Origin of the sequence: Natronomonas salsuginis, from assembly GCF_005239135.1 — an archaeon.
Lineage (GTDB): Archaea > Halobacteriota > Halobacteria > Halobacteriales > Haloarculaceae > Natronomonas > Natronomonas salsuginis.
In genome coordinates, this window is the sequence record NZ_QKNX01000006.1 from 111,025 (window position 1) to 166,468 (window position 55,444).

Here is a 55,444-nt window from a genome sequence, read left to right on the forward strand (position 1 = left end):
GCCCGGCGAACAGAAGATGGGGCAAATCTTGCTGGCTAATGTACTGCTGCAACCGTTCCGTGATCGCCTCGTGGCCGACGACGTCGTCGAGCGTCTGGGGGCGGTACTTCTCGATCCAGATCTCCCGCCCACGGTCCTCGGCAGCGGCCTCGCTCATATCCGGACGTGGCTCCCGTCGGGCATAAAGCCCCCGAGATGGCCGCCGTTGCGGTGGACAAACGGCACGCTGAAACCGCTCGCCGTTGTAGCGAGCGCATGGACGTGACGTGTGAAGTCCTCGGCGAGGGGACTCACGAACTCGACCTCGCCGCGGATGCGACCTACGGCGACGTGCTCGCCGCCGTCGGCCTCTCGACGCACGAGGCGTCGGTCCTCGTCGACGACCGCCCGGTCCCGGAGGATCGTCCCGTCGACGCGGACTCGGTTCGGGTGATCCGGCTTATAAAGGGTGGATGACCGACGCCGAGTCTTCCGTGACGGTCCGAGCCGCGACCCCCGACGAGTACGTCCCCGTCCGGTCGATCCTCGAGGCCGCGCTGCTGGAGGTCGATCGCGGCCTCGTGAGACGGTCCGCCGTCCTCGTCGCCGTCGCGGATGATCGGATCCTCGGTGCGCTCGCCCTCCGCGGTCCGGAGATCGAGGCCGTCGCCGTTCGCCCCGGCCGCCGCGGACAGGGGATCGGCAGGCGACTCATCGAAGCGGCGGCACGGCGGCGGCCTCACTTGATCGCTGGCTTCGATCCGGCGGTTCGGCCCTTTTATACGGCGCTCGGGTTCGAGGTTCGGTGTTCGGCCGGCCGATGCCGGGGGTGGCTATAAATCGTGATGAGCCTCGCCCCCGCGTCTGTGGCGGGGATCACCCAACGACGAACCCAGAACGTTGACATTCGACCCCCCGCTACGACACGGTAATGACCGATAGAGCGGACGAGCGTTCAGCGGACGACTCGTCCGACGCCGATCCGTTCGAATACCCTGCCGACGCCGAGCCACGAGGTGAGTCCGAACCATCCCCAGTGCGCTCTCGTCGACGGCCCAACGACGACGCCGATACGGCTGACTCGCCGACGGGCGTTATCGGCTGGATCCGGTGGTTCTGGCGGGGCGATACGGGCTCGCTGGTGTACGTGCGCGACGCCCTGACGAGCCTCGTTATCGTCGTCGCAATCGGCCTTCTCCTGTTCGCCGCCAGCGGCGTTTGGCCGCCGATGGTCGCCATCGAATCTGGGAGCATGGAACCGAACATGGAGCGCGGAGATCTCGTCTTCCTCGTCGACACCGATCGGTTCGTCCCGGACGGGGCCATCGTCGCCGACGGCGTCTCGACGGGCGTTGTCCCCGCCGACGTGGCCGAGCGAAACGGTCGGACAGAGTTCAATCGCCCCGGCGACGTGATGGTCTTTCGGCCCAACGGCAACACCGCGGACACTCCGATCATCCACCGCGCGATGTTCTGGGTCTCGGCCGACGAGAACTGGTACGATCGTGCCGACCCCGCCCGGATCGGTGACGCCGAGAACTGCGAGGAATTAAACCACTGTCCCGCCCCCCACGCCGGGTTCATCACGAAGGGCGACAACGAACTCACGAACAGACACTACGATCAGGCGTCCCGGCTGTCGGCGCCGGTTCGTCCCGACTGGATCATCGGAACGGCTGAGCTGCGGGTTCCGTACCTCGGCTACGTTAGACTGCTGCTCTCCGGCGTCATGGTGACGCCGGTCGAACCGGCGGTCGCCGATCCACTCGAGCCGTCCGCGACGCGGGACACCTCTCCCGCAAGCGCGAACGTTACTGCCGCGCCTGTTCGAGCCACCCCTCGGCCCGCTTGACGCCGACCCCGGCAGCCTCAGCGACCGCCGCGGCGTCAGCGTCACGTAACGCCTCGACCGTGCCGAGCCCCGCGTCTCTGAGCCGCTCGGCGTAGGTCGGCCCGATCCCGTCGATCGCCTCGACGTCGGTGCCCTTCGCGTCCGACTCGGCGACGCGCTCGTCGTCGCCGGGGGATTCGATCTCGATCTCGACCGCTTGGTCGCGCTCGTCGCCCGCCCCTTCCGCGCCGTCCGTTGCGGCCGGTTCGTCGGGCGAGTGCTCGACGTACCACTCGGCGACCTTCGGCCAGAGCGCCTGGTGGCTCGATCCCGAGACGGACAGCCCGATGTGCCCCGTCGGATGCTCGAAGATATCCGTCTCCTCGGAGGCGACCACGTCGTTGAACGGCTTGCTCGTCTCCGGCGGGATCAGGTGATCGTACTCGCCGACGATCTGCAACACAGGGATGTCGATCGACCCGACGTTGACGTGCTCGTCGCCGAGGTACATCTCGTTGTCGTGGAGCTTGTTCGACTGGTAGATCTCCTCGAGGAACTGGACGTACGTCTCGCCGGCGAGGTCGATCCCTTCGGAGAGCCACCGCTCCATGCGGGCGAAGTTCTCGACGAAGTCGTCGTTCTCGAGGTTGTCGTAGAGGCGGACGTACTTCGAGACGAAGTTCGCGACTGGATCCATGAGCGCGAACCCGATATCGAGCATCTCGGCGGGGACGTTTCCGTAGGCGTCGACGACGTCGCGGGGGTCGTAGAACTCGTCGTCACCCCACAGCTCGAGGACGCCGCCCTCGCCGTCGAAACAGAGCCCAGCAGCCATGAGCCCCAGCGCCCGAACCTTCTCCTGGTGGAGGGCGGTGTAGATCGCCGACATCGTCCCGCCCATGCAGTAGCCGAGGACGTTGATGCGGTCGACTCCCGAGCGTTCGCGGACGACGTCGACGCAGTTGTCGATGTAGCGGTTGACGTAGTCGTCGAGCGTGAGGTGGCGATCGAGCCGCGAGGGCTCGTTCCAGTCGATGAGGTAGACGTCGTGGCCGGCGTCGAGCAGCCGCCTGACGACGCTTCGGTCGGGCTGGAGGTCGAGGATGAACGGCTTGTTGATCAGCGCGTACACCGCGAGGATCGGCGTCCCGTGCTGTTCGTCGGTTCGCGCCTCGTAGTGCAGCAGTTCGAGTTTGTTCTCCTCGTAGACGACCTCGCTTGGGGTCTGTCCCACCTCGACGTCCTGTATCCGTTCGACCTGTTCGCCGGCGACCGCGCCGCGTTGGACCGATCCGACCGCCGTTTCGAGCAGTTCGCGCTGGACGTTCAACGCGAACGAAAACGGGTTGTTGGCGCTCATTCGAGACTCTCTATGATGCGATCGAGTTTCTCCTCGACGCGGTGCTGTCTGCGCTCCAGTTCGACGAGCCGCTCGCCGACCTCATCGATGTCCGAGCGGGTCGGCATGCCGAGCTGGACGAGGGTCTCCTCGCCGATCTCGTCTGCCTGCTCGCGCATCTCCATCATCGCGTTGACCAGCCGGCCGTTCGCCGCGGCGAACGCCGACGTCCCCATCACTTGTTTGAACGCCTCGTTGGCGCTCTGGAGCCAGATGTCGCGGAACTCCGTCACCGAGACCTCCTCGCCCTCGGCGGCGTCGGCCGTCCGATCGAACATCTCCTCGGTGGCGTCCATCCACACCTCGTAGGCCTCGTTGTACCCCTCGACGCTGCTCGCCCACTCCGTTTCGGTCGGCATCGAGTCCTCGACAGCGTCTGCCCACGACTCCATGAACGCCGCGCTCGCCTCCATGTTCTGCTCCATCGACGCCGCGACCGCCTGGTTCATGTTCTCGACCAGTTCGTTCCACTCCACCTGTACGTCCTTGGTATATTCACTCATTATTGGTGTATCCTCGGCTGGGCCACAAAAATCCGGGCATTACTCACGACGCGTTGACACGTCCCGCCTCACTCGTCGTCTCTGTTCCGCTTGACCGGGACGATGACCGTCTGGACGATGTCCCCCTCGCCGATGTCGAGCGCCTCGCGCTCGGCGTCGGGAATCGAGATCCGGCCACCGCTTTGGATCCGCGTCTTGAACGTCGCCATCTGCGTCATCGTCCCAAGCTGTTCGGAGATGGTCCCGAGATCAGGCGTCCCCGACGCTCCACCACCCATGAACAGGTTTCGTAGCGCCTCTTGCTGTTGTCGCGTCGCCTTCTCGGACGTCTCCTGCATCGCTTTCAGCATGTTCGGCGGCCACAGTATCCCGTCTTGCGTTTCGTTTTCGTCGGCCATTGGCTGTACGTGAGCGGACGAACGAGAATAAAACTTCTGATGAATGGTGTCAAATGGTTATAAAAACCATACGAGACCTATCAGAACCTACTCGGTCACCACCTTTTAGTATCAGAAGCCCGTACAGTGTCCAGAGATGACTAACGATTCGTATTCGATGCCGTTCGAAACGTGGGCGGCGGCATCCTCTCGCGTCTTCAACACCTTCCTCGAGGCCAACCGAGCGGCCAATCAGGCCGCGATCTCCATGCTCGGCTCCCGGCAGGCGACGAACGGCAAGCGAACGACGAACGGCACCCGAAACGATGTCGCACTCGGCGCGGCCGAGGAGCGCCGTATCGAAGCTGGCGAGGACCTTGACGAGTGGGCGGCCCATCGAGAGATCGACGGCGAACTCTCGGTGGGCGATTTGGTCCGGTTCACGAAGACCATCTCCCAGCGGGACATCGAGCGATTCGCCGCGGCCTCCGGCGACACGAACCCGATCCACCTCGACGACGAGTGGGCCGAGGAAACACGGTTCAACGGCCGCATCGCGCATGGCATCCTCGTCTCCGGGCTGATAAGTGCTGCCCTCGCCCGCTTCCCCGGTAGCGTCGTGTACCTCTCACAGGATCTGGAGTTCCGCGCCCCCGTCCGGATCGGTGATCGCGTCACGGCCACCGTCGAGATCGTCGAGGATCTCGGCGGCGATCAGTTCCGCATCCGGACGAGCGTCGCGAAGGACGACGATCCCGTCATCGACGGCGAAGCCGTCGTGCTCATCGACGACGCGCCGATCGACGACGCCTGAGGTCTCAACTTTTCTCCGAGCGACGACGTCTCAGTTCAGTATCGATCCGACATCCGCGTCGCTTTCTAACGCTTTACGAAGCTCCGCAGCGTTCGCATCGAGCGCGTACTGCGGTCGTCCCTTACCGACCGGCGATCGGTCCTCGGGGCGCTGCTCGTCGAGCATTCCCGCTTCGGCCAATCCGCCGAGCGCGCGCACCGTATCCGCTTCCGAGAGCCCGCCGATCGGCTGGCCGTCCGCCCGTTCGAGCAGATCTCGCGCTGCCGATCGGATCGCGGCGGCGTCGACCGGCGTCCGACCTCGCTCGGCGAGATCCACCATGCAACAGAGGATGATCCGCTGTGCGAACGTCGTCGAGTCGGGATCGTACATATATAAGCAGATACCCGCGGGCGGGATAAATCCTCTCCACGCTCCGGGCGACACCGTATTTTATATTCTCTCCCGAAGACATGCTATATGTTATCGCATGACTCTTGCAGAACGGACGTGTCTGGTCACGGGCGCATCGCGGGGAATCGGGCGGGCGATCGCTGAGGAGTTGGGCGCACACGGTGCGGACGTGGCGGTCAACTACCGATCGTCGTCAGACGAGGCGCGGGCGGTCAAGGAGCGAATCGACGACGGCGACGGGCGGGCAATGCTCGCGCAGGCTGACGTCTCGAACCGCGCGGCGGTCGGGTCGATGTGCGAAGCGATAACGGATGAGTTCGGGCCGATTGAGGTGTTGGTGAACAACGCGGGGATCACGGTCGACAAGAAGTTCGAGAACATGACTCGCGAGGACTGGGAGCGCGTCATCGACGTCAACCTCGGCGGTGTGTTCAACTGCACGAAGACGTGTTTCGACGACATACGATCGGCGGAGGAGGGGCGGCTGATCAACATCTCGAGCGTGGTGGGCCAGCAGGGCAACTACGGGCAGGCGAACTACGCGACCACCAAATCCGGGCTGTTCGGCTTCACCCGCACCCTCGCGCTCGAACTCGCCTCCGAAGGCTCCACCGCCAACTGCGTCGCCCCCGGCTTCGTCGAGACGGACATGCTCTCCGACGTTCCCGACCGGGTCAAAGAGCACATCCTCAAGCGGATTCCGCTGGATCGGTTCGCGACGGTCGACGATATCTCCGGTATCGTTCGCTTCCTCGCCAGCCACGATTCGAGCTACATGACCGGCCAGGTGCTCGGCGTCAACGGCGGTATGGAGTGGTAGATGTCGGGACGCGCCGGCTCGAACCGTCCGGAGTGCGACGGCCAACTGGCGTCGGAGGACGGCGGGATGACCTATCGGTGTCGCGATTGCTCGCAGTCGTTTGATCCCGCCGATGTCTTCTTGCTGTGACTTTCTCGCCTCGCTCCTCGCGGTTCGTCACCGATCGATGACGAGCAGCGCCACCCGTTCGAGGACGAGCGATTCGAGATCCGCGTCGGTCGCGTTCAGTTCGACATCCTCGATATCGTAGAACGCACGCACCAGACGTTCGTCGTAGTCACCGAGCGTCTCCGCCGGCGCGAGCAGTTCGCGAACCGCTTCGCCGGCGTTCGCTTCGTCCCCAGAGCCGTCGACGAGGACGACGGCCGGCGTCTCGCCGGTCGAGATACCCATCTCCAGAGCCCGATCGATCTGTCGCCGCCCCGCCGCGTACAGCGTGATCTCGACGGCGCGGTCGCGCGCGACCGCCTCGCCGCGGTCGCGCGCCCTGTCGGCGAGCTCGACGGCGCGTTCGAGATGCCGTTCCGAGACGACGTATCGGGCGTCGAACGCCTGCACCGTCACGCCGTGCTCGTCGCCGATTCGACCGAGCGCCGCGACGAGTTCGCCGACGTCCTCGAACCGGTCGCCATCCACGTTCGCGATCCCCTCGATCAGGCGCATGCCATCACCATCAGAAATCACCGAGATTCGATTGGTCCGGCCCCGCCGGTCCGGCGGTCGCTCCCTCGCGGTCGTCGTCTCGGTCCGGAACCGCCGTCGCATCCGGTTCGATCCCGTCCATATCCGGGTCGCGGTGGCCGGCGGCTTCGAGCACGTTTTCGGCCGTCTTCTCGCGGCCGCGGAGGGCGGCCAGAACGACCGCCTTCTCGGCCTCCCGGAGTTCGGCGCGCGTCTCGATACCCGCGTCGTGGAGCCGACGGGCCCGCTTTCGTCCGACGCCACGGACCCCCGCGAGATCGATCAGCTCCTCTCGGACGCCGTGTTTGACGCGCGTTCTGGCCTCCGCGATCGCCCGCACGCTGTCGAGGCCGAGCTCGCTCGCCAGCGACTCCGCAGCGCCGAGCAGCCACTCGGCGGTGTCGACCTTCCCGCGGATGTCACCCGGCCCGACCCCGTAGCGCTCCGCGATCTCGCTCTCGTCGATCTCGCTCGCCCAGTCTTCGAGCATCCGCGCTGTCTTCAGCGCCGACAGCCAGTCATCGAAGCGTCCCTCCTCGAACTCGCTGGGCATCTCGCCGAGGAACGTCGATTCGCGCTCGTAGGCCAACATCGTGTACTCCTCGCGGTCGCCCGACCGGAGGTACAGCTCGTACATGTCTGGGGTCCGCGAGACGAGGTGGTACAGCCCCATCGCGGTCGGCGTTCCCCCCGCTTCGAGGCCGTCGATGATCTCGGCGGCGCTCATGGGATCGAGATACAGCCGCGAGACGGTGTGGCCGAGGTTCGTCGCTTCGATCGTCTCCCCGCGGTCGACGAACCCGTTTCGCTCCAGATACTCGAGGGTCGTCTCGACGATCCGCTCGAGGTTGTCGCCCCCGTCGGAGCCGTGGCGGTACTGCGTCGCGTAGAGCGTCTGATCCAGAAACTCCAACAGCGCCTCGCGCGAATCGGCGAAGCCGGAGGCGACCGTCGCGAGCAGGTGCGTCCGCATCGAGGGCTCGCGGGCCAGTTTCGACTCGACCGGCTCGGGGTCGGCCCAGACGTAGCGATCGAGCAGTTCGTCCAGTTCGTCGTGGCTGTTCGCGAGCAGCAGCGCCTCGCCGTAGGGATCGCGCCCCGGTCTGCCCGCCCGACCCATCATCTGGTGGACTTCGAGGACCGAGAGTGGCTGCATCCCGCCCGCCTCCCCCGAGTACCGCCGCCAGTCGCGGACGACGACGCGTCGGGAAGGAGTGTTGACGCCCGCCGCGAGCGTCGGCGTCGCGCAGACGACCTTGATGAGCCGGTCGCGAAAGGCGTCCTCGACGATCGACCGGTGTTGGCTCGAACAGCCGGCGTGGTGGAACGCCGCGCCCTCCTCGACGCAGTTCGCGAGGTCCTCGCTCGTCTCGGTGTCGGAGACGCCTCGGATCTCCTCGGCGAGTTCGGCGAGCCGCTCGCGCTCCTCGTCGTCGAGCCCGTCGCGGCTCGTGTTCGCCAGCCGCTTTGCGGCCCCCTCGGCGTTCCGCCGCGAGTTGACGAACACGAGCGTCGAACCGCCCTCCGCGAGCGTGTCTCGGACGATCGCCTCGGTGGGTTTCTCGTTCGACCCGACGCGCAACTCGCGTTGGGATCCGTCGCCGAAGTGCAGCGCCTGTCCGTACTGAACGCCCGTCTTGAGCTCGATCGGCCGCCACGCCGAGTCGACCAATGCGGCGTCGAGCCACTCGGCCATCACCTCGGCGTTGCCGACGGTCGCCGAGAGCGCGACGACCTGTAGGCTCGGGTTGATCCGGCGGAGCTTCGCGAGCGTCACCTCCAGCGTCGGCCCCCGGTTCGGGTCGTTCACGAGGTGGACCTCGTCGCTTACGACGCAGTCGAGTTCGTTGACCCACGGCGCGCCGTTTCGCACGAGCGAGTCGACTTTCTCGCTCGTCGCGACGATGATATCCTTCCCGGAGAGCCACTCCCCGCTCTCGTCGTAGTTCCCGGTCGAGACGCCGATCGAGACGCCGTGGGCCTCGAAGGCGGAGAACTCCTCGCGCTTCTCGCTCGCCAGCGCCCGCAACGGGACGATGTACAGCGCCTTCCCGCCCCGCTCGACCGCCGACAGCATCGCAAGCTGTGCGATAAGCGTCTTGCCGCTGGCGGTCGGGATCGACGCCACCAGACTGTCGCCGTCGGCGACGCCCGCCTCGACGGCCTCCGCTTGCGGCGGATACAGCGACTCGATACCCTCCTCCTGGAGGTGATCCGCGACCCACGGCGGTACCCCGGAGACCTCGGCAACGTCCATTGGTCCCCGCTTGTGCGTCACCGAATGTAAATGATCGTATCGGCGACCGAACCCTGGATCCGTTTTAACGACTAATGGTGATAACACGCCTTCGTGCTCGACGCGCGCGCGATACGTGCCGATCGACGGACGGTGCGTGTCCTCCACGTTGACGACAATCGATCGATTCTTGATCTCACTGCGGCGTTTCCCGACCGGGAGTTGGCCGACGTCTCCGTCACGTCCGAAACCACCCCCGACGACGCCCTGTCGCGACTCGAGACGGAGTCGTTCGACTGCGTCGTGAGCGAATACGAAATGTCGGGACGAAGCGGACTGGAACTGTTCGAGGCGATCCGCGAGGATCACCCGCTGCTCCCGTTCGTCCTCTACACGGGCAAGGGGTCCGAGGAGATCGCGAGCCAGGCCGTCAACGCCGGCGTCACGGGCTACTTCCAGAAGGGCGGTCCGGACCAACAGCGCCGGCTCGCCAATCGGGTCAGACAGGCGGCCGAGAAGTATCACACGCGGATCGAGGCCGATCGCTACTCGACCGTCCTGCGCGCGCTCGACTACCCGATATACGTCGTCGACGAGACCGGCGTGTTCTCCTACGTCAACGACGCGATGGTCGAGCTGACCGGCTACGAGCGCGAGGAGATAATCGGCGCTTCGACGGACATCATCAAAGACGACGAGGCCGTGGCGGCGGCCGAGCGCGAACTTGGCGACATTCTCTCACACGAGGGCCCCGACACCACTCAGTTCTACGTCGATGTCGTCCCGAAAGACGGCGACCCGATCCCGTGTCGCGATCACATGGCCGTGTTGCCGTACGAGGGCGAGGAGTTCCGCGGGAGCGTCGGCATCCTGCGCAACGTCTGCGAGGAAGTCAGCCGCGAGGAGACGCTCGAACGCCGCGAGCGAGAACTCGAGCGGAAGACGCGGGCGATGGACGAGGCCCCGGTCGGGATCACGATCACCGATCCGAGCCGCGAGGACAACCCGATGATCTACGTCAACGGCCGGTTCGTCGAGATGACCGGCTACCCGCGATCGGACTCGATCGACGAGAACTGTCGTTTCCTCCAGGGCCCTGAGACAGACGAGCAGTCAGTGAACGAACTCCGCCAAGCGATCGATACCGGCGAGGCGACGACGGTAGAAATCAAGAACTACCGCAGGGACGGCGAACCGTTCTGGAACCGGGTCAGCATCAGTCCGCTGTTGTCCGAGGACGGCGAGGCAGAGTCTTGGGTCGGCTTCCAGCGCGACATCACGGCGTACAAGAATCGCGAGCGGGAGCTCGAGCGACAGAACGACCGGCTCGAACGGTTCGCTGGCATCGTCAGTCACGACCTCAGATCGCCAATGAGCGTCGCAGCGGGGCGGATCGAACTGGCGAAGGCCGAGGGCGAAGCCGACAGGGCGGCGAACCTCGACGCCGCCCTCGACGCGCTCGATCGGATGGATACGATCGTCGACGACACGCTCACGCTGGCCCGGCAGGGCGACACCGTCGGCGAGCCGGAGACGGTGTCGCTGTCGTCGGTCGCCGAGGAGTGTTGGCGGACGACTGAGACGGACGACGGTTCGATCGAAGTCGCCGGCGACTTGCGGTTCCGAGCGGACCCCGATCGGCTCCGGAACCTCGTCGAGAACCTCCTCGGAAACGCGATCGAACACGGCGGCGAACGCGTCACCGTTCGGATCGGTGCGCTGGACGACGGCTTCTACATCGCCGACGACGGCCCGGGGATCGACGAGGCCGAACGCGAGTCGGTGTTCGATCCCGGCCACACGAGCGCTGAGGACGGGACCGGATTCGGCCTCGCGATCGTCAACGAGATCGCCGAGGCCCACGGCTGGACCGTCTCGATCGGCGACGCCGAGGTCGGCGGCGCGCGGTTCGAGATCCGCGACGTTACGACCGTCTGAGCCGACCGTTTGACCGTCGGAGTCGATCAGTTTCCGCACCGCTCGCACTTGTCGTCACCTCTTTGATCCCCTCGCCCGAATCGGGGGGTATGCACGTGCGATTCGACCGCGACACCTGTATCGGGATGTTCCAGTGCGTTGCCGAGTGGGACGCCTTCGAGGAGAACAAAGACGAGGGAAAGGCCGATTTGGCCGACGCTGAGGAGGTCGAACCGAGCGTTTTCGAACGCGAGATCCCGGAGGACGCCGAATTCGACGCGAAGTTCGCGGCGAGGGTCTGCCCGGTCGACGCGATCGAGATCTACGACGACGGCGACCGGATCGTGTGACCGTCGGATTGAAGACATTAGACGAAACGATTATATGGGTCGATACTGTCGTCTCTACGCGACGGTGTACCACGATGTCTGATAACGACAGTCTCGACGCCCGCCGACTCCGCGAGTGGGCATCGCTGACGGGCGATCGACTGCCGGAAAAATATGGCGTCGCCGGCCCCGAACTCGACGGCGAGTAGTCCTCGCGCTCGGTTAGCTGATCTTTCGGTACTGCTCCGTGAGCTTCTCGGCCGCCTCGTCCATCAGTTCGGTCTCGTACGCGTCGAGATCCCACTCGACGACCTCCTCGACGCCCCCGGAACCGAGCTTGACCGGCACGCCGAAGGCGGTGTCCTCGTAGCCGAACTCGCCGTCGAGGACGATCGATCCTGGAAGCACCTCGCCGGTGTCGCGCAGCACCGCCTCGACCATGTGGGCGACGCCGGTCGCTGGGCCCCACTGGGTCGCGCCCTTCCGCTCGATGACGTCCATCGCTGACTCTTGGAGGTCACCGAGGATCTCCGCTTTCCCGTCGTCGGTGAACTCGGGATCGGTTCCGTCGACGCGGACCTTCGAGAAGACGGGCACCTGCGCGTCGCCGTGCTCGCCGAGGATGGTCGCCTCGACGTTTCTGACGGGGACGTCGAAGCGTTCCGAGAGGACGTATCGGAACCGAGCCGAATCGAGTCGGCCGCCGAAACCGATGACCGAGTGGCGGTCGCGGTCGCTCGATTCGTAGAGATGTCGGTTCAACAGGTCGACTGGGTTCGAGGTCGTGATCGAGACGTAGTCGTCGTTGTACTCGTCGATCGACGAGCCGATGTCCTCCATGATCGGCGCGTTGTCACCCGCGAGATCGATCCGGGTCTGTCCCGGCTGGCGTGGGATCCCGGCGGTGATGACGACGACGTCAGAGCCGGCGGTGTCCTCGTACTCTCCCTGTCGAATCTTCGTGTTGGCGTCGTAGGCGACCCCGTGGTTCGTGTCGGCGGCTTGCCCGATGGTCGTCTCCCGCTGGTCCGGAATGTCGACGAACACCAACTCGTCGGCGATGTCGCGCAATGCGATATTGTAGCCGGCAGCGGCGCCGACGGTCCCCGCGGCTCCGATAATGCTAACCTTCGTCATAACCGTTCGAAAGGGGGTGTGGAAGCCGATTAACTCTTGTCCTTCTTCGTTGGGTGCCTGTTCGTTCTAACCCCGCGGCAGCGGCCCAAAACGAGCCATTTTCGCCTTCCGTCGAACTGCCTCACGTCAACCGGCGTACGTGGGAACGGCTTCGCCACTGCGACCTCACTCAACCACGAACCGTTCAGACGAGCGCCGCAACCGACAGCATTTCACGCTCGCGCCCCCTTCGGCCGACAATGACCGACGACATCGTCGTCCGAGGTGCCTCCGAGCACAACCTGAAGGACATCGACGTGTCCATCCCGCGCGAGGAGTTCACCGTCGTCACCGGCCTCTCCGGATCGGGCAAATCATCGCTCGCGTTCGAGACCGTCTACGCCGAGGGCCAGCGGCGCTACATCGAGTCGCTCAGCGCCTACGCCCGGAACTTCCTCGGGCAGATGGACAAACCGCAGGTCGAGACGGTCGAGGGCCTCTCGCCCGCGATTTCGATCGACCAGAAGAACGCCGCCAACAATCCCCGATCGACGGTCGGGACCGTCACCGAACTCCACGATTACCTCCGCTTGCTGTACGCTCGCGTCGGCACGCCACACTGTCCCGAGTGCGGGCGAGAGGTCGGCGAACAGAGCGCCCAGCAGATGGTCCGTCGTCTGCTCGAACTTCCCGAAGGGACCCGCGCGAAGCTCTGTGCGCCCGTCATCCGCGACCAGAAGGGTGCCTTCGAGGACCGCTTCGACGAGTTCGTCGGTGAGGGGTACACCCGCGTCGAGGTCGACGGCGAGGAGTTCGACCTCTCGATCGACCGCCCGGATCTCGACGAGAACTACGACCACACCGTCGACATCGTCGTCGACCGCGTGAAACTGACCGACGACGCCCGCTCGCGGATCACCGACTCGGTCGAGACCGCCCTCGACGAGGCCGACGGCGTCCTGAAGATCATCTTTCCGGATCCGCCCGAAGACGCCGACATCGGTTCGGAGACGCGAAGCACCGGCGATCTCGCGGGGGACGGTGACGACCGACTCGTCGTCGAGTTCTCCGAGGAACTCGCGTGTACGCACTGTGGGATCGATCTCCCCGAGATCGAGACCCGGTCGTTCTCGTTCAACTCCCCGCACGGAGCCTGTCCCGACTGCGAGGGGATCGGCGAGACGAAGGAGGTCGACGAGGACCTCGTCGTTCGCGACCCCGACAAGCCGATCAAGGACGTCTTCGAGCCGTGGAGCTACAACCGCTCGTACTATCGGACCCGCCTCGACAGCGTGGCCGCACACTTCGACGTGAGCGTCGAGACGCCCTTCTCGGAACTCGATTCGGACGTCCAGCGGCAGTTCCTCTACGGCACTGAGCGGGAGGTCGTCTTCGAGCGGCGGACGAAAAACGGCACCCGGCGGAAGCAAAAGCGCTTCGAGGGCGTCGTCCCGAACCTCGACCGCCGGTACCTCGAGACCGACTCCGAGAGCACGCGCGAGCACATCGAGGACTACATGGCGACGACGACGTGCCCGTCCTGCGAGGGGACACGGCTGAAGCCCGAATCGCGGGCCGTCCTCGTCGCCGGCACGTCGATCACCGAGGCCAACCGATTGTCGATCGGCGACGCCCTCGACCACTTCGAGGATCTGAACGCCGATCTCGACGAGCGCGAACGGACGATCGCCGAGGAGATCATCAAGGAGATCCGCGCCCGACTCGGCTTCATGGACGAGGTTGGCCTCGAGTACCTGACGCTGGACCGCGAGGCGTCGACGTTGTCAGGCGGCGAGAGCCAACGGATCCGGCTCGCGACGCAGGTCGGCTCCGGTCTCGTCGGCGTGCTCTACGTGCTCGACGAACCGTCGATCGGGCTCCACCAGCGCGACAACGACAAACTGCTCGACACCCTCGAAGGGCTCCGGGATCTCGGCAACACGCTCGTGGTCGTCGAGCACGACGAGGAGACGATGTGGCGCGCCGACACCGTCATCGACATGGGCCCCGGTCCCGGCAAGCGCGGTGGCGAGGTCGTCGCCAACGGGAGCGTCGAGGATGTCATCGACGCCGACGGGTCGATCACCGGCGCGTATCTCTCGGGCGAGCGCACAATCTCGGTTCCCGAGACGCGCCGCGACCCCGATGGCTATCTCACCGTCCGCGGGGCGCGCCAGCACAACCTCGCCGATGTCGACGTCTCCTTCCCGCTCGGGTGTTTCACCGCAATCACCGGCGTCTCCGGCTCCGGCAAGTCGACGCTGTTGCACGAGATCCTCTACAAGGGGCTGGTCCGCCGGATGAACGACACGGACGTGTTCCCCGGCGAGCACGACACCATCGAGGGGATCGACGAGATTGAGACCGTCCGCCTCATCGATCAGTCACCGATCGGCCGGACGCCCCGCTCGAACCCCGCGACGTACACGAACGTCTTCGATCACGTCCGCGAGCTGTTCGCCGAGACGAAGCTCTCGAAACAGCGCGGCTACGAGAGGGGCCGATTCTCGTTCAACGTCAAGGGCGGGCGGTGTGAGTCCTGCGGCGGGCAGGGGACCGTCAAGATCGACATGAACTTCCTCTCGGACGTGTACGTCCCTTGCGAGGAGTGCGACGGGGCGCGCTACAACGACGAAACGCTCGAAGTCACCTACAAGGGCGCGACGATCTCGGACGTGCTCGACATGGAGGTCGACGAGGCTCACGAGTTCTTCGAGGGACACAGCGGCATCCGTCGCCGGCTCGAACTCCTCCGGGACGTCGGCTTGGGGTACATGCGGCTCGGCCAGCCGTCGACGACGCTCTCGGGCGGAGAGGCCCAGCGGATCAAACTCGCCGAGGAGCTCGGCAAGCGTGACACCGGAGAGACGCTGTACCTGCTGGACGAGCCGACGACCGGCCTCCACAGCGAGGACGAGCGCAAACTCATCGACGTGTTGCACCGACTCACCGACGACGGCAACACGGTCATCGTCGTCGAACACGAACTCGACCTCGTGAAGAACGCCGACCACATCGTCGACCTCGGCCCCGAGGGCGGCGAGGGCGGCGGCGAGATCGTCGCCGAGGGGACGCCCGAGGCGATCGCGGAGGTCGACGCCTCACACACCGGGCGGTATCTCCGTGATCACCTGCCGGCAGTCGAGATCGAGGGACCACGCGCCGGCGGTCGCCGAGCCGCGGGCGACGACTGATACTCGATCACGTATCGTCGCCGTCGCTTTTCGATCAGATCCAGTGACCGAGGACGTGTACCGCGCCGACGACCGCCGCACCGCCGATGGCGCTTCTCGCACCGATCGGCGGGGCCGGGAACAACCCGAGTGGGCCGGAGCGCTCCTCGGGCTCGTCGGACGGCGTTTTCGTCGTGTCGTCCACGGGCGTGGCGGTCGTCCTGTTCATCCCTGACGACGACTCGTCTTCGCCCCCGTCGGTGTCGGTTCCGCCGGCATCGACCGATCGGTCGCCCTCGACGAGGAGCCGCCCGGACGCCTCGTCGTCGTTCGTCGAAACCGTGTACGTGTACTCGCCGGGATCGAGCGACGCCGTCTCGTCGTCGAAATCGATCGTCGCGCTCTCGTTCCCGTCGAGCTCGACCGACCGGTTGCCGACCCGGTCGCCGTCGATCGCGAGTTCGACAGTCCCTTCCTCGGTCATGTATCCGCGATTTTCGACGGTCGCGGTGATGGCTTCGAGGGATCCGCCCGACTCGACGCTGACGTTGTCGGGGACCTCCGCGATCTCATAGTTCACCAGCGGTTCGCGTTCGCCGATGACGATCGCGTCGCGCTTGTCGACGAGCCGTTGGTCCGCGTAGAACTCCGCTTTGACGGTCTCGCCGGGGTCGAGCGCCGACAGGTCGTGCGTCACGTTGAACGTCCCGTCGGCTCCGATCTCGACGTCCTTGATCGCGCTTCGCGCGCGCGCCCCCGAAAGGAGCTGGACCGTCACGTCGGTCCCGGGCGCGAGATTCGTCCGTCCGGTCAGCGTTCCGTTCTCCGAGTGTCGAAGGATCGGTCGTCGTTGGCCGTCGACGCGATCGTACTCCACGGACGGTGTCTCGATCGTGACCACTCTCGTTTCGGTGTCGTTGCCCGCGTCCGCGTCGGCGTACGGGAAGTGCGGTGGCGCGCCGTTCGGATCGACCGCGTCGTGGTCGACCGTCCCGAACCAGTTCACCTTCCCGGTCGAGTCGTAGCCGAACTCGAAGCGGAGTTCGTCGCCGGGCATCGGCTCGCGGTCGAACGCCGCCATTCCCCGCGTGTCCACGACGAGGTAGTAGCGATCGTACGACGGGCTCCCGTCGTTCCCGTTCGCTGGCGTGGGTACGAGATACAGCTCACCGTCGGTCGCGCCGTCGATATCCAGCACGGCGGCGGGTTCGTTTTGTCCCGGATTGGTCTGCTCGCCATCGATACGGAGGCCGTCCGGGAACTCCAAAAGCGTCGTGAGCGTTTGCGGATCGAGACCGGGGCCGTTCGACCCCAGTCGTTCGTCCAGCCACGAGACGAGGCCGGTCAGTCCGCGCGCCTCGATCTCGAAGACGAGCCGATCGCCCTTGGCGACCGTCTTGCGCTCGGTCAACTGGCTCGTCAACTCCTCGTCGATCGCGTCCGAGTCGTCGATGTCGTTCGCGCTCCCCTCCGGGGCGACGTACGTCGTGACGTTTTCGAACCCATCGGTGTCCGTAATGTGCAGGTTCGATCGGGCCACCGGGCGTTCGAAGTCCGGCACGCCGTCGTCGCGGACGACGACCGAGCCGCCGACGCCGGCGACGAGCCGGTATCGTCCCGGCTGTAACGGTCGGGGGAGCGCCCCAACGCCAATCGCCGATCTGAACGCGTCGAGGTCGTCGGCGTCGCCCTCGAACGTCACGTCGTCGAAGGCCTCGTCCTCGGGCGCGTGCAGGTAGCTCGTCACCGATCCCCCTTCGGCGAGGTAAACCTCCTCGCTCGGCACGTTCGTCCCGAGCAGTCGGGTGTTAACGCGAATCGTCGTATCGCCCTCGACGTGGAGGACGTCGAAGTAGTTCTCCAGAACGCTCCCCCCGCGTTCCTCGTCACCGCCGACGATGACGTACGCCTCCCCGGTGTCTTCGAGGCTGACGTCGATTTCGACGATGCCGCCCGCCCCCGTCTCGAACACGTCGCTGCCGAACTCGACGCTCACGTCGCGCTCCTCGACGGCGACCGATGCGCCGTCACGCGCGTTCGTGTCGGTCGCCGCGAACTCGAAGCCGTAGGTGGCGGCCGGAACCGGCTCGAAGGTCACCGGGATCGAATCGCCCGACTCGACGCCCTCGACTCGGATCGTCGTCTCCGAGCCCTCGATCCGCTCGACGTTCGGATTCGCCTCGCCGTCGAAGACGTCGAACAGCTCGGCCGCGTCCAGTTCCGCCGACGTGACGTTCACGTCGAAGGCCGTCGTCCGAAGTGGGGACTCGATCGTCACGTCCGTGTCGGCCCCGTCGCCGACCGCGTCGACCGCGTCGTCGGCCGGCGTCGCCGCCAACCGGTGCGATTGGACGCGGAACGCGTTCGCCTCGACAGTGGCGATCTCGTCTCCGTGGACGACGTACCAGCCGTCGTCGAGCGGTTCGGCTCCGGTGTCGATCGTTCCGGAGCCGCCGGTCGAATCGACCGATTCGATCGGCTCCCCGAGCGCGCCGTCGTCGGGATCGAACCCGTACAGCGTGTACGCCGTGTCGGGGTCGAGGTTCCTCACCGTCACGGTTTGATTTTGGAAGACGAACTCTGTCGACGGCGGGAATCGCTCCTCGCCGTCCACCTCGTAGGCGAGTCGCGCGAGAGTGAGCGTCGCGTTCGCCTCGGCGGTTCCGTTCGAGTCGGTCACTTCGACGCCGGCCTCGTAGATCGCCCCGTCGACCGACGACTCGATGGGGTGTTCGAGCCTGAACTCGATCGTCGCGTCGAGGTCGATCTCCGTCTTCGAGTCGTCGTCGATCTCGAACGTCGTCTCCGTTCCGTCGGTCTCGACCGACCCGACTACCTCCACGCCGTCGGTTCGGATCTCCACGTTCGGATCGTCACCGATCGCTTCGGCGCTCCATCCGGATAGCTCGACGGTCACCGTCGCGGGACCGTCGGTCGTGTTGATGCCGGTCGCCTCGACCGCGACCGTGTGGTCGTCCTCGATACCGACCCGGGACTCGTCGTCCGCGATGGTCACGTTATCGACCGTCGGTCCGTCCGCGGCGACCGGCGTCCCGACGAGCGCGATGCCCAGTAGGACGAACGCGGCCACCGCGACGAGGTGGACGCTCCGCCGGCATGGAGGGCTGACGCGGATCCCGAATGCTCGGGCGGGCGAATCGTTCGACATACGACCGTCTACGGCGACGTTCTTCGCGATCCCTTATCAACCGTTGGCGGGAATCAGTTTCCGATGCTGAGTCAGACCGGAGCTTGATATATACTCCCCGGGTACGTCCCGGCGATTACCGATGCCGTCGTGCCGGAACTGCGGAACCGAGCTTACGGAGTCTGCCCGCTTCTGTCCGAGCTGTGCCACCCCACAGACCGAGGAAGCGAGCCGGCGGCTCTCTCAGTTCATCGACGAGCGAGCGCAGCAGTTGGTCGATAGCGGCGGATCGGCAACCGGCGGATCGGCCGACGACCTCCGCCACCGGGTCCAGTACGCCCTCGGCTATCTCGGCGTGGTCGTCGGGTTATCGACGCTGTTGGCGGGCGCGGGGGTGTTCTTCGTGCTCGCGGGGCTATTCGTCCTCCCGCCGGTCCAGACGCTCATCGAATCGCGTTTGGGTCGACCGATTGGTCCTCGACCGACCGCCGCAGCGACGGCCGCGCTCTGTGTCGTCGGCGCGGTGGCGTTCGTCGCGGTCTGACCCAATGCGAATCACCACTCTTGACGTGCTGGCGATGGTGCTCGGTGTCGTTGCTGTCGTCTTCTCCGGGTTCGTCCTCGCGCACTCGGCGTGGGGCGGCGTGGCGCTGTTGGTCGGGGGTGCGCTCGCGCTCTCGATTGCACCGCTTCGAGCGCGGATTCCAGCTGTCGCGCCCGTGGTTTGGCTCTGCTTTTTGGTGCTCCTCTCGACCGGCGTCGCGGGATTTCTGGTCGGATTCGGCGTCTTCGATTCGCCGAGCGTCGAACACGAGTGGGACGCAACGCTGCACGACGCCGACACCGCGGACGCGACCGTCGTCGTCACGGGGACCGCTGCGAACGTCGGCGACGGCCCGGCGGAGCGCGTTACGATCGACGTAACGCTGTACGACGGGGGCGGTCAGTCGCTGGACTCGGCGGACGTTCGACTGACGAGACTTCGTGCCGGCGCGAGCCAGCAGTTCTTCGTCCGGTTCGGGCCGGATCGGGAGCTGTCGGCGTTCGAGGAGGCCGGCGTGAAACTGACTGTCGGGCCGTGAGCTGCGCGCCTCGGTACGGTAACTCCATCCCCGATACGGCCTCCAAACTTATTCCACTGGCCCATGAGTGGGCGGTATGGAACTCGTCGATATCGGATTGGTGCTTGCGGGACTGGTGTTGGTGTTCTTCGGCGCGGCGCTGTCGGTGTACGCGACCGCCCTACTCGGCTTTCTCATCGGTGTCGGCGGCGGGTACGTCATGGCCCCGCAACTGGTGGGCGCGTTCGGTACCGGCGGCGTGGTCGCGTTCGCGGCCGCGATCGTCGTCGGCGGGGCGTTGGGGGCCGCGCTCGCGTACGTCGCGCTCTCGTTTGCGACGGCGATCCCGGCGTTCGTCGTCGGCGCGTACATCGGGTTGTACGTCATCACGCCGATCTTCACCGACGGTGGCCTCGTTCGGTACCTCGTGATGATCGCCGCCGGGTTCGTCGCCGCGGCGATCGGCTTCACGCTCACCAAGTTCGCGCTGATGTTCATCACCGCGTTCGTTGGCGCGGCGTTCGCCTCGGGTGCGGTGACGCTCGCGAACCTGACCGCCGTCCGGGACAGCTTCTCGCTCGATCCGATCCTCTTCGATCCGCTCGGGTCGACGCCGCTTCTCGGTGTCGAGGTGCCGCTGTTCGGCGCGATGTTCGTCCTCGGCGTCCTCTCGCAGATCGGCCTGTTCAAACTCGGCTGGGTCGCGCGACTGGCGACCATCATCCCCGGCGTCGGTCGGGTGTTCGGCGACGGGAACGGCGAGTAGTCGGCGCGGCCGAGTCGGCGTCCCGCGACGGGCGTATGTTTATAACTGCTTTATAAACACTCTCGCGGAAGTACCCGGTTCTTTCATATACCGTTCCGGTTCGAACGTCCGCTGTCATCCGCTACCGCTCTGGATGTTGTGTATATACGGTTGCACAGCGTTTCTTTATATACGGTCGAGTGTACTCGACCGCCCGGTCCAACGGACCGCCCCACCGCCTCCCCAACCGATTGCGCTGCTCGCTCGCGCCCTGCGGTCGCGACGCTGCGCTGCTCATCCCTTGCGCGAGGGCTCGCAGCCGGCTCTCACGGTCTTCGAGCCCGGCCGCCGAGCGCGCGCCGCCGCGGTCGGCGTCAGTCCCCTTCGCCGTCGGTACTGCCACGCTGCCCGAGTTTATTTATCGGCTCCCGGTCCGGCGATCGCACCCGATTTATACGCACGTCCCCGTTGCGGTGGATATTTGACCGCTGGACACCCCCTTGGAACCATGTACGACGTCGTCGTCGTGGGGGCGGGACCGGCCGGCTCGCGCTTTGCGCGCTCGGCCGCCGAACGAGGGTGGGACGTGCTCGCGCTCGAATCCGGCGAGATCGGGCTCCCGCTCGCCTGCTCGGGCCACGTCAGCCTCGACGTCTGGGAGTTCGTCCCCGAGTCGGCCCGCGCCGAACTCCTGCAAAACGAGATCTACGGCGCGCGGTTTCACCTCGGCGGGGCCGACAGCCCCGCCCACCCATTTTATAAAGACGAGGTTGTCTCGAACGCGATCGACCGGGTGGAACTCGACCGGACGCTCGCCGACTGCGCCCGCGAGGCCGGGGCCGACGTTCGCGCGGGCCACACCGTCACCCGAATCGAGGAGTTCGCCGACCGCGTCGAGGTCCGGGCGAACGGCCCCGACGGCGTCGAGACGTTCACGGCTCGGCTGGTCTGTGGTGCCGACGGCCCGCGCTCGAAGGTCCGAACCGCGGTCGGGCTGCCGGAGCCCGAGGAACTGCTCCACGGCGTGTTGGGTTTCTCCGACGAGGTCGACGACGACGACTTCGTGGACGTTCACCTGACCGTGCCACGATTTTTCGCGTGGCGCATCCCTCGACAGGAGGCCGGCGTCGAGTACGGCCTCGCCGTCGCGCCGGGCGACGACGCACCTGGGCGGTTCGAGGCGCTCGTCGACGATTACGGCGTCGAGATCGACCGCCGCTGTTCGGGGGCGATCCCGATCGGGCCGCCCGACCGGACGGTCGGCCGACGGAGCTTCCTCGTCGGCGACGCGGCGGGACAGACGAAACCGTTCACCGGCGGCGGCATCCTCTACGGGATGCGCGCCGCTGACGTCGCGGCCCGGGAGATCGATCCCGAGCGCCCCGCGTCGCTCCACGCGTACGAACACGCGTGGCGCTCGGAACTGGGCGGCGAGCAGACCCTCGGGGCGGCCATTCGGGCAGGGTATTCGCTCCCGCGACCGATCCAGCGTGCGGGGATGCGGGCGCTCTCGGGGGAGATCGGCGTTCACATGGACCGACCGACCTCGCTGTTCTCGCGGGCGCAGCTCCGGGCGATGCTGTCGTGGGACTGATCTCCCCCGGCCCCCTGAGGACGGTATGACGCGTTCCACGAACGGGCCGTTTCGGGTGCTCCCGGGACGGGCCGACGACGAGTGGCTCCTGCTCGACGTGGCGTCGGCGGATCCCGCGTATCTCCCTCGGGCGTCGCTGCCGAACGTCTCGGTCGGCAACCGAATCGCGGGCGAACTCGCCTGGGACGGCGAGGAGCCGGCGCTCGTCGACGCGACCGTCGAGACGGACACCCGGTTTCGGTTCCGCCGCACGGACGAGCCGATCTTCGAGGCCGCTCGAACCTGTTTCGAAACCGCCCGCGCCGAGGGCGAGGCGATGAACTCCCGTGTGACCTACGGCACCGATCGGAACCCCAACGGCGTCGTTTACACGTTCGCCGACGGTCCCGGCAGCCCCGACCTCTTTTCGGCGTTCCGCGGCGGCCACAAACCGCTCGATCCGCTGGTCGCCCGCGCCGCCGAGGGGGCCGACCCGCCCTTCTCGGTGTGGATCCTCGCTCCCCACGAGCCGTTTGTCGCCGTGTACATCGTCCTCGATCCGGACGGGCTGTTGGAGCGGACGATGGCCGACACGTACGACTGACGTACGTTAGCTGTTAATTCACGAAATTGGTATATTCTTTCTAATGTTAAAATAATTTTATATAATCGTGGTCGGTATGGGTACCATACCATCATGAGAGCAGATCCATGCCCGTGAAAGAGCGACTCAACTCGGAGAAGGACGTGCTTACGCAGCTCACCGGCGTCACCGGCATCGGCTGGACGACCTCGATACTCGGCTATCTGGGGACGCTGATCGGATACGGAAACAACCTGGTGTTGCGGCTCGGCGACCCGCGCTCCCTCCTGTATCTCGGGATCGGATTCTTCCTCGCGACGCTCGGGTTGGATCGACTCAGAGACGCCTGATTGCGCGGTGAGGAGTGACCACTGCCAAATATATAAACTATAGATACATTTTTCCCATTTTACTTTTACTCTGGTCCTATCGGTCTCTCACCCGTCCACGCCCAGCGCCGACCGCAACGCCTCGGCCGCGTCGTCGATGGCCACCTTCCCCTCGTCGAGGTATTCGTACAGGCTCACGAACGCGTGAATCTGTGCTTCGTAGTGGAGATAGTCCGTCTCGACGCCGGCCTCGTCGAGCCGCTCGGCGTACGCCTCGCCCTCGTCTCGCAGGGGGTCGTAGCCGGCTGTCATCACCGTCGCCGAGGGGAGCCCCGAGAGGTCGCGCGCGCGGAGGGGGAACGCGTAGTGGTTGCCGATATCGGCGGCGTTGCGGTACTGGTCGTAGTACCACTCGACGCTGTCCATCTCGAGGAAGTAGTCGGTCCCGTTCTCGTCGTAGGCGTCGAACCATCGGAGCGAGGGCGGATTGACCGCCGGATAGACGAGCAACTGGTGGGCGAGATCGGGGCCGTCGCGGTCCCGCGCCGCGATCGCGATGGCCGCCGCGTGGTTCCCGCCGGCGCTGTCGCCGCCGACGGCGACGCGCTCGGGGTCGCCTCCGAGATCAGCCGCGTGCGTCGCCGCCCACTCCGTCGCCGCGTAGCTGTCCTCGAAGCCGGTCGGGAATGGGTGTTCGGGGGCCAACCGGTAGTCGATGGAGACAACGATCGTTTCTGCGCGGTTCGCCAGCCGGCGACAGAGCCCGTCGTAGGCGTCGAGCGAACCGCGGACCCAGCCGCCGCCGTGGATGAACGCGAGCACCGGATCCGGTCCGTCTTCCGTTTCGGGTGCGTAGATGCGAAGCGGGATCGGACCGTTCGGGCCCCCGATCTCGATGTCGGTGACTTCTTCGACCGGTTCCGGGTCGGCGACGGTGAACAGTTCGTCGAGCAGTTCCCGACCCGTTTCGACCGACAGCGTCGAGGAAGGCGGCGAAATCCCGGATTCGAGCTGGTCGAGCAGCGCGGCGGCCTGGGGATCGAGCCCCTTGTCTCGTGGTGGCATATCTCGCGACAACGGGACGGGGGATGTTAGTCCCACCGTCCCGGCGGCTTTATGCTGTCCCGAAGCGCCCCTCCGAGCATGCACGAGGTGTTCGAGAACACCGTCCGGTTCGAAGAAACTGACGCCCAGGGAATCGTCTTCTACGGCAACTACGCGACCTACCAGGACGAGTCGTTCAACGAGTACATGGAGGCGATCGGCTTCCCGTTCGACGCGGTGGACGAGCGCGAGTGGGACGCCCACGTCGTCGACGTGGCGTTGCGCTACCGCAAGCCGGCGACGTTCCGAGACCGGCTCACGAACTCGCTCCGGGTGACCCGAATCGGGGACTCGAGCATCGAGTTCGCCTACGAGTGCCGCAACGCCGACGGCGAGCTGCTCGCCGACGGCTCCGTGACGCACGTCGTGGTCGACGAGTCCGGATCGCCGATGCGCGTCCCCGACGAGCTTCGGAACGCGATCGTCGCCTTTCAGGACGAGCCGCCGGAGCTGTCCTGACCGCTCTCCGAATCGCCCGGACGACCGCGTCGGCAGGTTCTTTTTCGCGGCGGTCCTCCGGCCGCACATGGGGTCGTCACCGGCGGTCGTCGAACGGCTCGAACGCAACCTGATGAGCCTCGGCATCTACGTGGAGCGACACGCCCGCGAGTCGGAGACGATCCACGTCGAGTACGAAACGGCCGCCGGGCTGACGAACGGCGATCTCGGCAACGTCTGCTCTGAGCTCCGCGACACCCACGAGGCGGGCTGGAAGCCGCGCGACTGTCGCTTTTGGGTCTTCGACACCGACGGCGGATTCGTCGGCCAGTGGGCGGTTCGGGCGGGCTGGCTCCGCGCGCTCGATCGCGAAAATCTCTCGGAGACCGACTTCTCGACGCTCGTGCTCTCGACGCGGGAGCCGGCCGACGACCCGCCCGCGGCGGTGCCGGCGTTCGGCGAAGGGACCGATTAGCCGCCGATATCGAACCGATCGGAACGCGGTTTGCCGTTTGGCAAAGACACTATTATTGTCCGTCGCACTCGATCGGGAACCGTATGAGCCACACAGACTGGGTCGCAGCGCAGGATTCGGTCCGCGTCGAAACGGAGTTCCACGAGTTCGACGTCGCCTACCGGGAGGAGGGGACGGGCGACTCGGCGACGCTGTTCGTCCACGGGATCCCCACCTGGGGGTATCTGTTCAGAGACGTCTACACGGCCGCCGATCACGCTCTGGTTCCGGACCTGGCGGGGTACGGCTACACCGAACATGTCGGCCCCGGTGGCTACGATCGGTCGATTCGCGCCCAGGAGGAACTGCTCGTGGGCTTTCTCGACGAACTCGGCCACGAGTCGGTCCAAGTCGTCGCCCACGACATCGGTGCCGGGGCGGCGCTGCGGCTGGCGACCCACCACCCCGACCGCGTCGAGAAACTCGTGCTCTCGAACGCCGCGTGTTACGACAACTGGCCGGTGCCGTTCATTCACGGCCAGGGCCAACCCGACGAGGCGCGCGACGTGACGAGAGAGGAGCTCGACGAGACGTTTCAGTTCGTCTTCGGCGAGGGCACCGTCGACGACGAGAACGAGGCGTTCATCGCGGGGATGAAAGCCCCCTTCCTCGAACGCGACCGCGAGCTGCAGGCGTTCGCGCGCAACGCCGTCTCCACGAACACCAATCACACGCTCGAGGTCGCTCACGCGATCCCCGAGATCGACGTTCCGACCCTGCTGTTGTGGGGCGGTGACGACGTGCTCGTCTCGACGACGTGGGCCGACCGGCTCGCTGGGGATCTTCCGAACGCGGAGAAGGAGTACCTCGATGAGGCCTACCACTGGGTAATGCAGGACCGGCCCGAGGCGTACCGAGCGGCGCTCGAAAGATTCTTCGACTGACCGGCGCGTCCCGGTCGGCAACCTTTTCACCGCTCCAGGCGTCGGTTCGCCGGAAATGGTCGGCCCCGTCGTCCTGCAAGCCGGCGTCGAGATCCCGCCGCTGACGACCGCGATACTCCTCGTCTTCGCCATCGTCGCCGTCGCGCTCGTGCTCTTCGTGATCGAGCCGATCCCGATCGACATCACCGCGATCGGGGTCATGGTCGCGCTCATCGTCCTGCCGGGCACGGGAATCGACGCGGCCGAGGGCGTCGGCGGCTTCGCCAGCTCGGCGACGATCACGGTGCTCGCGATGTTTATCCTGAGCGAGGGAATCCGCCAGTCAGGGCTCGTCAACATCATCGCGGTCAGGATCGCTGACCGTTTCGGCGACAGCCCGTTCAAACAGCTGCTCGCCGTGCTCGGACTCTCCGGCGGGGCGGCCGGCTTCATCAACAACACGCCGGTCGTCGCGATCATGATCCCGATGGTGAACACGATCTCGAAGAAGACCGGCGTCTCCCCCTCGAAGCTACTCATGCCGATCTCCTTCGCGGCGATGCTCGGCGGGATGTTGACGCTCATCGGCACGTCGACAAACATCCTCGCCTCGGACGTGTCGGGCCGGCTCATCGGCCGGACGTTCTCGATGTTCGAATTCACCCAACTCGGCCTCGTCGTTCTCGTGACCGGGGTCGTCTACATGGCGACGGTCGGTCGGTATCTCGTCCCCGAGCGGATCTCGACGGGCGACGAACTCGTCGAGGATTTCGATATGGCGGAGTACCTCACCGAAGTCGTCGTCCGCGATGACTCGCCGTTGGTGGGTGAGACAGTCGAACAGAGCCTCGAAGCGGTCGATCTCGACGTCGACATCGTCCAGCTCGTCCGCGGCCGATCGGTGTTCTCGGAACCGCTCGCGCGAAAGGAGATCCGCGCCGGCGACATCTTCGTGTTGCGAGCCGATCGGGAGACGCTCTTGGAGCTGATAGACACCGAGGGGCTTGACCTCGCCCCCGACGCAGGCGTCACGGACGAGCGCCTCGAAGTGGAGTCCGACGACGTCGAGCAGGCGGTCGAACAGAGCCTCGTCGAGGTCGTCATCTCGCCGGAAACGTCGCTGGTCGGCGAGACGCTCGAGACGTTGAACTTCAGAACCCGCTACGACGCCACCGTCCTCGCCATCCGGCGGGGCGGGCAGATCATTCACGCACGGATGGACGAACGGCGGCTTCGCGGCGGTGACACGCTTTTGATCCAGGCGACCGAGGAGACGATTCAGCGGTTCGGTACCGACCGAAACTTCATCCTCGCGCGCGAACTCACGCGACCGGACTTCCGGACGACCCGGATTCCGATCGCCCTCGGGATCGTCGCTGGGGTCATCGCCCTCGCCGCCCTCGACATCGTGCCAATCCTCGTGAGCGCGCTCGGCGGCGTGGTCGCGATGGTCGCGACCGGGTGCGTCGAACCGAACGAGGTCTACTCCTCGGTCGATTGGAGCGTGATCTTCCTGCTCGCCGGGCTGATTCCGCTCGGCGTGGCGATGGAGCGAACGGGCGCCGCAGAGTGGCTCGCCAGCGTCGTCGTCCTCGCCGGGAGCGGGCTCTCGCCGATCGCCTTCTTGGCGCTGTTTTATCTGTTTACCGCTCTCGTCACGAACGTCGTCAGCAACAACGCGAGCGTCGTGTTGATGATCCCTGTGGCGGTCGACGCCGCTCAGGCGATCGGGGCCGACCCGTTCCCGTTCGTCCTCGCGGTGACGTTCGCCGCCTCGACGGCGTTGATGACGCCGATCGGCTACCAGACGAACCTGATGGTGTACGCCCCCGGCGGCTACACGTTCACCGACTTCTTCCGGGTCGGCGCGCCGCTGCAACTGCTGTTGACCGTCGTGACGACGCTCGGGATCGCGGCCATCTGGGGGGTCTGAGATGCGCGACGCCGTCCGCGACCGACTGCTGGACGCCCACCGTCCCGTCCTCGAGCGCGCGCTCTCGTGTGCGGACGCGGTCGCCGCCGGGTGGGACGGCGAGACGACGACCGACCGGGACGCCGTCGTCGACCCGTATCGAACGACGCTCGCGCGGGCCGATCTCCTCGAACCGCTCGTCGGGGCGCTCGCCGATGCCGTCGCGGCCGCCGGCGGCGACCTCGCGGCCCGTCCGGTCCCCGACGTTCCCTACCTGGCGGTCACGAGCCGCGGCGTCGTGTTGCGCGCGCCCATCGAGTCGGGGCGGCTCGTCGTCACGCTCGCCGCCTTCGAGATCGACCCGTATCGTCGCGGCCCGGCCTTGCCGGACGCGCTGACGGTCGAGCATCGCCATTCCCCGTGAGCGCCGCCGCTCACCCCGACAGCGGCGATGCCCGCGCTCGAAGCGCCGGCAGGTACCGCGTTTCGAGCGCGTGCCAGACGACGATCACCGAGGGTAGAATGAGGATCGACGCGAGGTACGCGTACAGCACGCCCAACGCGAGCAGCAGGCCGAAGTCCGCGATCAGCGGGATGATGGCCAGATACAGCACGCCGAGTCCGCAGACCGTCGTCAGCATGCTTCCGGTGAGGGCCCCGCCGGTCCCCTGCGCCGTCACGCGGAGCGCGTCATAGAGCTCCTCGCCCGCCTCGAACTCGTCGACGAACCGGTGCATGAAGTGGACGGTGTAGTCGACGCCCAGCCCGATCGACACCGAGAGGATCGGCGCGTTGAACGGCGTCAGCGGGATCTCGAAGTACCGCATCGAGCCGGCGAGCACCCCGACGGTGATCAACACCGGGACGAGGTTGATGACGCCGTAGACGGCCCGCCCCTCGAGCCACCAATAGGAGATCATGAGAAACGACGCCGTGAGCAGGAAGGCGGCGATGAGGCTGTTGATCGCCGACTCGGTGATCCGGTTGATGACGACCTGGTTGACGACGAGGTCGCCCGTCGGCACCGCGTCGAGGCGCATGTCCTCGGCGACCTGCCTCGCGGCGAGCGTCGCCTCTGTCTGGTCAGCGTCCACGTCGAGTTGGTACTCGATGCGGGTCGCGCTCCGGTCCTCGGTCAGCGAGTTGCGGGCCCGATCGCCGGCCGAGGAGGCCAGAAGCTCCTCGTACACCTCGTCGACGTTTCGATCCGGAATCCCATTGCCGGTCGTGTCGTAGCGCTCGACGGTTCGCTCGAACTCCGGATCGGCTGCTGCCTGCGACTGCATGACGCCGACGACGCTCGTCGCCTCCGCCCGGCGATCCTCGCTCTCGAACGCCGGCGGCGGATCCTGCAGCGCGCGATCGATATCTTCGAGCGCCACATCTGATCTGACGTCCCGGTCCTCGATGTACAGCGTGACCGTGCCGACGAACCCCTGCTCGAAGTCCTCCTCGAGGTAGTCGAGGACGGCCATGAACGTGTACTCCGAGGGGGCGAACGGTTCGGGGAGCGCCTGTAGCTGGTCGATCCGGTCCTCGTTCGGGAAGAACGCCTCCTGTGAGAACTCCGTGTCGACGCCGCTCCCGTACGCGCCGCCGGCCGCCCCGATGGCGAGCGCTGCCACGAGGACGACCGCGGGCATCGCACGCGCCGCGGTGACCCCGACCGGGAGGATCGACCCGAGTATCGATCCCTCCCGACCCAGCGCGCTCGTCCCGAAGTCCGGAAACCGCGTTTCCGCCCGAACTCCGTCGAAAGCGATCTTTCCGGCCGGCAGGAAGACGCCAAAGATGAGGAAGGTGAAGACTATGCCGACCGCCGCCACGATCCCGAAGTCCTGCAGTTGGCTCAGCGTGCTCGTGAGGTTTGCCGCAAAGCCAATCACCGTCGTGAGCGTGACGATGAGCAGCGCCGTCGAGAGCTGTCGCGTCGTGATCCGCATCGCGTCGGCGATGTCGCTCCCGCTGTCGCGCTCCTCGCGATACCGGTTGATGATGTGGATGCCGAAGTCGATTCCGACGGCCAAGAGCAACGGGAAGACGGTAACGAGCGAGTCCGAGAACGGAATGCCGGCGTAACCCATGAATCCGAACGTCCACACGAGCGTCATGAGCAGGGCGATCACGCCCAACCCGAGGTCGATCGGGTCGCGGTAGGCGACCACGAGAAAAAAGGTGATGAGCAGCAGCGCCGCCGGAAAGACGAGAATCGCGGTGTCGGTGAGCAGTTGATTGACCTCCTGTTCGATGATCGCGTCGCCGAAGACGACGACGTTCTCGCCGGACCCGTAGCCGTCGATCCCGGTGACGATGTCGACCGTTCGGAACTGGAGACTGGCGCGGTCGTCCGCGTCGGCGAGCGGCGGCGTGTCGTAGCTGACGGCCAGTTGTGCGACCGATGCGGAGCCGTCGGCCGGGTTGTAGTCGGTGCTCACCGGGATTCCGACGGCCTCGTCGGCGTCGGCGAGCGCGCCGCGGATCCGTCGCTCGGAGGCCCCTTCGAGCACCCGACGCTGTTCCTCCGCCGTCGTCGCCGTCGGGTCGAGCTGTTGGGCCGCGAGCGACGCCGGGCTCGTCGTCGAACTGACCCGGAGCGTGTCGTGCGTTTCGAGCCGGTACTGTGCCTCGATCATCCGCAGGAGGCTCGGCTTCGAGAGGACGTTTGACTCCTCTAAAAAGAGGTTCGCGCTGGAGCCGCCGCTCGCCCGTCCCCCTCCGTCGAAGTTCTCCTGCATGTCCTCGAGCGCCTCGGACTCCTCGAGGTTCTCGGTGAACTGGTCGGTGCCGGCCTGCTGTCCCCCGCCGCCACCGATCCCGCCGGCGAAGATGGCCGTGAGAACGAGAAACGCGAGGATGACCGTCTTCGGGCGGTCGATGATGAGCGGGTTGACGCGTCTCGTGAGCGGGTCGGATCGTGCTCGTTCCGCCGGCTCAGTGTCCCGGTCGGTCATCGGTCAGTCCCTGCGCCGCCACCAGAGGACGCCCCCGGTGAGCAGCGCAACGAGCGCGACGACGCCGACCGCGACGACGAGCGTCGAGGGCCCGTCGTCGCCGTCGTCGACCCGCTCTTCGATCTCGACCGGGTGTTGGTAGGTGCGCGAGAGCACCGTCTCGTCGCCTTCGGTATCGTACTGGAAGTCGAGTTCGACCCGATGCGTCTTCGGCATCGCGCCGCCCGCCGCGGTGAGGTCGAAACGGATCTCGCCCGTCTCGCCCGGTTCGAGCTCGTCGACGAACGCCTCGTCGCTCGACGTCGACAGCGGGCTATCGGCGTACAGCTTCGCGTTGACGTTCCGGAGCGTCTCGGGACGTTCGTTGGTAATCGACAGCGTGAGCTCGGTCGTCGATCCCTGCGTCACCCGTACGTCGTCGCCGCCGATCGAGAACTCGCCGCGGCTCTCGTTGACCACGACGCGGTCGGAAACCGGCCCGATCGTCGCCGTCGTGCGCCCGCCGTTGGCGTATTCGAGCGTGAAGCGGACCTGTCTGGGACCGGGGGACGCTTGGCCGCTCACTTCCGTCGGGTACTCGAAGTCGATCGTCTCCCCGGCGGCGAGCGCCGGCAGCGCGATCCGTCGCTCCTCGATCACGAGCGAGTCGCTGGCCGGTTCGATGACCAACACGCCGTCGGTGATCTCGCTCGGACCGTCGTTTCGGACCGTCCCAGTGATGTCGCCGGCGTAGCCGACCGAGAGGGTGTCATCGAGGGTCGAGACGGTGAACGACTGGGCCGCGTTCGGGACGATGCTCCGCGTCGCAGTCCGCGGCTCGCGGTCGATGCCTTCCTCGTTCTCGTACTCGAAGACGGCCTCGATCGGCTTTTCACCGGCCTGGATCGCCTCGGCGACCGAGATGTCAACGCCGACGGTTCGAACCGCGCCCGGATCGAACTCGCCGAGGAACGCCTCGGCGTTGCCGCCGTCGATCGTCACGCCGCCGCCGCCCGTGATCGTCGCCGTGGTCGCGTAGGCGGTTGCCGAGCCGACGTTCTTGAGTTCGATTTCGGCCTCGCCCGTCGTGCCGGGCTGGGCGTCGGTCGTCACGTTGCCGATCGCGAAGAGGGCGTCGTCGGTCACCGTCACCTCGAACGTCTCTTCGGTGCTTCGACGGAGGCGCTGGTCGCCGGCCGAGGTCTGCCTATTCGTGACGGAGTAGTCGATCTCGGCTTCGATCTCGTAGGTTCCGGGGTCGATGTGTTTAGGTACCACGACGCGGAACTCCGCCGACGAGACGGCACCGTCGCGGATCGTCCCGATCGGTGTTTTACCGGTTCGCACGTCGAACGGTCCCTCGTCGGTAATCTCGACGCTGACGGCGCGAGCGGTCGTCACCGCCCCGGTCGCGGTGCCGGCCTGGACCGACGCGTCGTTTTGGACGCGCACGACGAACTCCGATTCGGTGCCGGGGGCGACCTCGTTCGCCGGGAGGTACGCGTCCAGTTCGGGTTCGCCTAGACTCACCTGTCCGACGGCCGCGCCCGAAAAGAGCGTCGTCGTCGCGAGCAGACTGACGACGAGTACGAGGGCGACGAACGCCGCAGATCGAGCGGTAGGTGATCGCCCGGAACTCATCGATCCGATCCGATCGCGGTGAAGGTATAAAAAACGGAAGCGGAGGTGCCGGTTCGTCCGAGGCGGGTGACGGACATCGCGTCAGCGGGAAGGCGGGACCAATCCATCGCGTCGATAGAGTCACGGAACGGATTTAACGTTTTTGATTGAACGTTTATTCAAAACGGTTAACGCGGTGGGTGTAGTATACGGCGTATGTCACTCCTGCCCTCCCCAGTCCCCGCTTTCCGGACCTCCACGGCCCCGATCGTCGGACCGCCCGCCGCCGAATCCGGGACAGTCTTTAGCGCCCTCCACCGAGGTGTCCGAAATGGACGTCTTTGAGGATCCCGAGTCGACGCGCGAGGAGATCCTTGCCGCTGCCTACCGTACACTCTGTGAACACGGCTACGCTGATCTGACGATGGAACGAATCGGCGAGGAGTTCGACAAGAGCGTCTCGCTCGTCTATCACCACTACGACGGCAAGGACGATCTCCTTCTCGCGTGTCTGGAGTTCATGCTCGAAAACTACCGGGCCGACACCGACGCCGGTCCGCCCGCCGATCCGCGCGAGGCGATGGAAACGGTCTGTGATCGGCCGTCGCTCGTGGACGCGCCCGCGGAGGCCCAGCAGTTCGTTCGAGCGCTCGTCGAACTCCGGGGGCAAGCACCGCACAACGAGGCGTACAGGGATTACTTCACGCGGAGCGATCGGTTTTTCGAGGCTCAAATCGCAACGATCATTAAGACCGGCGTCGAACAGGGGGTCTTCCGGGCGGTCGATCCGGAGCGAACCGCCCGGATGATCCACACCGTGCTCTCGGGGGCGTTCTTCCGCTATGCGACCTCGGTGGACGACGCGTGGCTTGCCGACATCCGGGAAGAGCTCCGCGCGTACAACGAACGAACGCTGTACCTCCAGGACGGGGACGAAGAGCCGTAAGCGAACCTTTTTATCCGGAACGGTCGGACACGAGGTATGAGCGCGACCCGGTCTGTAGTACGCGGGCTGTAACCGCGCGCCTTCTCCGTCGCGCGCACGTGCCACGTGACTACCGACCGGTCTACGCGAGATCAATCATGAGCGAGGTTCCAGACAGCTACGACCCAGCAGAGGCGGAGCGCAAGTGGCGCGACGAGTGGCTCGACTCGGACGTCTACAGCTACGCGGACGACGACGAGCGCCCGGACTACATCATCGACACGCCGCCGCCGTACCCGACCGGCAACCTCCACATCGGTAACGCCCTCGGTTGGTGTTACATGGACTACGCCGCCCGGTACCACCGACTGCAGGGCGACGACGTACTCTTCCCGCAGGGGTGGGACTGCCACGGACTGCCGACCGAGGTGAAAGTCGAGGAGAACCGCGACATCCACCGCACGGACGTCTCCCGCGAGCAGTTCCGCGAGTGGTGCATTGAGCACACCGAATCGCAGATCGGCGCGATGAAGGAGACGATGCTCACGCTCGGGTTCTCACAAGACTGGGACCACGAGTTCCGGACGATGGACGACAGCTACTGGGGGAAGACCCAGCGCTCGTTCGTCGAGATGGCCGAGTCGGACTACGTCTATCAGGACGAACACCCCGTCAACTGGTGTCCCCGGTGTGAGACGGCCATCGCCGACGCCGAGGTCGAGAACGAGGACCGCGAGGGAACGCTCTACTACGTCACCTTCGAGGGGGTCGGTAACGACGACATCGAGATCGCGACCACCCGGCCCGAACTGCTCTCGGCCTGCGTTTCGATGGCCGTCGATCCCGACGACGAGCGCTACGCCAACCGGGTCGGTGACACCTTCGAGGTGCCGCTGTTTGGCCAGGAGATCGAACTGATCGCCGACGAGGACGTCGACGGCGAGTTCGGCACTGGCGCGGTCATGATCTGCACCTTCGGGGACAAACAGGACGTCACCTGGTGGGCCGAACACGACCTCGACCTTCGCGCGGCCGTCACCGAGGACGGCCGGCTCAACGAGCTGGCCGGCGAGTTCGAGGGACTCCCCATCGACGAGGCCAAATCCGAGATCGCCGACGCCCTCGACGACGCGGGGCTCCTGAACGACCACGAACACACCGAACAGTCCGTCGGCTGCTGTTGGCGCTGCGACACGCCGATCGAGATCCTCTCGAAGGAGCAGTGGTTCGTCGAGGTGAACCAAGACGAGATCCTCGAGGCCGCCCAGGAGATCGAGTGGTTCCCCGAGCACATGTACACCCGCCTGGAGGAGTGGACTGAGGGGATGGAGTGGGACTGGGTCATCTCCCGTCAGCGCGTCTTCGCGACCCCGATCCCCGCCTGGGAGTGCACGGAGTGCGGCCACGTCGAGATCGCCGGCGTCGACGAGGTGCCCGTCGATCCGACCGCCGAGGACCCCGCCGTGGGGTCGTGTCCGGAGTGTGGGGCCGGCGCGAGCCCGGAGGGGTCGCGAGGCGGAGGCGGTGAAACCGCCGGAACGGTGTGGACCGGCGAGACGGACGTGATGGACACGTGGATGGACTCCTCCATCTCGGCGATGTACGTCGCCGGCTGGCCCGAGGAGGCGTTCCAGCCGGTCCAACTGCGCGAGCAGGGCCACGACATCATCCGGACGTGGGCCTTTTATACGATCCTTCGGACCGTCGCCGTCACCGACGAGATTCCCTGGGAAGAGGCGCTCATCAACGGAATGGTCTTCGGCGACGACGGCAACAAGATGTCCAAATCGCGCGGCAACTTCGTCCAGCCCGAGGAGGTCGTCGAGGAGCACTCGGCGGACGCCTTCCGACAGGCGATGGCGCTCGGCGGCCAGCCCGGCACCGACATCCAGTTCCAGTGGAAGGAAGTCACCTCCGCGACCCGATTCCAGACGAAGCTGTGGAACATCACCCGCTTCGCCTCCGAGCACGTCGACGAGTCGACGCCCGAGATCGCCGATCCGGCCTACCGGGACGCCGACGCGTGGATCCTCTCGACGTGCGCCCGCGTCGCCGACGAGGTCGCCGCCGACATGGACGAGTACCGCTTCGACAGCGCGCTCCGGAAGGTCCGCGAGTTCGTCTGGCACGACCTTGCCGACGACTACCTCGAACTGATAAAGGGCCGGCTCTACGAGGGACGGCCCGGCGAGCGCCGCGCCGCCCAGCACGCGCTGTACACCGCGTTGAGCGCCTCGATTCGGATGCTGTCGCCGTTCGCGCCGTTCATCACCGAAGAGGCGTGGAGCCACCTGCCGACGGCGGGCAGCGTCCACGGCTCCGCGTGGCCGGAGATCCCCGAGGACGACGCCGACGCCGAGGCGCGCGGCGAGCTGATCGCCGAGATCGCCGCGACGATCCGTGGGTGGAAATCCGATGAGGGCAAGCCGCTCAACGCCGATCTCGATCGTATCGAGGTGTACCTCGACGAGGAGCGCCCCCTCGACACGTACGACCTCGCCGACACGGTCAACGGCCCGGTCTACGTCGAGGAAGGATCGCCGAACGTCGAGCTCGTTCCGGTCGGCGTCGACATCGACCACAGCGAGCTCGGTCCGGTCTTCCGCGATCGGGCCGGCGCGGTCGTCGGCCGGCTGGAGTCGGCCGACCCCGTCGAGCTACAGGCGGAACTCACCACGTCCGGGCACGTCGAGTTCGAGGTCGACGGCGAGACGCTGACCGTCGAGGCGGACATGTTCGAGATCGTCGAGGAACAGCGCGCCGAGAGCGGCGAGGAGGTCACGATCCTCGACGCGGGCGAGGCGACGATCCTCGTGTTCGAGTAGGGGCGCTGGCGCGTCGGGATTTATATACTGGCGCTTCAGGCCGCGGCGGTTGTTTATATCTCGTTCGGACCTACGTCAGTGCCTGTTTATCAATACACGGCCCCTCGAGATCCGAGCGCGCTGCGCCACTGACGCGTCCGGGATCACTCGAAGTGGATGAGCGGTTTGATGATGTCGTCCTCTTTGGTCTCCATCAGCCGGAACGCCTCGTCGATCTCCTCGAAGTCGAACTCGTGTGTCGTCATGAGGGTCGGGTCGACGCGATCGCGCTCGAGGAGCCGAAGCAGACGCTGCAATCGGAGCCTGCCGCCGGGACAGAGCCCGGTGACGATGTCCTTTTCGGCCATCCCGACGCCCCAATCCTCTCGAGGGATGGAGACGTGTTTGCCCTCGCCGTGGTACCCGACGTTCGAGATCTTCCCGCCCGCTTTCGTGACCGAGACGCACTGTTCGAGCGTCCCGCTCGTCCCGAGCGCTTCGATGGCGGCGTCGACGCCCTCACCGTCGGTGAGCTCCATGATCTGCTCGACCGGATCGCCATCTTCGAAGTCGACGATGTCATCGGCGCCGTAGGTCCGTGCGAGCTCCTGTCGGTTCGGCACCGTCTCGACGGCGATGATGTGGCCGGCGCCCTGAAGCTCGGCCCCCTTCGTCGCCATCAGTCCGACGGGCCCTTGCGCGAAGATCGCGACGATCCCTCCGATCGGGATCTCGGCGTGCTCGGCGCCCATGAATCCCGTACTCATCATGTCGGTGACGTACACCGCCGCCTCGTCGGAGACGCCGTCGGGGATGTGCGCCATGTTCGCGTCGGCTTCGTTCACGTGGACGTAGTCGGCGAAGGTGCCGTCCTTTACGTTCGCGAACTTCCACCCGCCGAGGGCTTGCTCCGATTGGGAGGGGTGGCCGTCCTGGGCGGCGAGTGAGCCCCAATCGGGGGTGATAGCGCCCACGGCGACGCGGTCGCCCGGGGCAAACACGTCGACGTCTTCGCCGACCGTCTCCACGACGCCGACGATCTCGTGACCGAGCGTGAGATTCTCCCGCTCGCCGATCGCGCCGTGGACGGTGTGTACGTCCGAGGTGCAGACGAGCCCCTTCGTCGGCCGAACGATGGCGTCGGTTGGGCCCGCGTCCGGGACATCTTTTTCGGCGGATCCGATCTCACCAATCTGCTCCATAACGAATGCATCCATCGGAAATTTCTCCGCTAGGATGGGGGTCGGGCGCGAGTATAATCCCAAGGCTGGGTTCCCGTGCCGTGATAATTTCGGCTCCGCCCGAACCCCGATGACCCGAGACGGTTCGGCACCCGCACCCAACGCGCTTCGTGAGTCCGTCCACTCAGGTGCGTTGCTCGTTCAGCAGCCACGAGTACCTCCTCACGTGTCCCGCGGATAGCACGATCCTCGACTCGGGCGCGGCGACGATCATGGTGTTCGAGCAGTTTCCGGTTCGCACGCGCCTTCGACCGACGGCACGCACCTCGACTCACGAGCCGGCAACGGGAGAAGTATCCTACCGACTGGTACAGAGGGAGTACCCAGCCGGCTGTGACCGGCATTCGACCCGACCAACTCCATGGTAGCACGCCACCCTACTACTTTATATCCTATTAAATTCATTATGTGTTAGTTATGAAACACATACCGGACCGTACTGCCGTCATGCGCGTGGTTCTCTCGATTATGCTCGTCGTCGCCGCGGTCGGCGCCGTCGCGACGCCGGCGGCGGCCCAAAGTGACCAACCCGACTGGGCGGTCGAGATGTTCGAGGACATGCAGCCGATGGTCGAGACGTACAACGAGAACGTCAATCGGGACGATTTCGGGTTCATGGCCACTCAGTTGCAAGATCAGGACGTGAACCTCGTCGTGGACGACCCCGCGAACGGCTCCGAGGCGTCCGTGTCGTTCACGCTGGACGACGACCTCCGGATGCAGGAAGTGGAACTCGGACCCCGTGACGACGCCACGCTCCGGATGGACACGGACAAGGCGACGATGGATGAAATCATCGCGTCCGACAGCCCCGAGGCGGAGTTCCGGTTCGCCGTCGTCAACGACGATATCACCATCTCTGGCATCGGGACGTTCGCCATGATAAAATGGGTGGTCATCGACGTTGTCGCTGTTGTCCTCAGGGGCATCTTCGGCTGACGCGGCCGACGTTCGCTGACGGTCGAGAACGTTTGAGACGCCCGTCAATTTATATACTCCACACAGCGGCCCCCCGGCTCGCTTTTTTTCCGACGCTGGTAGTCGCTGCCTTTTATATACAAACCGAGCGACGAAAGCCGACATTTAAGTATCCCGGAATGTTTGAGTACGGTACTGTGTCAACTGGTGTACCACCACAAGGGCTATCGGTTCCGTGGGGAATCCTCCGGGGCGTCCGGAAGTTTCGGAGCGCACAGCAGCGCGACGGCTGTGCGGTCGGCTGTCCCCACGGTCGGGCCGACGACGGTCGGCTCCCGTGGGCGACCGAGGGCGCGTACGGCGGGTGGGGTGGGCACGAGCATCACGGCACCGGCGCCGACAGCGACCGCCGCCCGGTCGTCTTCGCACACGGCAACCAACGCGACGCCTGCGATTGGGAGCCCCACGCCGAGTTCTTCTTGGAGCGCGGCTACACCGGCAACGATCTCTGGGCGATCACCTTCCGCGAGGGGACGCCGACCCACGAGTCGATGGCCGAACAGCTCGACGCCTTCGTCGGCGAGATCCGCGAGCACACCGGGGCGGACGCGGTCGACGTCGTCGGCCACAGCCTCGCCGTCACCGGGCTCCGCTACTGGCTCGCGACCCGCGGCCGCTTCGAGTGGGTCGACACTTTCGTCGGCCTCGCGGGCGCGAACCACGGCACCGTGTTGAGCACGTGGTGCGTCGAGACCGGCCTCCAGCGCGGCCCCTACGGGAGCAACCGGTTCCTCCGCGCCGACTACGACGAGGTTCCCGACCACCCGCTCGCCAGCTTAAACACCGACGAGACGCCGGGCGACATCGACTACTACACGATCCGCGGCACCGATGACACGATCTTCTGGCGCTGTCACGACAGCCCCGTCCTCGACGGGGCGACCAATCTCGCGCTCGAAACCGACCACGACGGCGTTCGCGCTGACCTGCGGGCCATCGAGCACATCTTCGAGTGGGTCTCCGGGACCCACCCGTACAACGTCCAACATCAGGTCGCCGCGCCGAAGTAGTCCGGTTCGACGAAGTCCCGTCGCCGTCACCCTTACGCCGCACGACACCCTCCGTCCGGTATGGCCGGCCGCATCATGACCGTCAACGCGTACACGACGCTGGATCTCCTCGACGGCGAGGTCGAGGGCCACGGCTTCACGGAGGAGGCCTACGCCGTCCTGAACGTCACCAGCCCGCGGACCGATCCGGACCACGTTTCGCTGCAACTGGAACTCGACAATACCGAACTCGAGCGGCTGGAGCCGCACGCCGACACGGTTCGGCTCTCGCCCGAGGAGGCGCGCACGCTCGCCGCCGACCTCGAAAAACACGCCGAGACGGTCGAGGCGGCGAGCGAGTAGTCGGCTTCCCGGTCAGGCGAGTCTGGCGAGCTCCTCGTCGCGCAACTCGATCTCGCCCGCGGCGACGTTCGCCTCGAGGTGCTCGACGCTCGACGTGCCGGGTATCGGCAACGTGACCGGCGATCGTTCGAGCAGCCACGCCAGCGCGATCGACTGGACCGTCGTCTCGTGTGCGTCCGCGATCTCCGCGAGCCCGTCGACCGAGTCGAGCTCGCCGGCCGCGAGCGGAAACCACGGGATGAAGCCGATCCCGAGCTCCTCGCAGGCGTCGAGGACGTCGGCTTCCTCGCGGTCGGCGACGTTGTATTGGTTCTGCACGGTCGCGATCTCGACGTGGTCACGGGCCGTCTCGAGTTGGTCGACACTCACGTTCGAGAGCCCGACGTGCTCGATCACGCCGTCGTCCTTCAGCTCCGCGAGCGTCGTCACGCTCGCCTCGAAGTCCGCCTCCGGGTCGGGTCGGTGGAGCTGGTACAGATCGATACAGTCCGTCCGGAGCCGATCGAGGCTGCACAACACGGCGTTTCGGAGGTGGTCGGGGTCGCCGCGGGGCAGCCACTCGCCCTCGCGGTTCCGCAACAGCCCGCCCTTCGTCGCGACGACGACGTCGTCGTACGGCGCGAGCGTCTCGCCGATGAGTCGCTCGCTGACGCCCGGCCCGTAGGAGTCGGCGGTGTCGATCAGGTCGACAAGCTCCGCCGCCCGCCGGAGGACCTCGCGCGCGGTCTCGGGATCGTCCGGCTCGCCGATGATGTTCTCGCCCGTGATCCGCATCGCGCCGAACCCGAGCCTGTCGACCGTCAACTCGCCGCCGATGTCGAAGGTGTCCGCGCTCATGTGTCGTGTCGGCTTCGAGCGGACGACGTATAAAACGCGGGTCGACGCGTCTCTCACACCGAAAACAGGGTTCGAACGTCGTCCCACGAGTCGACGACGTGCGCGCCGTCGCAGGCGGCGGGATCGCTGTAGGGCTGTCGCATCAAGAAGCCCGTCTTGCCCGCCGACAGCGCGTTGGCGACGTTGCCGTGGTAGTCGTCGATGAGCGCGTCGCCGTCGAGCGCGCCCTTGTCGCGGGGGACCTCGTCGTGGAAGGCGTCGTACTCGATGCCGTGCTCGTCGAGCCACGCCTTCGAGACGTCGTGCGTCTCGGGGATCCGGTGGGTCGCGATCTCGATGCGGTACGCCGAGCGGAGCGTCGAGAGGGTCTCCGCGACACCTGGGCGCGGCTCCATCCCGCCGAAGTACCACTCGGCGTGATCGGTCATCAACTCGCCGATGACGTGGCCGACGTGGCCGTCGACGCCGGGCACGTCGTAGGACCACGCGTCGATCTCGTTGGGTTCGACGTCGTGGTCGTACTCGCGGCGCAGATGCGTACAGAGCCGGGGGAGCTGCTCTGCGACGACGCCGTCGAGATCGACGAGGAGCGTCGAGCCGGTTGGGAGGGGGCGGTCGGTCATTACCGCTGTTAGGGGCCGGAGCGATTTAAATGGTACTCGCCGGCTACGGCACGTCGATTTCGCCCCCGATCTCCGGCGCGGTCGCCTCGAACCCCGCCGCCCGAAGCTCCTCGGCGAACCAGCCACAGCTGTCGCCGTGGTTGAGGAGGATCGGTGCGTCGGCGTACGAATCGAGGAACGATCGGAGCCCGTTCCGGTCGGCGTGTGCCGAGAAGTCGTACTGCTCGACCTGGGCGGACACCCGAAGGTGTCGGCGACCGATCTCAGCGCTGCCGGTCTCTATGAGCTGGCGGCCGGGTGTCCCCTCGACCTGATACCCCGAGAAACAGATCTTGTTCATCGGGTTCGCGTGGATCTCGGGGATGTACGTCATCGCTGGGCCGCCCGAGAGCATTCCTGCCGTGGTGATGATGACCGTCGGCTCGCTCGCGATCCGCTTTCGCTGGCCGTCGCGGCCGGTGACGATGCGCGCGTTCGATTTCGCCCGCGCCATCGCGTCGGCGTCCCGGAGGAACTCGGGATACCGACGGACGAGTTCGGTCACCTCGACGCCCATGCCGTCGACGTAGCAGTCGATGTCGTGGGCCGCACAGAGCAACATCAGCTCCTGGGTCCGGCCGATCGCGAAGGCCGGCACGACGACCGTGCCGCCCTCCCACAGCGTCGTCCGGACGCTCTCGACGAACCGCGTTTCGACCCGCTCGCGGGGTTCGTGCTCGACGTCGGCGTAGGTGCTCTCGCAGATCACGATGTCGGCGTCGGGGCGATCTGTCGTGGCCGACACCAATCGCTGGTCGTCGGTGTGGAAATCGCCCGTGTAGAGCAGCCGCGTTTCCCCGTCGCTAACGAGAACGTGCGCGCTGCCCGGAATGTGGCCGGCGTTGAAGAACTCGACGCGGTGGCCGGCCGCCTCGAACGGCTCGCGGTAGCCGTGCGTCCGCGACACCTCGGTGACGCGGCTTCGCTCCTCCCTGGTGAAGGGACACAGCGGCGTTCCGCCACGCAGCTTGAGCGTGTCCCGCGCCAGCGTCATCGCCAGCTCGTAGGTCGGCGGCGTCCAGTGGACCGCCGGCCGATCGTCGCCCGACAACAGCGCGGGGATCGCCCCGACGTGGTCGAGGTGGCCGTGGCTGACGACGACCGCCTCGGGTGAGACGTCCCCGACCGGATACTGCGGCGGATCGCCGGTCTTCGTCCCGAAATCGAGCAGGAGCGACTCGTCGATCAAGATCGCGCTGCGACCGACTTCGCCCGCACCGCCGAGAAACTGGACGTTCACTGTCGGCTGCTACTCGCCCGGCCCGTTTGCACCCATCGGTTCGGGTGGCCCCTCGACCCGCTCACTCGCCGCCCTCGGCGGCGTCTTTCATGTCCTGGAGTCGGTCGATGAGCGACTCCTCCTCGTCGAACTCGAACTCCACGCTGCCGTCGTGGTCGTTCTCGTGGACGTTGACCGCGCCGCTGTCGTCCGTGTCGACGTTCTGATTCTGCTGTTCGGATTCGTCGTAGCTACCGAAGCCCATACGCCTCGAACGAGGATCTCCCGACGGAAAAGCACCCCGGGTCGACGCGTCGTCGGCGTCGCTCTCAGCCGAACCGGCGGAGCTGAAATTCGGCGTACCCACCGTAGGCGAACTCGAGGGAGCCGATCCACCAGTTCCACCGATCCGCCGGGCCGCCCTCGGGGGCGTCCGCAAGCTGGACCGCGACGTGTTCCGCGGTGAGGTCGATCCCCGCATTGTCGGCGTAGCGGCCGCTGTCGGCGAGGTCGCGCGCGTGTCGCGCGACGGCCCGACGCTCGGCTTCGTCGCCGCCGAACGGCTCCAGCCCCGAGACGAGCGCGTCGACGTCCAGATCGGTCTTCGGATCTTCCACGCTGGAAATACCGCCCGGATCGACTTGAGCGTGTGGTCGACCGGGACGGCGCGGCAACCCAAGCGTACAATCCGTCGCCGTCCCGACCTGCGGGCATGACGGAGCCACAGCCGAGCGAGATTCCGGACGACGCCGCAGAGTTGCTCCAGACGTATCTCGACGCTGAACACGGCTTTCTCTCGTGGCTCAACTTCACCGTCGACCGCCTCGAAACCGACCGAATGGTGGCGACGATCCCGTTCGACGAGAAGCTCACGAATCCGACCGAACCGCCGACCGTCCAAGGTGGTATCGCTTCCACGCTCATCGACGTGGTCGGCGGCATCGTCCTCCGACCGTATCTCACCGACCCGATCAACGACGATCTGGCGACGATCAACCTCAACGTCAACTACCTCCGGCCGGCTGCGGGCGATCTGACGGCGACCGCGGAGGTCGTCAGAGTCGGCGGCAGCGTCGGCGTCTCGACCGTCGGGGTCGAGAGCCAAAGCCACGACGGCGAGGCGTGTCTGGTCGCCGTCGGGCAGGGGGCCTATCGGCTCTTTCGGAGCTGATCGCGTGACGGGAATCGGTCTCCGAAGCCGTCGCACGGTCCGGGAATCGGACGAACACATATGGATCGTGGGGCCGAACCACCGGTCATGAGCGCGACAGCACCCTTCGTCAACGGTGGCGATCCGGCCGGGACGATCCTCGTCACTCGGCTGCTCGCCCACGCTTCGATCGCCGTCGCAGCGGCCATCCTGCTCGTCTTCTTGGCGGTCTACGTCCGCCGCGTGCTCGCCGAGGGATTCGACTACGAGTGGGGGTACCTCGCCGTCGCGATCGGCGCCGCGATCGTCTACGGCGTCGCCGGTATCGCAACCGATCTGACCGGCCGCGTGTGGCTCGCCGTCTTCGCGGAGGGGGCGGTGCTGTTTTTCATCCTCTTCATCGCGCTCGGACTCCGGGCGATGTATCACGCCGACCGCCCCGACGGGGCGTCGGGCCGGCTGCTTCCCGTGTGGGTCGACGGCCTCGTGGTCGTCGGCTTCGTTGCCGCGTGGTGGATCGGCTACGTCGCCGCTGACGCGTGGACGCGCCCCGTCGTCGCCGTCGGCTGGATCGGCGCGTCGATCTGGGCGATCTTTTACGGCGTTCGAACAACGCGCGCACACGAGGGGACGACGTTCTCCGCGATCACGCGACACCTGCTGCCGGCGACCGTCTGCGTCGTCGGGATCGTCGTGACGGATCTGGCGAGCGGCGTCGTCGGCCTCGATCGCAGCGTCGTCGATGCGGTCTGGCTCGTCGGGACGGTCCTCGTCGCCGCGTTCCTGTTCAACACCGCGGTCGCCATCCGCCAGCAGGAGGGCGAGGTCGAGCGGATGTTCGATCGGACGACGTGGCGCCAACAGCGGCTGGACTGACGACCGCAACCGCCCCCGGCGCGTACCGCCCCGAGCCGAACATACTTTCGAGACGCAGCCGTATGGCGGACATGTCACGGCTGACACGCCGTCGGTTCCTCGCCGGCGCGGCCGGAGTCGCCGCCGGACTCGCCGGTTGTACGACTGGTGCTCGGGATCCGCCCGAGCCGATCGAACCGCTCGACGCGCCGGTTGACGGCGGTTCGAAGTACGCCGCCGCGTACGAGCGGACCATCCGGTCGGTCGTCTTCGTTGGCGACGAATCCGGCGGCGGCTCGGGGTTCGTCCACGACGGCGTCGTCGTCACGAACCAACACGTCGTCGGCGACGCCGAAACGATCGACGTTCGCTTCGAGAACGGCGAGTGGCGCAGCGCGGGCGTCACCGCGACGGACGTGTACGCCGACCTCGCCGTCCTCTCGACGGACGTTCCAGACTACGCCCGACCGCTGTCGTTCGTCGAGTCGATCCCCGCGGTCGGCACCGAAGTGCTCGCGCTGGGGAGTCCCTTCGGTCTCGAGTCCTCCGTTTCGGCCGGGATAATTAGCGGTAAGAACCGGTCGCTCCCCAACGAACAGACCGGCTTTTCGATCCCGAACACCGTCCAGACCGACGCCGGATTGGACCCCGGAAACAGCGGCGGGCCGCTGGTCACGATGGAGGGAATCGTGACCGGCGTCGCCGTCGCGGGTGCGGGCACGAGCGTCGGGTTCGCCGTCTCGCCGCTGCTCGCTCGTCGGGTGCTCCCGGAGTTGATTCGGACCGGCAACTACGATCATCCGTTCCTCGGTATTCAACTCGTGAACGTGACGCCGGCCATCGCCGAGGCGAACGAGCTCGACGAGGCTCGCGGCGTGCTCGTCGTGGCTACCGCTGCCGGGACGCCGGCCGCCGGGACCTTCCGAGACGTCACGAGCGAGACGGAGATCGACGGACGACCGGTCCCCGTCGGCGGCGACGTCCTCGTCGAGCTCGCGGGCAACGCGATCGACTCGAACGCGGATCTGGGAACGACGCTCGCGCTCGAACTCTCGCCCGGCGACCGCGTTCCGGCGACGGTGATCCGCGACGGCGAACTGCGGGAGTTGACCGTCGGCATCGGTGCGCGGCCGGAGCCCTGAGCCGGCGTCGACCCACCGGCCCCCCGGCTCACTCCTCGGCGTCGTCGCTCTCGGCGTCCTCGAGCAGCCCGCGCAGCTCCGGAATCGTCGCCGTGAGCTCGCCCACCTGCTCGTGGGCCGTCGTGATCCGCCCGAGGGTCTCTTCGAGCTCGGCGAGCTCGTTCTCGAGGTCGTCGGCGTCCTCGAAGGCGTCGGCCTTCCTGCCGATCGCGAACCACTTTTTCGCGTCCCTGAGGTGCGCCTCGGCGTCGCCCGTGTCGAGCGCGCCCTTCAGGCCGTTGAGGACGCCGAGCGTGTTGTCAGCCTCGGCATCCCAGACGGCGTCGGCTTCGGGGAGGGCCGCTCTCGCCGCGTCGAGGCTCGATTCGACATCCTCGCGCATCTCCGTCGCGGCTTCATCGAACAGTTCGTCGTCGTCGAGTGTCGCCTGACTCATATCGGATCTCTTGTGCGCCTGCGGTTAAAAACACGCCGCGAAGCGAAAGTGAAGATCGCGGTCGCGAGCCGGCCGCTACGGACGCTCGACGCGGTCGAGTTGCATCCGCGGGTAGTCGCCGTCCATCGCCATCGAGGCGACGACGGTCGCGCCCTCGTAGTCGATCACGATCTCGACATCGATGAACCGACCCGTGAGTTCCGTGTACTCGGCCGATTGGGCGGCGAGCGCTGCCTCGAGTTCGTCGTCGCGGATCTCGACCGTCACGTCGGTGCAGAACGGCTGGTTCTCGATCGATTCCTCCATCGCACGCGCGAGGCTCGCGCTGCTGTCCGGCGAGACGGGCGTTCCCGCGAACTGGTGGTACAGGCTTCCGAACTTGATCCCTGCCTCGAAGCAGGCTGTATCCGGCGTGGTCGGGTCCATGCCGACCGCTCGGTCGCTGTCCACTAATTCGTTCGCCATCGGGACGCGGATCATCGGCTCGCTCGGGATGCGGACCGCCGTCTCGGAACGCATTTACCGCTCACGCCCGTTCGGACCGTATGGAATACGAATCGAGTCTCGACCGAGCGCTCGAAGCCGTCCCGGACATCGGGTCGGCGAGCGAGCGGCTCTCGGTCCCCGATGCGGTCGCACAACCCGACGGCGCGTTCACGCGATTTACGAATCTCGATGCGATCGCCGACGCGCTGAACCGCGACACGGATCACGTCCACCGCTACGTCCAGCAGACACTCGCGACCTCCGGAAAACTCGACGAGGGCGTCGGCCGATACAACGGAAACTTCGACGCCAGCGATTTCGAGCGCGTGATCGACGATTACACCGAGGAGTACGTCCTCTGTAGCGAGTGCGGGCTGCCGGACACCCGCCTCGTCCAGGAGAATCGCACCCTTATGCTCCGGTGTGACGCGTGTGGTGCGTTCCGCCCCGTCTCGAAGAACAAGCGATCGAACACCACCCAAGAGCGCCAAGACGACGTGCAGGCCGGCAAGACCTACACGGTGAAGGTGACCGACACCGGCCGGAAGGGCGACGGCGTCGCCCACCGCGGCGACTACACGATCTTCGTTCCGGGGGCCAGCGAGGGCGACGTCGTCGACATCTACATCGAGAGCACCAGCGGCAATCTCGCCTTCTCGCGGCTCGCCTGACGACTTTTCTTGACGATTGTTCATTAAATTGTCTACCCGGCGACTAAAACCCAACATCCGTTTCGTGCGAATATTGCCAAACCACCGGATACGGGGCGAAACACGCCGGATTTATATCCGTGGACAATCGATTGATGAACGATATGGGACAGACGATTGCCGAAAAAATTCTCGACGACCATCTCGTCGAAGGTGAACTCGAAACCGGAGAGGAGATCGGTATCGAGATCGATCAGGTGCTGACACAGGACACGACGGGGACGCTCGTGTGGCTGCAGTTCGAGGCGCTCGGCCTCGACGAGGTCCAGACGGAACTCGCCGCGCAGTACTGTGATCACCAGACGTATCAGTTCGACTTCAAGAACACCGACGACCACCGCTTCCTCCGCAGCGCCGCGGGGACGTTCGGGGCCTACTACAGCCGCCCCGGCAACGGTATCTGTCACAACGTCCACAAAGAGAACTTCGCCGCGCCCGGCAAGACGCTCCTCGGCTCGGACAGCCACACGCCGACGCCAGGCGGCCTCGGCCAGCTCGCGATCGGTTCGGGTGGCCTCGACGTCGCCGTCGCGATGGGCGGCGGCGCCTACTACATCGAGATGCCGGAAGTCGTCAACGTCCACCTCACGGGCGAACTCCCCGACTGGGCGACCGCGAAGGACATCGCGCTCCACTTGCTCGGTGAGCTCTCGGTGAAAGGCGGCGTCGGCAAGATCTTCGAGTACAGCGGCCCCGGCGTCGAGTCGCTGACCGTCCCCGAGCGGACGACGATCACGAACCTCGGCACGGAGCTCGGTGCCACCTCCTCGATCTTCCCGACCGACGAGAAGACGAAGGACTGGCTGTCGCGGATCGGCCGCGAGGACGAGTACGTCGACCTCCAGGCCGACGAGGACGCCGAATACGCCGACACGATCGAGGTCGACCTCGCCGAGCTCGAACCGCTCATCGCCTGCCCGTCGATGCCCGACAAGGTCGTGCCCGTCCGCGAGGTCGCCGGCACGGACGTCGAGCAGGTCATCATCGGCTCCTGTACGAACGGCGCCTACGAGGACATCCTCCCCGGCGCGAAGATGCTCGAGGGCCGCACGATCGACCGGAAGACCGAGATGATCGTCGCGCCCGGCTCGAAGCAGGCCTCCGAGATGCTCGCCCGCGAGGGCTGGACCGCGGAGATGATGGCTGCCGGCGTCAACTTCTCCGAGGCGACGTGCGGTGCCTGCATCGGTATCGGTCACGTGCCCTCCTCCGATTCGGTTTCGCTGCGAACATTCAACCGGAACTTCGAGGGTCGATCCGGGATCGAGGACGACAACGTCTACCTCTGCTCGCCCGAGGTCGCCACCGCGGCGGCGATCGCCGGCGAGATCGTCGACCCGCGCGACCTCGCCGACGAACTCGGCGACCTCGATGCGCCTGGCCTCCAGATGGCCGACAAGTACAGCGAGGGGATGGGACGGGACGACCCCGATATAATCTCGCCCGACGAGGCCGTCGACGACGACCTGATCAAAGGTCCGAACATCGGCGACGTGCCCCTGAAAGACGAACTCGACGCCGACATCTCCGGGCCGGCCCTCCTGAAGATGGAGGACAACATCACGACCGACCACATCATCCCGGCAACGCAGGACATCCTGATGTACCGGTCGAACATCCCGAAGCTCTCGGAGTTCACGCTCTCTCGCGTCGACGAGACCTTCGCCCAGCGCTCGCTCGACTCCGATGGCGGCTTCCTCGTTGCGGGCGAGAACTACGGACAGGGCTCCTCGCGTGAGCACGCGGCACTGTGCCCGATGTACCTCGGTATCGAGGGCGTCCTCGCACAGAGCTTCGCCCGCATCCACAAGGCGAACCTGTTCAACTTCGGGCTCCTCCCGCTGGAGATCGACGCCGACGACTACGAGAAGATCGAGCAGGGCGACGACATCGAGATCGTGGACGACGTCGCCGAGGCCGTCCGATCCGGCCAAGAGGAGTTCACCGTCCGCGTCAACGACGACTGGGAACTCACGGCCACGCTCGACGCCTCCGAGCGTGAGCGACAGATCCTCGCCGACGGCGGCAAGCTCTCGCACACGAAAAAGCAGGCCGAAGGCGACAGCGGCGCGGCGCCCGCCGACGACTGAGACGGCACTCGCTCCGACTTTTTATTTGCGTCCGATCCGTGAGTGACGTCGTCGTTCCGGCGCCGCGAGCGCTGGGCGTCCTCGCTCACGATGATCTCCGTCCCCCGCGACTCGATCCCGCCCGCCCTCGAGACCGCGGCGCGACGCGTCCGCCGCCACTTCGTGATCGACACGCGGGCGCTGGCGGCGCTTCGGATCACTCTCGGCGGGATCCTCCTGTTCGATCTCCTTGCTCGGGCGGGGAACTTCGATCTGTTGTACAGCGCCGACGGGCTCTATCCGCTCTCTGTCCACGCCGCCGCCTACGGATCGTCAGGACTGGTCTCGCTGCACGCGCTCTCGGACACCGCTGTGTTTCAGAGGTACCTGCCACGTTCCCAACACCCATATAGCGATCCAAAACGGTCATCGACGGGGTGACGAGTAGTACGCTTTCGGCTTCGAGCTCACGCTCTTTGGTAACGGCGGCCTCGTCACCGTCGATGACATCCCGAATAAAACTCGTATCGACGATCATCGCTATTCAAACCGATCCGAGATTTCACAAACTTCTTCGCGGTCCGCTTCATCAGCGGTTTCGATGGCCTCTCACATCTCACGCACCTGCTTTCGGTCGAAGACATCGGGGATCGCAGAGTGATCGCCCACCGATCAACCGTGCGACGGCGCCGCTGAACGACTCGTCATCGCGCTTGTTTGCCTTGATTCGCTCGTACACGTCATCTTCGAGACGGATCTGATGCGACATCTCTGTTGACAGTGTTGACGCTCTACGAGAATGATGAGTGGGGTGGCTCAGTACGGTGAACACACCAGTTCGATCCCCGTCTCGAAGTCGATCGCCGGCTCCCACCCGGTCGCCGCGTTGAGCTTCGAGTAGTCCGCGCAGGTGTCGTGGACGTACACCGACTCGGGGATCGGATTCTCCACGTATTCGGCCTCGACGTTCGTCCCCAACTCCGCGTTCAGGAGGTCGACGACCTCGTTGAACGAGTAGCGCTCGCCGGTCCCGACGTTGTACACGCCGTCGAGTCGGTGCTCGGCGGCGAGTTCGATCCCGCTGACGATATCGGAGACGTGCGTGAAGTCGCGGGTCTGGGTGCCGTCGCCGTACAGCACCGGCGATTCCCCGTTGACGATGTCGTCGGCGAACTGCGCGATCACGTTCGCGTACTCGCCCTTGTGTTCCTCCGCGCCGCCGTAGCCCTGATACACGGAGAAGAATCGGAGGCCGGACAGCGACATCCCGTAGTGGTTCGAAAAGTACTCCGCGTAGCGCTCGCGGGCGAGCTTCGAGGCCTCATAGCCCGTGTTGACGGCCACGTCCATGTCCTCGGGAGAGGGCTCGGTCCGCGAGCCGTAGATCGATGACGTCGAGGCGTAGACGACGGTGTCACAGCCGTCTTGACGCGCTTGATCGACGACGTTGACGAACCCCTCGACGTTCACGCGCGCGCCGCGCCGAGGCTCCTCCTCGTGCATCGCGTACGAGGACAGCGCCGCGAGGTGAAAGACGACGTCCACGTCGGTCGGCAGGTCGTCGTCGAGGACGGATCGGTCGTAAAACGCCACGCCGTCGTCGAGATTCTCGGGCGTCCCGAGGTAACAGTCGTCGACGACGACGACGTCGTTGTCTTCGGCCAGCCGGTTCGCCAGGTTCGAGCCGATGAACCCCGCCCCACCCGTGACGAGGACGCGTTGGTCCTGCATACGCGACCGTCGTCGAATCGGCACAAAAACGTTGCGAGCGAGGAGTCGAGCGCACTGCCGCGAACTTAAATACCAGAACGGATAACCTCCTCTCAGTGATCGAACGCCGAGGCGCCCACACGACCGCGCGGATCATGACCGACGACGAGGGGCTCGTCGCGTCGAACGTCCTCGACCAGCTCGACGATCTGGTGGAGCACCCGGCCTTCACCGAACCGATCCGGATGATGCCCGACGCCCACGTCGGCGCGGGCGCGCCGGTCGGCTTCACCATGCCGCTCGGCGAGCGGATCGTCCCGAACATCGTCGGCGTCGACGTCGGCTGCGGGATGGCGGCGTTCGAACTCGGCGACACGCTGCCGCTTGCGGACGCCGACCGCGAACGCACCGTCCGCGACGCCGTCCCGATGGGCCGATCGGTCCACGACTACGACGACGCCGTCCACCTCGTCGACGAGTTCCCGTTCGAGCGCGCCAACCGGGTCTTCGAGCGCTTCGACGACGCCCACGCCGACCGCTTCGGCGAGCGGATCGATCCCGGCTTCGAGTTCGACGGCTACGACGAGGCGTACTTCAAATCGCTCTGCGAGCGCGTCCTCCGCGAGCAGCGACAGGGGATGCGATACGTCATCCGGAGTGCGGGCACGCTCGGCGGCGGCAACCACTTTGTCGAGTTCGCCCGTTCACGCGAGACGGGTCGGTACTGGCTCGTCGTCCACAGCGGATCGCGTTATCTCGGCAAATCCGTCGCGGACTTTTGGCAGGGGCGGGCCAACGACTACCGCGCCGCGGACGCGATCCGCGACGCCATCGATGAGGACGACGTCCGCTTCTTGAAGTTCGATCCCGAGGCGGTCAGCGATCGCGAACTGTACACGTGGGTGACTGGTGGGATGGGCGAATCGCACCTCGAAAAAGACGCTATCTTGGAGGCGTTCGACGGCACGGAAATCGAGCGCACCTTCGATCGGCTCTCGCGCCCGGCTGAGAACGTCGCGGAGCGAAACGACGAGCTCGACTATCTCGAGGGGCGTGAGGCGCACGGCTACTACGTCGACATGCTGTTCGCCCAGCAGTACGCCCGCTGGAACCGCACACTGATCGGTGAGGCAATCTGCGACGCGCTCGCCGTCGAGTCCACCGACGCGTTTCAGTCGATCCACAACTACGTCGACTTCCGCGATCTGACGATCCGTAAAGGGGCGACGCCGGCCCGCGAGGGCCAACGGCTCGTCGTCCCGCTCAACATGGCCGAAGGATCGATCATCGCCCGTGGGAGGGGCAACGACGCGTACAACCGGAGCGCCCCGCACGGCGCGGGCCGAACGATGAGCCGCAGCGAGGCCTTCGAGACGGTCGCGCTCTCCGAGTTCGAGGCCTCGATGGACGGTATCTATTCAGAATCGATCGTCGACGGTGTCCGCGACGAAGCGCCGATGGCGTACAAACCCGCCGAGTCTATCGTCGACGCGCTGGAACCGACCGCGGAGATCACGGAGTGGCTCGACCCCGTGCATAACATCAAGAGTCGGGATTGAGTCGATACGACGGCAAACTCATCGCCGATCGCGAAGCCGCTCATCGAACGCGTCGAACAGTTCCCAAAGAAGCCCGGATGCCGAACGCGCGTTGAACGAAACCGGTTCGTAGCTGTACGCACTATCCGTGTTCTCGCGCTCCTGATAGTGGAGCAATCCATCGACGTGTGGATTCGGTTTGCAGTGGAAGCCGCAGTCGAAGCCGCTCGATTCACTGTAGTGAAACGTGTAGTACGCTCGAATTGAGGTTCGGGCCCTGATGATCCCCATTAACACGATCGATCCTGCAAGAACCACACTCACGCCGGCCGACCTCGTGGCCGCTGACCCACCGGTCCGCCTCGCGCCTGACTCGTCGGGACTCCGTTCGATTCGATCCATTGCAACTAGGTTGCTGACGCCGCCGAGGACTCGCGCACGTTCGCTCGCTGCTCCGGGATCAGGTCGAACTCCGGATCGATGTCGCCGAGAACCAAGAGCGCGTAGTACCGGAGGTACGCCAGTACCGGGACCTGCACCAGCGCCGCGACGACGAGAATCGACAGTCCGAACAGCAGCCCGACGACCACGAGTACGCCGATCCCGAGCGGCTCGGCGACGAAGACGAGCAACCCCACGCCGACAGCGAAGAGAAGGCCGAACGGGATGAGCAGGGCGAGCGCCAACAGCCCGGTGGCCATCGCGATGAGGATCCCGCCGATGATCGAGAGGAAGAAACTCGAGACGGCGTAGGCGAGGTACTGCCAGGGGTTCGCGGTGATCGTGGGCCAGAGCCGACGCCATCCGGCGAGGACGCCGCAATCCGTCTTGATCATGATCGGGACGACGAAGGCGGTGGTGAACCCGCTCACGAGCCCGACCACGAGCGCGAGGACCACGAACATCGGAATGAGCAACAGCACGATCGCGGCCACCGCTCCGGGGGTAACCGATTCCAGCGACAAGTACGCGATCGCACCGAATAGGAGTGCGGTTCCGAAGACGAAGAAGCCGATGACCAAACGGAAGCCGAACAGCCGGAGCCCCTGTCGCCATCGACGACGCCAGTACTGACGGATCGTCACCGTCTCGCTTCGGAGCGACTCGACGAAGACGAACTCCATGATCGAACCAATGAGAGTGAACACGAGGGCGATGAGCACGATTGCGCCGACGACACCGGCGATCAGCAGCCACACTCGGGGTCCGGGATCGAAGCCGGGCATCCCGCCGGGCGGCGGGGTGCCGTTCCCGCCCCCGTTTCCGCCGGCCGTGTACTGGACCGGATTGACGCTTCCCCCCGGTCCACCGATAAAGAACGCGACGAACGCGAGCTTCACCCACACCGTTCGATCGATCGGCGTGAGAAGCGCCCGCGTCACGGCGAGCGCGTCGTCCAGATCCTCGAGCGCGTACAGCGTCATACGGTGCCTATACACACGAACGGGTATATTTTCTGAGTTGATTCTCAGTAACTGACATCCTCCCCGCGCTAAAGCGCGAGGATTCCTCCGTTGGGGGTTCGGCTACCGACCCACGGAGGCAACTTGCGGGTTCGTACGCACTTCTTTGGGACTTTCGTGAGGGTATGGTTTTCCCGACTAGTGTGAGTAGTGCTCCGGTAGATTGAATTCATGAATTCGAAAACGATCTCCGGGAGCGTTCTGACCGGTTTCGGAACGCTCGCGGTCGTTATCAGCTCGTGGGCTCGGCACTTCTTTTTGACCCAGTACCACATCGCGAGAGGAACGAGTCTAGAGGGTTCGGGGGAGTTCGCCCCCGGTCCGTACGGGACCGCGCCGGAATCCGTGCAGCTTTTTCTCGGGACTCGACTCCTCCTCTGGAGCGTGATCGGGATCGGACTCCTCCTCGTCGTGTGGGGCATCCGAGAGGACTAGATACAGCTGGTGGATCGTGACGAGATTCAGCGACGGTCACGCCGGTCGGTGAGATTCGCTCGAAGCTCCGCGAGCAATCCGAGGACGAGTCCGAACACAATCGTGAACACGAGGACCTGAAACAGATCTATCGTCCCCGTGAGGACGATCGTAGTCGAGAGGTACACCGCCAGTGCGACGACGATCGAGAGGAGCCAAAAGCCGACGTCGTAGGTCGCCGTCGTCGTGTCGCGTCCGACCGTGAGGAGAAAGAGCGCGCTGAACAGGAGGTTGATGCTCGCGATGGTGGCCGTCAGGACCGGGGTGGCCGGCTGCACCACGAGGACGCCCATGGCGATGATCAAAAAGAGGAGGCCTGCGCCGACTCGCTGTCGTGGCTCCACATCTCCGAGGAGGGCCATAGTCTGTGGAGTGCGGACTGTACAATAAACACTGCGCCGGTCGAGTCCGAATCCGGCTCATTGCTCCCCGCCCCCGACGCCGCCCCGACCGACGAAGGGAGCCTTTCAAGTCGGACGACGCGGTAGAGCGCCGTATGAACGCAGGGGATCGCGTCCGCGTCGATCGCACCGGGACCACCTACGAGGGCGTGCTGTTGCCCTCGACGACGAACGAGGAACTCGTCGTCAAACTCGATGGCGGCTACAACGTCGGGATCGATCGGGCCGACGCGTCCGTCGAAATCGTCGACAGGGACACCTACGACATCGCCGCCGCGGGCGATGCCGAGGGCGACTCGGAGATCACCTTCGACGACGACCTCCCGACGATCGCGCTCATCTCGACCGGCGGGACGATCGCCTCGACGGTCGATTATCGAACCGGCGCGGTGACCGCCCAGTTCGACGCCGAGGACGTACTGCGCGCCGTCCCCGAACTCGCGGGGCGGGCGAACTACCGGGGGCGCGTCGTCGCGAACATCCTCTCCGAGAACATGACGCCGACCGTCTGGACCGATCTCGCCGAGGCGGTCCACGACGAGATCGACCGGGGCGCGGACGGCGTCGTCGTGATGCACGGCACCGACACGATGCAGTACACGGC

General features: G+C 65.9%; 59 protein-coding genes and 1 pseudogene (2 of these 60 running past the window's edge). 34 read left to right on the forward strand and 26 right to left on the reverse strand.

What is annotated here, in order from left to right:
* Positions 1-157, reverse strand: partial view of a replication factor C small subunit gene (locus DM868_RS13240; protein ID WP_137277312.1) — the 5' end (the start) only. Its footprint begins 818 nt before the window's first position; the window shows 157 of its 975 coding nt (coding positions 1-157); its start codon is at positions 155-157; the stop codon falls past the left edge of the window.
* Between the two features lie 98 nt (positions 158-255).
* Between DM868_RS13240 and samp2 the strand changes: the two genes are divergently transcribed.
* From samp2 to DM868_RS13255, 3 genes are all read left to right on the forward strand, one after another.
* Complete coding sequence (gene samp2 / locus DM868_RS13245; RefSeq protein WP_137277313.1) at positions 256-456, forward strand: ubiquitin-like small modifier protein SAMP2; 201 nt, start codon at positions 256-258, stop codon at positions 454-456.
* Positions 453-818: a GNAT family N-acetyltransferase gene (locus DM868_RS13250; RefSeq protein WP_137277314.1), complete on the forward strand. Its 366-nt coding sequence runs from the start codon at positions 453-455 to the stop codon at positions 816-818. Before samp2 ends, DM868_RS13250 begins: the two co-directional genes overlap by 4 nt.
* 92 nt (positions 819-910) lie before the next feature.
* Positions 911-1,831 carry a S26 family signal peptidase gene (locus DM868_RS13255; RefSeq protein ID WP_170964520.1) on the forward strand — a complete coding sequence of 307 codons (921 nt, stop codon included), beginning with the start codon at positions 911-913 and terminating at the stop codon, positions 1,829-1,831.
* Here the strand turns inward: DM868_RS13255 and phaC are convergent.
* The 3 genes from phaC to DM868_RS13270 form a co-directional block, all read right to left on the reverse strand.
* Positions 1,791-3,170 (reverse strand): class III poly(R)-hydroxyalkanoic acid synthase subunit PhaC, encoded by a 1,380-nt coding sequence (phaC, locus tag DM868_RS13260; RefSeq protein ID WP_137277315.1) that lies wholly within the window; start codon positions 3,168-3,170, stop codon positions 1,791-1,793. The two genes, DM868_RS13255 and phaC, sit on opposite strands and share 41 nt — an antisense overlap.
* Positions 3,167-3,712, reverse strand: a complete 546-nt coding sequence (locus tag DM868_RS13265; protein ID WP_137277316.1) for a poly(R)-hydroxyalkanoic acid synthase subunit PhaE — start codon at positions 3,710-3,712, stop codon at positions 3,167-3,169. The genes phaC and DM868_RS13265 overlap by 4 nt, the downstream gene beginning before the upstream one ends.
* A gap of 68 nt (positions 3,713-3,780) precedes the next feature.
* A complete protein-coding gene (locus tag DM868_RS13270) occupies positions 3,781-4,110 on the reverse strand; it encodes an AbrB/MazE/SpoVT family DNA-binding domain-containing protein (RefSeq protein WP_137277317.1) in 330 nt (109 codons plus the stop codon).
* 136 nt (positions 4,111-4,246) lie between these two features.
* Between DM868_RS13270 and DM868_RS13275 the strand changes: the two genes are divergently transcribed.
* Entirely contained in the window at positions 4,247-4,903 is a 657-nt protein-coding gene (locus DM868_RS13275) for a MaoC family dehydratase (protein ID WP_137277318.1), read from the forward strand.
* A gap of 30 nt (positions 4,904-4,933) precedes the next feature.
* Here DM868_RS13275 and DM868_RS13280 read toward each other — a convergent pair whose 3' ends face one another.
* Positions 4,934-5,275 carry a hypothetical protein gene (locus DM868_RS13280; RefSeq protein WP_137277319.1) on the reverse strand — a complete coding sequence of 114 codons (342 nt, stop codon included), beginning with the start codon at positions 5,273-5,275 and terminating at the stop codon, positions 4,934-4,936.
* 97 nt (positions 5,276-5,372) lie between these two features.
* Between DM868_RS13280 and DM868_RS13285 the strand changes: the two genes are divergently transcribed.
* Positions 5,373-6,116 (forward strand): beta-ketoacyl-ACP reductase, encoded by a 744-nt coding sequence (locus DM868_RS13285; RefSeq protein WP_137277320.1) that lies wholly within the window; start codon positions 5,373-5,375, stop codon positions 6,114-6,116.
* Positions 6,117-6,245: a hypothetical protein gene (locus DM868_RS15680; RefSeq protein ID WP_281280724.1), complete on the forward strand. Its 129-nt coding sequence runs from the start codon at positions 6,117-6,119 to the stop codon at positions 6,243-6,245.
* A gap of 27 nt (positions 6,246-6,272) precedes the next feature.
* On the opposite strand, the gene cgi121 is transcribed toward DM868_RS15680, so the two are convergent.
* Positions 6,273-6,779, reverse strand: coding sequence for a KEOPS complex subunit Cgi121 (cgi121, locus tag DM868_RS13290; RefSeq protein ID WP_137277321.1), 507 nt, complete (start codon positions 6,777-6,779; stop codon positions 6,273-6,275).
* A 10-nt stretch (positions 6,780-6,789) separates the two neighbouring features.
* Positions 6,790-9,054 (reverse strand): ATP-dependent DNA helicase, encoded by a 2,265-nt coding sequence (locus tag DM868_RS13295; protein ID WP_137277322.1) that lies wholly within the window; start codon positions 9,052-9,054, stop codon positions 6,790-6,792.
* A gap of 93 nt (positions 9,055-9,147) precedes the next feature.
* Here DM868_RS13295 and DM868_RS13300 point away from each other — a divergent pair, with 93 nt between their 5' ends.
* Entirely contained in the window at positions 9,148-10,971 is a 1,824-nt protein-coding gene (locus tag DM868_RS13300; protein ID WP_222845550.1) for a PAS domain-containing protein, read from the forward strand.
* 89 nt (positions 10,972-11,060) lie between these two features.
* The gene (locus tag DM868_RS13305) at positions 11,061-11,300 is read left to right on the forward strand and encodes a ferredoxin (protein WP_137277323.1); all 240 of its coding nucleotides are present in this window, start codon (positions 11,061-11,063) and stop codon (positions 11,298-11,300) included.
* Between the two features lie 201 nt (positions 11,301-11,501).
* On the opposite strand, the gene mdh is transcribed toward DM868_RS13305, so the two are convergent.
* Positions 11,502-12,416 carry a malate dehydrogenase gene (mdh, locus tag DM868_RS13310; RefSeq protein WP_137277324.1) on the reverse strand — a complete coding sequence of 305 codons (915 nt, stop codon included), beginning with the start codon at positions 12,414-12,416 and terminating at the stop codon, positions 11,502-11,504.
* A gap of 239 nt (positions 12,417-12,655) precedes the next feature.
* On the opposite strand from mdh, the gene uvrA reads away from it, so the two are divergent.
* A complete protein-coding gene (gene uvrA, locus DM868_RS13315; RefSeq protein ID WP_137277325.1) occupies positions 12,656-15,589 on the forward strand; it encodes an excinuclease ABC subunit UvrA in 2,934 nt (977 codons plus the stop codon).
* Positions 15,590-15,623: 34 nt separating this feature from the next.
* Here the strand turns inward: uvrA and DM868_RS13320 are convergent, their stop codons facing one another.
* Entirely contained in the window at positions 15,624-18,737 is a 3,114-nt protein-coding gene (locus DM868_RS13320; protein ID WP_137277326.1) for a BGTF surface domain-containing protein, read from the reverse strand.
* A 121-nt stretch (positions 18,738-18,858) separates the two neighbouring features.
* Here DM868_RS13320 and DM868_RS13325 point away from each other — a divergent pair, with 121 nt between their 5' ends.
* The 3 genes from DM868_RS13325 (at position 18,859) to DM868_RS13335 (ending at position 20,543) form a co-directional block, all read left to right on the forward strand.
* Positions 18,859-19,260 (forward strand): zinc ribbon domain-containing protein, encoded by a 402-nt coding sequence (locus DM868_RS13325; protein WP_137277327.1) that lies wholly within the window; start codon positions 18,859-18,861, stop codon positions 19,258-19,260.
* A 4-nt stretch (positions 19,261-19,264) separates the two neighbouring features.
* The gene (locus tag DM868_RS13330; protein WP_137277328.1) at positions 19,265-19,798 is read left to right on the forward strand and encodes an FxLYD domain-containing protein; all 534 of its coding nucleotides are present in this window, start codon (positions 19,265-19,267) and stop codon (positions 19,796-19,798) included.
* A gap of 76 nt (positions 19,799-19,874) precedes the next feature.
* Positions 19,875-20,543, forward strand: a complete 669-nt coding sequence (locus DM868_RS13335) for a TMEM198/TM7SF3 family protein (protein WP_137277329.1) — start codon at positions 19,875-19,877, stop codon at positions 20,541-20,543.
* Between the two features lie 121 nt (positions 20,544-20,664).
* Here DM868_RS13335 and DM868_RS13340 read toward each other — a convergent pair whose 3' ends face one another.
* On the reverse strand, positions 20,665-20,925 hold the full coding sequence (locus DM868_RS13340; protein WP_137277330.1) for a hypothetical protein: 261 nt from the start codon (positions 20,923-20,925) through the stop codon (positions 20,665-20,667).
* Positions 20,926-21,030: 105 nt separating this feature from the next.
* Between DM868_RS13340 and DM868_RS13345 the strand changes: the two genes are divergently transcribed.
* From DM868_RS13345 to DM868_RS13355, 3 genes are all read left to right on the forward strand, one after another.
* Positions 21,031-22,116, forward strand: coding sequence for a geranylgeranyl reductase family protein (locus tag DM868_RS13345; protein ID WP_137277331.1), 1,086 nt, complete (start codon positions 21,031-21,033; stop codon positions 22,114-22,116).
* A gap of 25 nt (positions 22,117-22,141) precedes the next feature.
* Positions 22,142-22,699, forward strand: coding sequence for a DUF6663 family protein (locus DM868_RS13350; protein ID WP_137277332.1), 558 nt, complete (start codon positions 22,142-22,144; stop codon positions 22,697-22,699).
* Positions 22,700-22,806: 107 nt separating this feature from the next.
* Complete coding sequence (locus tag DM868_RS13355; RefSeq protein WP_137277333.1) at positions 22,807-23,028, forward strand: hypothetical protein; 222 nt, start codon at positions 22,807-22,809, stop codon at positions 23,026-23,028.
* 87 nt (positions 23,029-23,115) lie between these two features.
* Here DM868_RS13355 and DM868_RS13360 read toward each other — a convergent pair whose 3' ends face one another.
* The gene (locus tag DM868_RS13360) at positions 23,116-24,072 is read right to left on the reverse strand and encodes an alpha/beta hydrolase (protein WP_137277334.1); all 957 of its coding nucleotides are present in this window, start codon (positions 24,070-24,072) and stop codon (positions 23,116-23,118) included.
* 78 nt (positions 24,073-24,150) lie between these two features.
* Here DM868_RS13360 and DM868_RS13365 point away from each other — a divergent pair, with 78 nt between their 5' ends.
* The 5 genes from DM868_RS13365 to DM868_RS13385 all read left to right on the forward strand — a co-directional run bounded on the left by DM868_RS13365 (position 24,151) and on the right by DM868_RS13385 (position 28,262).
* Entirely contained in the window at positions 24,151-24,570 is a 420-nt protein-coding gene (locus DM868_RS13365; protein WP_222845551.1) for an acyl-CoA thioesterase, read from the forward strand.
* Between the two features lie 67 nt (positions 24,571-24,637).
* Positions 24,638-25,024, forward strand: coding sequence for a hypothetical protein (locus DM868_RS13370; protein ID WP_137277336.1), 387 nt, complete (start codon positions 24,638-24,640; stop codon positions 25,022-25,024).
* Positions 25,025-25,107: 83 nt separating this feature from the next.
* On the forward strand, positions 25,108-25,947 hold the full coding sequence (locus DM868_RS13375; RefSeq protein WP_137277337.1) for an alpha/beta fold hydrolase: 840 nt from the start codon (positions 25,108-25,110) through the stop codon (positions 25,945-25,947).
* A 55-nt stretch (positions 25,948-26,002) separates the two neighbouring features.
* On the forward strand, positions 26,003-27,859 hold the full coding sequence (locus DM868_RS13380; RefSeq protein ID WP_394347536.1) for an SLC13 family permease: 1,857 nt from the start codon (positions 26,003-26,005) through the stop codon (positions 27,857-27,859).
* Position 27,860: 1 nt separating this feature from the next.
* The gene (locus tag DM868_RS13385) at positions 27,861-28,262 is read left to right on the forward strand and encodes a hypothetical protein (RefSeq protein WP_137277338.1); all 402 of its coding nucleotides are present in this window, start codon (positions 27,861-27,863) and stop codon (positions 28,260-28,262) included.
* 10 nt (positions 28,263-28,272) lie between these two features.
* On the opposite strand, the gene DM868_RS13390 is transcribed toward DM868_RS13385, so the two are convergent.
* Both DM868_RS13390 and DM868_RS13395 read right to left on the reverse strand, forming a co-directional pair.
* On the reverse strand, positions 28,273-30,789 hold the full coding sequence (locus DM868_RS13390; protein WP_137277339.1) for an efflux RND transporter permease subunit: 2,517 nt from the start codon (positions 30,787-30,789) through the stop codon (positions 28,273-28,275).
* A gap of 3 nt (positions 30,790-30,792) precedes the next feature.
* Entirely contained in the window at positions 30,793-32,409 is a 1,617-nt protein-coding gene (locus DM868_RS13395; protein WP_137277340.1) for a COG1361 S-layer family protein, read from the reverse strand.
* A gap of 310 nt (positions 32,410-32,719) precedes the next feature.
* On the opposite strand from DM868_RS13395, the gene DM868_RS13400 reads away from it, so the two are divergent.
* Both DM868_RS13400 and DM868_RS13405 read left to right on the forward strand, forming a co-directional pair.
* On the forward strand, positions 32,720-33,334 hold the full coding sequence (locus DM868_RS13400) for a TetR/AcrR family transcriptional regulator (protein ID WP_137277341.1): 615 nt from the start codon (positions 32,720-32,722) through the stop codon (positions 33,332-33,334).
* A 137-nt stretch (positions 33,335-33,471) separates the two neighbouring features.
* Positions 33,472-36,138, forward strand: coding sequence for a valine--tRNA ligase (locus DM868_RS13405; RefSeq protein ID WP_137277342.1), 2,667 nt, complete (start codon positions 33,472-33,474; stop codon positions 36,136-36,138).
* 143 nt (positions 36,139-36,281) lie between these two features.
* Here DM868_RS13405 and DM868_RS13410 read toward each other — a convergent pair whose 3' ends face one another.
* The gene (locus DM868_RS13410) at positions 36,282-37,334 is read right to left on the reverse strand and encodes an NAD(P)-dependent alcohol dehydrogenase (protein ID WP_137277343.1); all 1,053 of its coding nucleotides are present in this window, start codon (positions 37,332-37,334) and stop codon (positions 36,282-36,284) included.
* Between the two features lie 441 nt (positions 37,335-37,775).
* Here DM868_RS13410 and DM868_RS13415 point away from each other — a divergent pair, with 441 nt between their 5' ends.
* The 3 genes from DM868_RS13415 (at position 37,776) to DM868_RS13425 (ending at position 39,688) form a co-directional block, all read left to right on the forward strand.
* On the forward strand, positions 37,776-38,297 hold the full coding sequence (locus DM868_RS13415) for a hypothetical protein (protein ID WP_137277344.1): 522 nt from the start codon (positions 37,776-37,778) through the stop codon (positions 38,295-38,297).
* A 176-nt stretch (positions 38,298-38,473) separates the two neighbouring features.
* Positions 38,474-39,346, forward strand: a complete 873-nt coding sequence (locus DM868_RS13420; RefSeq protein ID WP_170964521.1) for an esterase/lipase family protein — start codon at positions 38,474-38,476, stop codon at positions 39,344-39,346.
* Positions 39,347-39,406: 60 nt separating this feature from the next.
* The gene (locus DM868_RS13425; RefSeq protein WP_137277346.1) at positions 39,407-39,688 is read left to right on the forward strand and encodes a DUF6360 family protein; all 282 of its coding nucleotides are present in this window, start codon (positions 39,407-39,409) and stop codon (positions 39,686-39,688) included.
* A gap of 12 nt (positions 39,689-39,700) precedes the next feature.
* On the opposite strand, the gene DM868_RS13430 is transcribed toward DM868_RS13425, so the two are convergent.
* The 5 genes from DM868_RS13430 to DM868_RS13450 all read right to left on the reverse strand — a co-directional run bounded on the left by DM868_RS13430 (position 39,701) and on the right by DM868_RS13450 (position 43,023).
* Positions 39,701-40,525, reverse strand: coding sequence for an aldo/keto reductase (locus DM868_RS13430; RefSeq protein WP_137277347.1), 825 nt, complete (start codon positions 40,523-40,525; stop codon positions 39,701-39,703).
* 53 nt (positions 40,526-40,578) lie between these two features.
* Entirely contained in the window at positions 40,579-41,148 is a 570-nt protein-coding gene (locus DM868_RS13435) for a 5' nucleotidase, NT5C type (RefSeq protein ID WP_137277348.1), read from the reverse strand.
* 43 nt (positions 41,149-41,191) lie between these two features.
* Entirely contained in the window at positions 41,192-42,427 is a 1,236-nt protein-coding gene (locus tag DM868_RS13440) for an MBL fold metallo-hydrolase (protein WP_137277349.1), read from the reverse strand.
* Positions 42,428-42,488: 61 nt separating this feature from the next.
* A complete protein-coding gene (locus DM868_RS13445) occupies positions 42,489-42,671 on the reverse strand; it encodes a DUF5786 family protein (protein ID WP_137277350.1) in 183 nt (60 codons plus the stop codon).
* Between the two features lie 64 nt (positions 42,672-42,735).
* Positions 42,736-43,023, reverse strand: coding sequence for a hypothetical protein (locus tag DM868_RS13450; RefSeq protein WP_170964522.1), 288 nt, complete (start codon positions 43,021-43,023; stop codon positions 42,736-42,738).
* Positions 43,024-43,118: 95 nt separating this feature from the next.
* Here DM868_RS13450 and DM868_RS13455 point away from each other — a divergent pair, with 95 nt between their 5' ends.
* From DM868_RS13455 to DM868_RS13465, 3 genes are all read left to right on the forward strand, one after another.
* Positions 43,119-43,577, forward strand: a complete 459-nt coding sequence (locus tag DM868_RS13455) for a PaaI family thioesterase (protein WP_137277351.1) — start codon at positions 43,119-43,121, stop codon at positions 43,575-43,577.
* Positions 43,578-43,664: 87 nt separating this feature from the next.
* Positions 43,665-44,432: a hypothetical protein gene (locus DM868_RS13460; RefSeq protein ID WP_137277352.1), complete on the forward strand. Its 768-nt coding sequence runs from the start codon at positions 43,665-43,667 to the stop codon at positions 44,430-44,432.
* A 71-nt stretch (positions 44,433-44,503) separates the two neighbouring features.
* A complete protein-coding gene (locus DM868_RS13465; RefSeq protein ID WP_137277353.1) occupies positions 44,504-45,553 on the forward strand; it encodes a S1C family serine protease in 1,050 nt (349 codons plus the stop codon).
* 28 nt (positions 45,554-45,581) lie between these two features.
* On the opposite strand, the gene DM868_RS13470 is transcribed toward DM868_RS13465, so the two are convergent.
* Together DM868_RS13470 and DM868_RS13475 are read right to left on the reverse strand one after the other, a co-directional pair.
* Entirely contained in the window at positions 45,582-45,989 is a 408-nt protein-coding gene (locus tag DM868_RS13470; protein ID WP_137277354.1) for a DUF5790 family protein, read from the reverse strand.
* A gap of 75 nt (positions 45,990-46,064) precedes the next feature.
* Positions 46,065-46,415, reverse strand: a complete 351-nt coding sequence (locus tag DM868_RS13475; protein ID WP_137277382.1) for a dihydroneopterin aldolase family protein — start codon at positions 46,413-46,415, stop codon at positions 46,065-46,067.
* Positions 46,416-46,534: 119 nt separating this feature from the next.
* On the opposite strand from DM868_RS13475, the gene DM868_RS13480 reads away from it, so the two are divergent.
* From DM868_RS13480 to DM868_RS13490, 3 genes are all read left to right on the forward strand, one after another.
* The gene (locus tag DM868_RS13480; protein WP_137277355.1) at positions 46,535-47,146 is read left to right on the forward strand and encodes a translation initiation factor IF-2 subunit beta; all 612 of its coding nucleotides are present in this window, start codon (positions 46,535-46,537) and stop codon (positions 47,144-47,146) included.
* A 143-nt stretch (positions 47,147-47,289) separates the two neighbouring features.
* On the forward strand, positions 47,290-49,275 hold the full coding sequence (locus DM868_RS13485; RefSeq protein ID WP_137277356.1) for an aconitate hydratase: 1,986 nt from the start codon (positions 47,290-47,292) through the stop codon (positions 49,273-49,275).
* 90 nt (positions 49,276-49,365) lie between these two features.
* Positions 49,366-49,695 carry a hypothetical protein gene (locus tag DM868_RS13490; RefSeq protein ID WP_137277357.1) on the forward strand — a complete coding sequence of 110 codons (330 nt, stop codon included), beginning with the start codon at positions 49,366-49,368 and terminating at the stop codon, positions 49,693-49,695.
* Between the two features lie 99 nt (positions 49,696-49,794).
* Here the strand turns inward: DM868_RS13490 and DM868_RS13500 are convergent.
* Positions 49,795-50,023, reverse strand: a pseudogene (locus tag DM868_RS13500) (antitoxin VapB family protein).
* Positions 50,024-50,070: 47 nt separating this feature from the next.
* The gene (locus DM868_RS13505; RefSeq protein WP_137277358.1) at positions 50,071-50,985 is read right to left on the reverse strand and encodes an NAD-dependent epimerase/dehydratase family protein; all 915 of its coding nucleotides are present in this window, start codon (positions 50,983-50,985) and stop codon (positions 50,071-50,073) included.
* Positions 50,986-51,119: 134 nt separating this feature from the next.
* On the opposite strand from DM868_RS13505, the gene DM868_RS13510 reads away from it, so the two are divergent.
* Positions 51,120-52,523, forward strand: coding sequence for an RtcB family protein (locus DM868_RS13510; RefSeq protein ID WP_137277383.1), 1,404 nt, complete (start codon positions 51,120-51,122; stop codon positions 52,521-52,523).
* Positions 52,524-52,541: 18 nt separating this feature from the next.
* Here DM868_RS13510 and DM868_RS13515 read toward each other — a convergent pair whose 3' ends face one another.
* On the reverse strand, positions 52,542-52,826 hold the full coding sequence (locus tag DM868_RS13515) for a hypothetical protein (RefSeq protein ID WP_187349123.1): 285 nt from the start codon (positions 52,824-52,826) through the stop codon (positions 52,542-52,544).
* 83 nt (positions 52,827-52,909) lie between these two features.
* Positions 52,910-53,926, reverse strand: a complete 1,017-nt coding sequence (locus tag DM868_RS13520; protein ID WP_137277359.1) for a DUF7544 domain-containing protein — start codon at positions 53,924-53,926, stop codon at positions 52,910-52,912.
* Positions 53,927-54,136: 210 nt separating this feature from the next.
* Here DM868_RS13520 and DM868_RS13525 point away from each other — a divergent pair, with 210 nt between their 5' ends.
* Entirely contained in the window at positions 54,137-54,400 is a 264-nt protein-coding gene (locus DM868_RS13525) for a hypothetical protein (protein WP_137277360.1), read from the forward strand.
* Between the two features lie 26 nt (positions 54,401-54,426).
* Here the strand turns inward: DM868_RS13525 and DM868_RS13530 are convergent, their stop codons facing one another.
* Positions 54,427-54,801 (reverse strand): hypothetical protein, encoded by a 375-nt coding sequence (locus tag DM868_RS13530; protein WP_137277361.1) that lies wholly within the window; start codon positions 54,799-54,801, stop codon positions 54,427-54,429.
* Positions 54,802-54,935: 134 nt separating this feature from the next.
* Here DM868_RS13530 and gatD point away from each other — a divergent pair, with 134 nt between their 5' ends.
* On the forward strand, positions 54,936-55,444 hold the beginning of the coding sequence (gene gatD, locus DM868_RS13535; RefSeq protein ID WP_137277362.1) for a Glu-tRNA(Gln) amidotransferase subunit GatD. Its footprint extends 736 nt past the window's final position; the window shows 509 of its 1,245 coding nt (coding positions 1-509); it begins with the start codon at positions 54,936-54,938; its stop codon lies off the right edge, out of view.

Bases quoted from the DNA above. Each gene is read 5' to 3' on its own strand.
- DM868_RS13275 (WP_137277318.1), top strand. From the start codon at position 4,247: ATGACTAACGATTCGTATTCGATGCCGTTCGAAACGTGGGCGGCGGCA.
- DM868_RS13280 (WP_137277319.1), bottom strand. From the start codon at position 5,275: ATGTACGATCCCGACTCGACGACGTTCGCACAGCGGATCATCCTCTGT.
- DM868_RS13485 (WP_137277356.1), top strand. From the start codon at position 47,290: ATGGGACAGACGATTGCCGAAAAAATTCTCGACGACCATCTCGTCGAA.
- DM868_RS13470 (WP_137277354.1), bottom strand. From the start codon at position 45,989: ATGAGTCAGGCGACACTCGACGACGACGAACTGTTCGATGAAGCCGCG.
- DM868_RS13325 (WP_137277327.1), top strand. From the start codon at position 18,859: ATGCCGTCGTGCCGGAACTGCGGAACCGAGCTTACGGAGTCTGCCCGC.
- samp2 (WP_137277313.1), top strand. From the start codon at position 256: ATGGACGTGACGTGTGAAGTCCTCGGCGAGGGGACTCACGAACTCGAC.
- DM868_RS13380 (WP_394347536.1), top strand. From the start codon at position 26,003: ATGGTCGGCCCCGTCGTCCTGCAAGCCGGCGTCGAGATCCCGCCGCTG.
- DM868_RS13465 (WP_137277353.1), top strand. From the start codon at position 44,504: ATGTCACGGCTGACACGCCGTCGGTTCCTCGCCGGCGCGGCCGGAGTC.
- DM868_RS13400 (WP_137277341.1), top strand. From the start codon at position 32,720: ATGGACGTCTTTGAGGATCCCGAGTCGACGCGCGAGGAGATCCTTGCC.
- DM868_RS13350 (WP_137277332.1), top strand. From the start codon at position 22,142: ATGACGCGTTCCACGAACGGGCCGTTTCGGGTGCTCCCGGGACGGGCC.
- DM868_RS13305 (WP_137277323.1), top strand. From the start codon at position 11,061: ATGCACGTGCGATTCGACCGCGACACCTGTATCGGGATGTTCCAGTGC.
- DM868_RS13530 (WP_137277361.1), bottom strand. From the start codon at position 54,801: ATGGCCCTCCTCGGAGATGTGGAGCCACGACAGCGAGTCGGCGCAGGC.
- DM868_RS13455 (WP_137277351.1), top strand. From the start codon at position 43,119: ATGACGGAGCCACAGCCGAGCGAGATTCCGGACGACGCCGCAGAGTTG.
- DM868_RS13490 (WP_137277357.1), top strand. From the start codon at position 49,366: ATGATCTCCGTCCCCCGCGACTCGATCCCGCCCGCCCTCGAGACCGCG.
- DM868_RS13480 (WP_137277355.1), top strand. From the start codon at position 46,535: ATGGAATACGAATCGAGTCTCGACCGAGCGCTCGAAGCCGTCCCGGAC.
- DM868_RS13270 (WP_137277317.1), bottom strand. From the start codon at position 4,110: ATGGCCGACGAAAACGAAACGCAAGACGGGATACTGTGGCCGCCGAAC.
- DM868_RS13330 (WP_137277328.1), top strand. From the start codon at position 19,265: ATGCGAATCACCACTCTTGACGTGCTGGCGATGGTGCTCGGTGTCGTT.
- DM868_RS13390 (WP_137277339.1), bottom strand. From the start codon at position 30,789: ATGACCGACCGGGACACTGAGCCGGCGGAACGAGCACGATCCGACCCG.
- DM868_RS13295 (WP_137277322.1), bottom strand. From the start codon at position 9,054: ATGGACGTTGCCGAGGTCTCCGGGGTACCGCCGTGGGTCGCGGATCAC.
- DM868_RS13385 (WP_137277338.1), top strand. From the start codon at position 27,861: ATGCGCGACGCCGTCCGCGACCGACTGCTGGACGCCCACCGTCCCGTC.
- phaC (WP_137277315.1), bottom strand. From the start codon at position 3,170: ATGAGCGCCAACAACCCGTTTTCGTTCGCGTTGAACGTCCAGCGCGAA.
- DM868_RS15680 (WP_281280724.1), top strand. From the start codon at position 6,117: ATGTCGGGACGCGCCGGCTCGAACCGTCCGGAGTGCGACGGCCAACTG.
- DM868_RS13335 (WP_137277329.1), top strand. From the start codon at position 19,875: ATGGAACTCGTCGATATCGGATTGGTGCTTGCGGGACTGGTGTTGGTG.
- DM868_RS13265 (WP_137277316.1), bottom strand. From the start codon at position 3,712: ATGAGTGAATATACCAAGGACGTACAGGTGGAGTGGAACGAACTGGTC.
- DM868_RS13430 (WP_137277347.1), bottom strand. From the start codon at position 40,525: ATGAGCGCGGACACCTTCGACATCGGCGGCGAGTTGACGGTCGACAGG.
- DM868_RS13345 (WP_137277331.1), top strand. From the start codon at position 21,031: ATGTACGACGTCGTCGTCGTGGGGGCGGGACCGGCCGGCTCGCGCTTT.
- uvrA (WP_137277325.1), top strand. From the start codon at position 12,656: ATGACCGACGACATCGTCGTCCGAGGTGCCTCCGAGCACAACCTGAAG.
- DM868_RS13460 (WP_137277352.1), top strand. From the start codon at position 43,665: ATGAGCGCGACAGCACCCTTCGTCAACGGTGGCGATCCGGCCGGGACG.
- DM868_RS13435 (WP_137277348.1), bottom strand. From the start codon at position 41,148: ATGACCGACCGCCCCCTCCCAACCGGCTCGACGCTCCTCGTCGATCTC.
- DM868_RS13510 (WP_137277383.1), top strand. From the start codon at position 51,120: ATGACCGACGACGAGGGGCTCGTCGCGTCGAACGTCCTCGACCAGCTC.
- DM868_RS13405 (WP_137277342.1), top strand. From the start codon at position 33,472: ATGAGCGAGGTTCCAGACAGCTACGACCCAGCAGAGGCGGAGCGCAAG.
- DM868_RS13445 (WP_137277350.1), bottom strand. From the start codon at position 42,671: ATGGGCTTCGGTAGCTACGACGAATCCGAACAGCAGAATCAGAACGTC.
- DM868_RS13360 (WP_137277334.1), bottom strand. From the start codon at position 24,072: ATGCCACCACGAGACAAGGGGCTCGATCCCCAGGCCGCCGCGCTGCTC.
- DM868_RS13415 (WP_137277344.1), top strand. From the start codon at position 37,776: ATGAAACACATACCGGACCGTACTGCCGTCATGCGCGTGGTTCTCTCG.
- DM868_RS13525 (WP_137277360.1), top strand. From the start codon at position 54,137: ATGAATTCGAAAACGATCTCCGGGAGCGTTCTGACCGGTTTCGGAACG.
- DM868_RS13425 (WP_137277346.1), top strand. From the start codon at position 39,407: ATGGCCGGCCGCATCATGACCGTCAACGCGTACACGACGCTGGATCTC.
- DM868_RS13475 (WP_137277382.1), bottom strand. From the start codon at position 46,415: ATGGACCCGACCACGCCGGATACAGCCTGCTTCGAGGCAGGGATCAAG.
- DM868_RS13285 (WP_137277320.1), top strand. From the start codon at position 5,373: ATGACTCTTGCAGAACGGACGTGTCTGGTCACGGGCGCATCGCGGGGA.
- DM868_RS13355 (WP_137277333.1), top strand. From the start codon at position 22,807: ATGCCCGTGAAAGAGCGACTCAACTCGGAGAAGGACGTGCTTACGCAG.
- DM868_RS13370 (WP_137277336.1), top strand. From the start codon at position 24,638: ATGGGGTCGTCACCGGCGGTCGTCGAACGGCTCGAACGCAACCTGATG.
- DM868_RS13520 (WP_137277359.1), bottom strand. From the start codon at position 53,926: ATGACGCTGTACGCGCTCGAGGATCTGGACGACGCGCTCGCCGTGACG.
- DM868_RS13320 (WP_137277326.1), bottom strand. From the start codon at position 18,737: ATGTCGAACGATTCGCCCGCCCGAGCATTCGGGATCCGCGTCAGCCCT.
- DM868_RS13410 (WP_137277343.1), bottom strand. From the start codon at position 37,334: ATGGATGCATTCGTTATGGAGCAGATTGGTGAGATCGGATCCGCCGAA.
- DM868_RS13255 (WP_170964520.1), top strand. From the start codon at position 911: ATGACCGATAGAGCGGACGAGCGTTCAGCGGACGACTCGTCCGACGCC.
- DM868_RS13375 (WP_137277337.1), top strand. From the start codon at position 25,108: ATGAGCCACACAGACTGGGTCGCAGCGCAGGATTCGGTCCGCGTCGAA.
- DM868_RS13250 (WP_137277314.1), top strand. From the start codon at position 453: ATGACCGACGCCGAGTCTTCCGTGACGGTCCGAGCCGCGACCCCCGAC.
- cgi121 (WP_137277321.1), bottom strand. From the start codon at position 6,779: ATGCGCCTGATCGAGGGGATCGCGAACGTGGATGGCGACCGGTTCGAG.
- DM868_RS13505 (WP_137277358.1), bottom strand. From the start codon at position 50,985: ATGCAGGACCAACGCGTCCTCGTCACGGGTGGGGCGGGGTTCATCGGC.
- DM868_RS13365 (WP_222845551.1), top strand. From the start codon at position 24,151: ATGCACGAGGTGTTCGAGAACACCGTCCGGTTCGAAGAAACTGACGCC.
- DM868_RS13395 (WP_137277340.1), bottom strand. From the start codon at position 32,409: ATGAGTTCCGGGCGATCACCTACCGCTCGATCTGCGGCGTTCGTCGCC.
- mdh (WP_137277324.1), bottom strand. From the start codon at position 12,416: ATGACGAAGGTTAGCATTATCGGAGCCGCGGGGACCGTCGGCGCCGCT.